Genomic DNA, 56632 nt, shown 5'->3' with positions numbered 1-56632 from the left:
CCTCGTGCCGCGGGAACAGCGGAGGGTCGCCCAGCAGGACATCGAGGATGAGGCGCTCGTAGGCTTCCGGGCTCGCCTCGGTGAAGGCGTGGCCGTAGCCGAAGTCCATCGTGACGTCGCGGACCTGAAGACCCGCGCCCGGCACCTTCGACCCGAAACGGATGGTCACGCCCTCATCGGGCTGCACGCGGATCACCAGGGCGTTCTGACCGAGCCCCGACGTCTGGTTGCGGGAGAAGAGCAGCTCGGGGGCGCGCTTGAACACCACCGCGATCTCGGTCACGCGACGTCCGAGACGCTTGCCGGTGCGGAGGTAGAACGGCACACCCGCCCATCGGCGCGTGTTGACTTCGAGCGTGATCGCGGCGTAGGTCTCGGTGGTGGACTCGGGGTTCATCCCCTCCTCCTCGAGGAACCCGAGAACCCGCTCGCCCCCCTGCCAGCCGCCGGCGTACTGTCCGCGCGCGGTGGAGCGGGCGAGGTCCTCGGGGAGGGTCACCGCGGCGAGCACCTTCTCCTTCTCCGCCCGGAGGTGCTGGGCGTCGAAGGAGATCGGCTCCTCCATCGCGGTGAGTGCGAGCAGCTGCAGGAGGTGGTTCTGGATGACGTCGCGCGCCGCGCCGATCCCGTCGTAGTAGCCGGCGCGACCGCCCACACCGATGTCCTCGGCCATGGTGATCTGCACGTGGTCGACGTAGTTGCGGTTCCAGATCGGCTCGTAGAGCTCGTTGGCGAATCGCAGGGCGAGGATGTTCTGGACCGTCTCCTTGCCCAGGTAGTGGTCGATCCGGAAGATCGAGTCGGTCGGGAAGGCGCTGCGCAACGCGTCGTTGAGCGCCTGAGCGGAGGCCAGGTCGTGTCCGAAGGGCTTTTCGATCACCACGCGTCGCCACCGTTCGGGGCGGTCGGCGGTGTCGTCGACGAGCCCTGAGGCCTTCAGCTGTTCGGCGACGATCGGGAAGTCCTTCGGCGGGATCGAGAGGTAGAACGCGTGATTGCCCATCGTGCCGCGTTCGGCGTCGAGCTGATCCACCGTCTCGCGCAGGCGCCGGAACGCGTCGGCGTCGCCGAACTCGCCCGAGACGAACCGGATTCCCTCCAGCAGCTGCGCCCACGTCTCCTCGCGGAACTCGGTGCGCGCGTTCGCCCGCACCGCGTCGTAGACGACCTGGGCGAAGTCCTGGTCCTCCCAGTCGCGGCGTGCGAAGCCCACGAGCGCGAACCCCGGCGGGAGCAGCCCGCGGTTGGCGAGGTCGTACACGGCGGGCATGAGCTTCTTGCGGGACAGGTCACCGGTGACTCCGAAGATCACCAGCGCACTCGGCCCGGCGATGCGGTTGAGGCGCCGGTCTTCGGGGTCGCGGAGAGGGTTTCGTCCGCGGGAGATCTCGACACCCGGCGCAGTTGCGCCGCTGTCCGATCCGGGGGTCTCGTCGGTCATCAACGTCCTACTGGGCGGCTTCGAACAGGGCGAGGACCTCGGCCTGCGGGTCGGTGAGCGTCAGTGTCACGACCGGACGGCCGTGGCCGTCGGCCAGGACGCTGGCGTCACCGGCGGCCTGAGCCTGGATCAGCTGGCCGAAGGTGAAGGGGCGACCGGGGATCTCGAGGTCGACATCGGTCTGCTCGAGGATCTGCAGGTACACGCCCGTGGCCGGGCCGCCCTTGTGGTACTGACCCGTGGAGTGCAGGAACCGCGGACCCCACCCGAAGGTGGTCGGGCGACCGGAGTCTGCGGCGACGAGCTCACGAAGACCCTGGAGCTGCGGAAGATCGAGCCGGTTGACGTACGCCTGGATGGAGACGTAGCCGTCGGCGGGGAGCTGTGCCCACAGGGCATCGAGCACGCCGGCGACGGTCCCGGAAGCCGCGAGGGCAGGATCGGATACCCGCACCTCCACGCCGTCCAGCGTGAAGGCGGGTGCCGAGGGCTCGGGACGGGCATCGAGCAGGCCGCGGGCGGCGGTCTTGGCCGACTCCACGTCGGGCTGATCGAAGGGGTTGATCCCCAGCATTCGTCCGGCGATCGCCGTGGCGTACTCCCACACCATGAACTGGGCGCCGAGGGAACCGCTGACGAGGATCTCGCCCTCGTGACGCTCGCGGAGATGGAAGGCGTCGGCCTCGTCGACCAGGCGCACGATCTGCAGGTCGGCCGGCCGGGATTCGAGCTCTGGCGAGACCGGAAGGAGGACGACGGGAAGGATGCCGGTGCCCTGCTTGCCGGTCGATTCGGCGATGAGCTGTTCGATCCAGTCGGGGAGCCCGACGATGTGCGTGCCGTCGGTGACCAGACCCAGCTTGTCCCGACGGGGGTTTCCGCCCGCGATCGCCGCGGCGAGGACGAGGGCGGGGTTCTCGGGGCTGTCGACGGCGACCTCGAGGAGGGTGGCTTCGGCCTCGTCGAGGAGCTCGCCGATGTCGACACCCGCGAGGCCCGCGGGCACGAGCCCGAAGGCCGTCAGCGCCGAGTAGCGGCCACCGACCTCGGGGTCGGCGTTGAACACACGGTAGCCGCCGCCGCGCGCGGACTGATCCAGCGGCGAGCCGGGGTCGGTGACGATGACGATCCGCTCGGTCGGGTCGATCCCGAGGTCACGGAAGGCTGCCTCAAATGTGCGCTTCGCCGAGTCGGTTTCGACCGTCGACCCGGACTTCGACGACACCACGAGGACGGTCTGGCTGAGGCCACCGGCCTCGCTGTCGCCGTCGATCGCAGCGAGCACCTGACCGGGAGCAGTGGAGTCGAGGATGACGAGGGGCACCCCGGAGGTCTGGGCGATCACCTCGGGGGCGAGGGACGATCCGCCCATACCCGCGAGGACCACCCGCGTGACCCCTCGCGAGCGCAGCTCGTCGCGAAGCGCCACGATCTCGGCGACGAGCGGACGCGACACCGACACCGCCTGGACCCAGCCGAGGCGCTTGGACGCTTCGGACTCCGCATCCGGACCCCACAGCGACGCGTCGCCGGCGGTGATCCCCGACGCGACGAGACTGGCGACCAGTCCGGGGAGCGTCTCGTCGACGACGGACTTCACACGCCCGGAGACGTGGATGTCGAAGCTCACTGGGCAGCCTCCTCGACGCTGGCCGGCGCCGCCTCGAGAGCCGCCGCGACGGTTCCCTGCAGCTCGTGCCAGGAGGCGATGAACTTCTCCACGCCCTCCTTCTCCAGGACATCGGTCACGTCGTCGAAGTCGACGCCGACGGCCTTCAGCTGATCGAAGACCGCATGCGCGTCGGCGTAGTTGCCGGTGACCGTGTCGCCGGTCACCTCGCCGTGGTCGAAGGTCGCCTCCAGCGTCTTCTCCGGCATCGTGTTCACGGTGCCGGGCGCGACGAGCTCGGTGACGTAGAGGGTGTCGGGAAGGGCGGGATCCTTGACGCCCGTGGACGCCCACAGGGGGCGCTGGACGCGGGCTCCGGCCTCGACGAGCGCCTGCGCGCGATCGGTGGCGAACTCCCGCTCGTACAGTTCGTAGGCGAGGCGCGCGTTGGCGACGCCGGCACGGGACTTCAGCGCCCGCGCCTCCTCGGTGCCGATCGACTCGAGGCGCTTGTCGACCTCGGTGTCCACGCGCGAGACGAAGAACGACGCGACGGAGTGGATCGCGGAGATGTCGTGTCCGGCCTCCCGCGCCTTCTCGATCCCCGACAGGTAGGCGTCGATGACCGCGGCGTACCGCTCCAAGCTGAAGATCAGGGTGACGTTGACCGAGATCCCCTCCGCGAGCACCTCGGTGATCGCGGGAAGACCGGCGAGGGTCGCGGGGATCTTGATGTGGACGTTCGGGCGGTCGACCCGGGCCCACAGCTTCTTCGCCTCCGCGACGGTCGCGGCGGTGTCGTGTGCGAGGTCGGGGGAGACCTCGATCGAGACACGCCCGTCGACCCCGTCGGTGGCGTCGAAGACCGGCCGCAGGATGTCGGCGGCCGAGCGGACGTCATCCGTCGTGATCTCGAAGATGGTGCGGTCCACGTCCGCACCGTCGTCGGAGAGCGCCGTGACCTGCGCCTCGTAGTCCTCGCCCTTGGCGAGGGCTCCGGCGAAGATCGTCGGATTGGTGGTGACGCCGCTGACGTTGCGGCTGTCGATCAGGCCGGCCAGGTTGCCGGATTCGATGCGCTGGCGGGACAGGTCGTCCAGCCAGATGCTGACGCCCTCTTCGACAAGACGTGCGGTGGGGGTGGTCATCAGGATCTCCTCAGTGCCTCGGGGGCTCAAGAGCGCGGTGGCTCGATGGATCAGTGGGCGGCGGTCGTGGCGGCGATGGTCTCGCGGGCCGCCTCGACGACGGCCTCGGCGGTGATGCCGAACTTCTCGAACAGCGTCTGGTAGTCGGCCGACGCACCGAAGTGCTCGATCGACACCGAGCGTCCGCGATCGCCGACGATGCCGCGCCAGGGGAGGGCGATGCCGGCCTCGACCGAGACCCGTGCGGTCACGGCGGCGGGGAGCACCGACTCGCGGTAGGCCTCGTCCTGCTCGGCGAACCACTCCAGCGACGGAGCCGACACGACGCGGGCGTTCACGCCCTCGCTCCGCAGCGTCTCGCGTGCGGCCACGGCCAGCTGCACCTCGGACCCCGTCGCGATGAGGATGACGTCGGGGCGTCCGTCGGGAGCGTCTGCCAGCACGTAGGCGCCGCGTGCGGCGCCGTCGGCCGAAGCGAGGGTGTCGCCCGAGGCCTCGCCGTCGCCGCGCTCGAACACGGGGATGTTCTGGCGCGTCAGCGCGAGACCCGCGGGCCCGGCGTGGCGGCGGAGCAGCTCCAGCCACACCACGGCCGTCTCGTTGGCGTCGGCCGGGCGCACGAGGGTGAAGTTCGGGATGGCGCGCAGCGCCGCGAGCTGCTCGATCGGCTGGTGCGTCGGACCGTCCTCGCCCAGGGCGATCGAGTCGTGGGTCCAGACGAACAGCGACGGGATGTCCATCAGCGCGGCCAGCCGCACCGACGGGCGCATGTAGTCGCTGAAGATGAGGAAGGTGCCGCCGAAGGCGCGGGTGGGCCCGTGGAGCACGATGCCGTTGACGATCGCGCCCATCGCGTGCTCGCGGATGCCGAAGTGGAGCACCCGGCCGAAGGGGTCGCCCGACCACTCGTGCGTGGACCACACCTCGGGGATGAAGGACTTCGCGTCCTTGATCGTGGTGAGGTTGGATTCGGCGAGGTCGGCCGAGCCGCCCCACAGCTCGGGGAGCTGTGCTGCCAGCGCGTTGATGACCTGACCGGAGGCGGCGCGCGTGGAGACGTCCTTGCCGGCGGCGAACACGGGCAGCGCCTCGCGGATGTCGGCGGGCAGCTCGCGCGCCTGGACGCGGTCCCAGAGGGCCTTGCGGTCGGGGTGGGCGGCGGCCCACGCGTCGAACTTCTCCTGCCACGCGGCGCGCGCCGCGGCGCCGCGCTCCCGGAGCGACCGGGTGTGGGCGAGCACGTCGTCCGGCACCACGAAGGTCTCATCCGGGTTCCAGCCGAGGACCTCCTTGGTGGCGCGCAGTTCGTCGGCGCCCAGCGCGGAGCCGTGGATCTTGCCGGTGTTCTGCTTGCCCGGCGAGGGCCACCCGATGATGGTCTTCAGGATGATGATCGACGGCCGGTCGGTTTCGCCCTTGGCCTGCTCGATCGCGTCGTACAGCTCAGCGGCATCCTCCACGTACTGACCGGTCTTCTTCCAGTCGACCGTCTGGACGTGCCATCCGTACGACTCGTACCGCTTCGCGACGTCCTCGGTGAAGGCGACGTTGGTGTCGTCCTCGATCGAGATCTGGTTGGAGTCGTAGATGACGACGAGGTTGCCCAGGTTCTGATGCCCGGCCAGCGACGACGCCTCGGACGTGACGCCCTCCTGCAGGTCGCCGTCGGAGGCGATGACGTAGATGTGGTGGTCGAAGGGGGACTCGCCGGCCGGGGTCTCGGGATCGAACAGCCCGCGCTCGAATCGCTGCGCATAGGCGAAGCCGACGGACGAGGCCAGGCCCTGCCCGAGCGGACCCGTGGTGATCTCCACGCCGTCGGTGTGACCGAACTCGGGGTGGCCCGGGGTCTTCGACCCCCAGGTCCGGAGCGTCTTGAGGTCGTCGAGCTCGAGTCCGAAGCCTCCGAGGTACAGCTGCACGTACTGCGTCAGCGAGCTGTGGCCCGCGGAGAGGATGAAACGGTCACGCCCGGGCCAGCGCGTCTCGGCCGGGTCGTGGTTCATCACGCGCTGGTAGAGGAGGTACGCCGCCGGGGCCAGGCTCATCGCGGTGCCGGGATGACCGTTGCCGACCTTCTCCACGGCGTCCGCCGCCAGGACTCGGGCGGTGTCCACCGCGCGCCGATCGATCTCTTCCCACCGCAGTTCCGACACCGGGCCGCCTTTCTCGAGGGTGCGTCCCGACGCCGGGCAATCCACGGCGAAGACCGGTGAGGTTCGGGGGATTGGGCGCGGGGCGCGCGTGTGGCTTCAGCATAGCGAAGCGGCACATCCGGGCGAGCGACTGTGACAGGTCGTGGCCGGGCGTTGACATCTCTCGACGATCGCGCTACCGGTCCTGCGGCGGGACGGAGTCCGCGTGCCATGACCTAGACTCGAGGGGGACTTTCTCGAGGCTCGCAACGGGGGACGATGGACATGTCAACGGCCGCCGGTGGCGCGATCACGCACCACCGCCCGTCTCCGGGTCGCACCGTCCGCGCGTACATCGCGCTGACCAAGCCTCGCGTCCTCGAGCTGCTTCTCGTCACCACCGTCCCGGTGATGATCCTCGCGCAGAACGGCCTGCCCGATCTCTGGCTGGTCCTGGCCACCGTCATCGGCGGCTCGTTGAGCGCCGGATCGGCCGCGGCGTTCAACATGTACCTCGACCGCGACATCGACGCCCATATGCAGCGCACCGAGAACCGTCCCCTCGTGACGGGCGAGGTCACCCCGCGCGGCGCGTTGGTGTTCGCCTGGTCGCTCGCCGTGGCATCCACCCTCTGGCTCCTGCTGACGACCAACGTCCTGGCTGCCGGTCTGTCGGCGGGTGCCATCTTCTTCTACGTCGTGATCTACACGATGATCCTCAAGCGCCGCACCGAGCAGAACATCGTCTGGGGCGGCATCGCCGGCTGCTTCCCGGTGCTCATCGGCTGGACCGCGGTGACCGGGTCGCTCTCGTGGACGCCCTTCGTGCTGTTCCTGCTGGTGTTCCTGTGGACGCCGCCGCACTACTGGCCGCTGTCGATGAAGTATCGCGGCGACTACGCCGACGTCGATGTCCCCATGCTCGGCGCCACCCGCACCGGGTCGCAGGTCGGGCTGCAGGTGATCCTCTACGCCTGGGCCACGGTGGCGTGTTCGCTGCTGCTGATCCCCGTCGCCGGGATGGGGCTGGTCTACACGGTGTCGGCCGTCGTGTTCGGCGGCTGGTTCATCTACGAGTCGCACCGCCTGTACAACCGCGCGGTGCGCGGCACCGAGCCCCGGCCGATGCGCGTCTTCCACGCCTCGATCTCCTACCTCACCCTGCTCTTCGTCGCGATCGCCGTCGACCCGCTGCTGCCCTTCTGACCCGCGGGTTCCGTCTCGCGCGCGCCTGACTGACTCGCACGGTTGCGCCGACCTTGGATGGCGCGTCCGTGCGGTTTCGCACCAGCGCCCGCGCGTCGGTGTCGCGGGGATCGAGCGTGCCACGGTTCGACGAGGCGGATCCGACCGAGGGACGGTAGATCACCGCAAGTGCTGCACGCGCGTCCATTCCTGCACAGGGGAGGAGTGCGCCCGTCAGTCCCCAGATCCGCCTGCGTCCCTGATCTCGCCGCCGGGATCAGAGCAACATCGAGCCGTGATAACCCTCAAGACGGCGCGCCAGCTCGAGCACCTCGCCCAGACCTTCGTCGCTCTCGGGGGCGTTGCGCGCACCGCGCGCCTGCTGGACGAAGGGGTGAGCCGACACGCGTTGAGGACCGCGCGGGACGAAGGACTGCTGCAGCCGCTGCGTCGCGGTTGGGTTGCCGCGCCCGGTGCCGACGTCGAACTGGTCGCCGCAGCCCGATGGGGCGTCGTCCTCACCTGCGTCACCGCCGCCCGACGGTATGGGCTCTGGGTGCTCACCGAGGATCGCTGCCACGTCGCGTGCGGACCTCATGCCACCGGCCCGCGGCCCGACCGTGCCACTGTGCACTGGGCCCGACCCGTGGTGCAGCGAGATCCTGATGACCTCGTGGATCCGCTCCCGAATGCCCTCGTCCTGGTCGCGTCGTGCGTCCCGCACGAGCAAGCCCTTGTGATCTGGGAATCGGCGCTCCGTCTGCGTCTTGTCGATCCCGCCGTCCTGGCCCGAACGCCCCTTCCGCCGGCTGCCCGCCGCCTGCTCGCCGAAGCGCGGCCGTTCGCGGACTCCGGTCTCGAGACGCTCTTCGTCGTCAGGCTCCGCTGGTTGCCGATCCCGATCACGCCGCAGGTGTGGCTCGCGGGCCGTCCGGTGGACTTCCTCATCGGCGACCGCCTGGTGGTCCAGCTCGACGGAGGACACCACGTCGGTGCCCAGCGGGCGCGGGACAACGCCCATGATGCCGAGTTGATGCTCCTCGGCTACCACGTCATCCGGGTGGGGTACTCGGAGATGCTCGAGGAGTGGCCTGCGGTGCAGCGCCGGATCCTCGACGCGATCGCGTAGGGCCTGCACCTCGCACGTTGACGCGGAGATCTTCCTTCCCGCGGTCGCCCTCGACCGATGCGTCCGAGGTTCGGCGAATCGCCGAGGAAGGGACGGAAGAAGCGCTGGGCGAACGAACAGGGAGCGCGCCCGCGAAGCGGAAGGGGCGTGCCCGCGCGCGAGATTGCGGGGCGGGGCGTTGGGAGCCGGGGAGGGCGTCAGGCGCCGACGCCGGCGCGGGCGTCCGACGCGGCACGCACGTCGAGGATCGGTGAGTCGGTGACCGGCCGGGTGAGGTGCAGCACCACCGCGGTCATGGCCGCGGCGGTGAGAGCGGCGAGCACCATGTGGACACCCACCGCGAGGATCGGCAGACCGTTCCGGGCCTGGAAGAGACCCACGGCGATCTGGACCACTTCCGCCCCGAGCAGGACGATGCTCCACCGCGCGAGGAGGGGGGTCCGGTCGCGCTGTCGCCAGGCGCCGACGAACAGCGCGATCGTCAGGGCGAACAGCGCGTAGCTCGGCCAGGCGTGGACGTGTTCGAGGAGTTCGGCGTCGAATCCGCTCCGGCCGGCGGCGGCGTCACCCGAGTGCGGGCCGGCACCGGTGGTCAGGATGCCGAAGACGATCGTGACCACGAGAGCGGCGACCGCGCCGCGCGCCGTCCATCGCAGCCACACGGGGACGGCGGATTCGCGCGGCAGCTCGGGCCGGTTCATCCGGGCGAGGAAGGCGGCGGTGACGCACACGAGGACGACGGAGACGACGTAGTGGAAACCGACGATGAACGGGTTCAGGCCCGTGAGCACCGTGATGCCCCCGACGAGAGCCTGCGCGACGACGCCGATCAGCACCAGCCAGGCGAGCAGCACGAGGTCTCGTCTCGCCGGAGTGGTGCGCACCGAGCGGACAGCGGCCGCGATCACCGCGGCGAGCAGGACGCCGTTGGCGAGCGGTCCCGCCGGGAAATCCAGCGCGACGCCGAGCGCGAGGACGGCTGCGGCCCCCAGGATTCCGCCGGCCGCGAACCACAGAGATGCGGTGAGGGCCTTGCGGCCGCCGGTGCGCAGCACGATCAGGAGCACCACGGCGAGTGCGAGGATGCCGACGAGGCCGGTGAGTGTCCGGTTCCCGAACTCGATCACGCCGTGGATCCCCATCTCGGGGGTGGGGACGATCGATTCCGCGGTGCAGCGCGGCCAGGTGGGGCAGCCGAGCCCCGAACCGGTCAACCGCACGGCCCCGCCCGTGCCGATGATGAGGACTTCGGCGAGGAAGGACAGCCACGCGAAGACGCGCAGCGGCCGACTGATCCCGTTCGCCGGCCGGCGCGGACGTGGGGGAACGAGCGCGGGCGCGGACATGGGGACCTCCTGGGTCGGATGCCGCCTGACGCCCGGCGCGGGCCGGGGCGAGGGCGGGACCTGTAGAATCGAGGGGTTCGGTCGCGCGCCGTCGGGCGCAACCCCTTCCGAACAGTTTAGGCGCCCAGCGCGACGCCAGGAGAGGGCCCAGCCCTTGACATCCCCTTCCGTTTTCTCCCCCGAGGAAGCGGGAATGTCGGAACGGAGACATTCGTTGGGGCCCCTAGAGGAGAGTGTGACGATGTCGGATGTACTGATCGATCGCCCGGAGCTCGAAGGCCTGGGGGTGTACGAATTCGGATGGCACGACGCAGACGCCGCCGGAGCCAGCGCCCGTCGTGGCATCAGTGAGGCGGTGGTGCGTGACATCTCCGCGATGAAGAGCGAACCCGAATGGATGCTGAAGAACCGCCTGAAGGGGTATCAGCTGTTCGGGCGCAAGCCCATGCCCACCTGGGGCGCCGACCTGTCGGAGATCGACTTCGACAACATCAAGTACTTTGTGCGCTCGACCGAGAAGCAGGCGCAGTCCTGGGAGGACCTTCCCGAGGACATCAAGAACACCTATGAGCGTCTCGGGATCCCCGAGGCGGAGCGGGCACGTCTGGTCGCCGGGGTCGCGGCCCAGTATGAGTCCGAGGTGGTCTACCACCAGATCCAGGAGGACCTGGAGCGCCAGGGTGTCATCTTCATGGACACCGACACCGCGCTGCGGGAGCACCCGGAGTTCTTCGAGGAGTACTTCGGCACCGTGATCCCCGCCGGTGACAACAAGTTCGCCGCCCTGAACACCGCGGTGTGGTCGGGAGGCTCGTTCGTCTACGTCCCCAAGGGGGTGCACGTCGACATCCCGCTGCAGGCGTATTTCCGGATCAACACCGAGAACATGGGTCAGTTCGAGCGGACCCTGATCATCGCCGACGAGGGCTCGTACGTCCACTACATCGAGGGCTGCACCGCGCCGATCTACAAGAGCGACTCCCTCCACTCGGCCGTGGTCGAGATCATCGTGAAGAAGAACGCCCGCGTGCGGTACACCACGATCCAGAACTGGTCGAACAACGTCTACAACCTCGTCACCAAGCGCGCCGTCGCCCATGAGGGCGCGACGATGGAGTGGGTCGACGGCAATATCGGCTCGAAGGTGACGATGAAGTACCCGTCGATCTTCCTGGTGGGCGAGCACGCGAAGGGCGAGACGCTCTCGGTCGCGTTCGCCGGTCCCGGCCAGCACCAGGACGCCGGCGCGAAGATGATCCACATGGCGCCGTACACGCAGTCTTCGATCGTGTCGAAGTCGATCGCCCGGGGCGGCGGTCGCGCCGGCTACCGCGGCGAGGTGCGGGTCGATGCCAACGCGCATCACTCGGCCAACACCGTCCGATGCGACGCGCTCCTGGTCGACACCATCTCACGATCCGACACCTACCCGGCGATCGACATCCGCGTCGACGACGTGCAGCTCGGTCACGAGGCGACGGTGTCGAAGGTCAGCGAGGAGCAGCTCTTCTACCTCATGAGCCGTGGGCTTCCGGAGGACGAGGCGATGGCCATGATCGTCCGCGGGTTCATCGAGCCCATCGCGCGAGAACTGCCGATGGAGTACGCGATGGAACTGAACAAGCTCATCGAGATGGGCATGGAAGGCAGCGTCGGCTGAATGAGCTCCACCACGCAGGCACCCGTCGCGGTGCCGGGATCCACAGCGCACACCGACGGGGGATGGGGCGTCGTCCCCATCCAGACCCGCTCCGAGCGTCCGCAGTCCTACGATCCGGCTGATTTCGGCGCGCCGACGGGCCGCGAGGTCAACTGGAAGCACACCCCGATCGAGCGGCTCGCGCCGCTGTGGCAGACGGATGCCGCGGCGACGCGGACAGCGGGCATCACCGTCGGTGAGCATGTCGGCGTGGAGGTCGATAGCCTCGCCCCCGGTTCCGCCCCGCGCGGTGAGGTGTTCACACCCGAGGACTACCCTGCGGCTCTGGCCTGGGTGCGCACACCCGAGGCCACCCGCATCCGGCTCACATCCGGCGTCGAGCTGTCCGACCCCGTCGTCGTCGACGTCGTCGCAGACACCGCGGCCACCTTCACGCACCTGGTCATCGAGGCAGAGCCCCACGCCCGCGGCACCGTCCTGCTGCGGCACGCCGGGCCGGCGCTCCTCGCGCAGAACGTCGAGATCATCGTCCGCGACGGCGCCGCGTTGACCGTCGTGTCGGTCCAGCGCTGGGACGACGACGCGGTGCACGCAGCAGCGCACCAGGCGCGCGTCGAGCGGGATGGCGCCCTCACGCATGTCGTGGTGAGCCTGGGTGGCTCCGTCGTGCGGGTGAACCCGTCGGTGGAGCTCGCCGGCCCCGGGTCTCGCGCTCAGCTCTACGGCGTGTCGTTTTCGGACTCGGGACAGCACCTCGAGAGTCAGGTCTACCTCCACCACAAGGGCCCGCACACCGTCGGCGACGTGCTGTACAAGGGTGCACTCCAGGGTGAGAGCGCCCGGAGCGTCTGGATCGGCGACGTGCTCATCGGTCGCAACGCCGTGGGAACGGACTCCTACGAGGCCAACCGCAACCTCGTCCTCACCGACGGCGCCCGCGCCGACTCGATCCCGAACCTCGAGATCGAGACCGGCGACATCGCCGGAGCCGGTCACGCGAGCGCCACCGGTCGCTTCGACGACGAGCAGCTGTTCTACCTGCAGGCCCGGGGCATCCCCGAGGCCGAGGCGCGGCGCCTGGTCGTTCTGGGCTTCCTCGGCGAGATCGTCCAGCGCATCGGCATCCCGACGCTGGAGGACGAGCTGATGGCGGCCATCGAGCGCGAGCTCGAGGAAGGAGCGGCCGCGTGAGCGCGACCCGCGTCTGTGCCCTCAGCGACCTCGAGCAGGACACCGCGCTTCGTGTGGAGGTGGAGGGCGTGGCCATCGCCCTCGTCCTCGACGCCGCCGGCGAGGTGCACGCCATCGGAGACACCTGCACGCACGGCGACATCTCCCTCGCCGAGGGATTCGTCGACGGCGACACGCTCGAGTGCTGGGCTCACGGCTCGGCGTTCTCGCTGCGTACCGGCAAACCGCTGAACCTCCCCGCGTACGAACCCGTCCCGGTCTTCGAGGTGACCATCGACGGCGACGACGTACTCATCGACCCGAATGTGAAGAAGGACATCTGATGACTGTGCTCGAGATCCGCGACCTCCATGTCACGGTCGAGACCGACGCCGGGACCACCCCGATCCTCAACGGCGTGACCCTGACCGTCCGCACCGGCGAGACCCACGCCATCATGGGGCCCAACGGCTCCGGCAAATCGACGCTCGCGTACACCGTCGCCGGGCACCCGAAGTACACCGTCACCAGCGGCTCGATCACCCTCGACGGCGAAGACGTCCTGGAGATGTCGGTCGACGAGCGCGCGCGTGCCGGTCTCTTCCTCGCGATGCAGTACCCGGTGGAGATCCCGGGCGTCACGGTGACGAACTTCCTGCGCACCGCCAAGACCGCGATCGACGGCGAGGCGCCGGCGATCCGGACGTGGACGAAGGACGTCAAGGCGTCGATGAAGGGCCTGCGCATCGATCCGAAGTTCGCCCAGCGCAACGTCAACGAGGGGTTCTCCGGTGGTGAGAAGAAGCGCCACGAGATCCTTCAGCTCGAGCTGTTGAAGCCGCAGATCGCCGTCCTCGACGAGACCGACTCAGGCCTCGACGTCGATGCCCTGAAGATCGTCTCGGAGGGTGTGAACCGCGCGAAGGAGAACACCGGCCTCGGTGTGCTGCTCATCACGCACTACACCCGGATCCTCCGCTACATCCGGCCCGACTTCGTCCACGTCATGGTGAACGGCCGGATCGCGGAAGAAGGCGGTCCCGAGCTCGCGGAGCGGCTCGAGGAAGAGGGCTACGACCGCTTCATCGGCGACCAGACGCCGGTCGACGCCTGAAATGACCGCGCGTAGGATGCAGCCATGACCGCGACGCTCAGCCCGGAGAAGTTCGACGAGGTCACCGAAGCCCTGAAGGACGTGATGGACCCCGAACTGGGGATCAACGTCGTCGACCTGGGTCTCATCTACGACCTCGCCTGGGATGACGAGAACGATGCCCTCGTCATCCACATGACGCTCACGTCGGCCGGATGCCCGCTGACCGACGTCCTCGAAGAGCAGACCGCTCAGGCGTTGGACGAGGTCGTCGAGCGGTTCCGCATCAACTGGGTGTGGATGCCGCCGTGGGGCCCCGAGCGGATCACCGACGACGGGCGCGACATGATGCGCGCCCTCGGTTTCGCGATCTGACGCAGGGGTGCAGCCCCTCGACGCCCTCCCGCTCGAAGCGCTGAGGGAGCGAACCAGCGCGAAGTGGCGGGCCTACCCCGCCGACGTGCTTCCCCTGTTCGTCGCCGAGACCGACTTCCCGCTGGCCCCGGCGATCTCCTCGCGGCTCCGCCGCGCCGTCGAGCTCGGAGACACCGGATACACCGCGCCGGCGTCCGGCGTGCGCGAGGCGTACGCGGGTTTCGCCGGGCGGCGTTTCGGGTGGCATCCGGACCCCACCCTCATGCGCACCACCTGTGACGTGATGATGGGGGTCGTCGAGATCCTGCGTCGGGTCACCCGGCCGGGTGACCGGGTGGTCGTCATGCCGCCGGTCTACCCGCCGTTCTTCGACGCGGTGGCCGAGGCCGGCGCGGTCGTCGAACGGGTCCCTCTCGTCGACGGCCGGGAGGGGCCGGAGATCGACCTCGCCGGTGTCGACGCGGCTCTTGCGGCGGGGGCGCGCGCAGTCCTGCTCTGCCATCCCCACAACCCCACCGGGACCGTCCATGCCCGGCGCACCCTGGAGCGACTGGCCGCCCTCGCCGCGACTCACGACGCCGTCGTGATCAGCGACGAGATCCACGCGCCCCTGGCGCAGCCCGACGCCGGGTTCGTGCCGTTCCTGGCCGTCTCCGACACCGCGGCATCGGTCGGATTCGCTCTGGTGAGCGCCAGCAAGGCCTTCAACCTCGCAGGTCTCAAGTGCGCGATCATGGTCGCGGCGACCCCTGAACGCTTCGGCACGCTCCGGTCGCTTCCCGTCGAAGTCGAATGGCGGACGGGAATCTTCGGTGCGCACGCGGCGATCGCCGCGTTCACCGACAGCGACGACTGGCTGGACGCGCTGCTCGTCCGCCTCGATGTCAATCGCCGGCTGCTGGAGGATCTCCTCGCCGATCACCTCCCGCTCGCCCGCTTCCGCATCCCTCCCGCGGGATACCTCGGCTGGGTGGATCTGAGCGCGTACGGCTGGGGGGAGGACCCGGCGCGACGGATCCTCCGGGACGCCCGGGTCGCGTTCCATTTCGGTCCGCAGTTCGGTGCAGAGGGCAGGAGCCACGTGCGGATCAACTTCGGCTGCGATCCCGACGTGCTGCGCGAGGCCATCGCGCGGGTCGGCGCACTCGTACCGGCATGACCTCGCCGCGTGCTCCGCTCGCGGTCGCACCCTCGTCCGTCTGGGGCCGGCCGTTCCTCTGGGTCACCGTCGGCGCGGTCGCCCTGATCTTCCTCGCGGCGACCCAGGCGCTCGCGGTGACCACGGTGATGCCGGTCGTCAGCGCCGACCTCGACGGCGACCGGCTGTACGCCGTCGCCTTCGCCGGAACCCTCGCGACCAGTGTCATCGGCATGGTGGTGGTGGGTGCCTGGTGCGATCGCGGCGGTGTGCTGGCGCCCCTGAGCACCGCGGTCGGCTTGTTCGTGATCGGTCTTCTCATCGCCGGGCTCGCTCCCGACATGCCGGCCCTCGTCGCCGGACGACTCGTGCAGGGGCTCGGAACCGGCGGGCAGACGGTCGCCCTGTATGTCGTCGTCGCACGCGTGTACCCCGCGATCGTGCATGGACGCGTCTTCGCCGCCTTCTCGGCCGCGTGGGTCGTCCCCTCGCTCATCGGCCCCTTCCTGGCCGGGGCGGTGGCAGAGTTCCTGCACTGGCGCTGGGTGTTCCTCGGTGTCGCGGCGCTCACCCTCATCGCCTACCTGCTCGTGGTGCTGCGGCTGCACGGTCTTCCCCTGGGCACCGACGAACCCGCCACGGGGCGGGTGTGGCCCCGGCTCGTGTGCGCCCTCGTCGTCGCCGTCGGAGCGCTGGGGCTCAGCCTCGCCGGTGAACTCGGTGGGTGGGCGTGGGCCGCGGTGGCCGTCTCCGTCGTCGTCATCGCCCTGGCCGCGCGCCCACTGCTGCCCGCCGGTGCGCTGCGCGCCGCCCGGGGTCTTCCCAGCGTGGTCCTGATGCGCGGACTCATCGCGGGAGCCCTGTTCGGGGCCGAGATCTACATCCCCTACCTGCTCATCGACGATTACGGCTTCTCACCGACCTGGGCGGGACTCGGGCTCACCGCCGCGGCGCTGGCGTGGGCGGCGGCGGCGGAGGTCCAGGGCCGGGTCGGAGACCGCCTGGGAAACACCCGCATCACCCTGATCGGCACCGCGCTGCTGGTCGGTTCGCTCCTCGTCGCGGTGGCGACGGCGCTGCTGGGCCTGGACCCCGCGATCCTGATTGCCGGATGGAGCTTCGCGGGCGCGGGGATGGGACTGATGTACCCGCGGCTGACGGTGCTGACGCTGGCGTACTCAACACCGCAGAACCAGGGCTTCAACTCCTCGGCGCTGTCCATCTCGGACGCCGTCGGTTCGGCGTCATCCATCGCCGTGATGGGGCTGGTCTTCACCCTCCTGGCCGGGACGGATGCCGGGTTCCCCGCCGTGTTCGTGATCGGCACGCTGCTCGCGCTCGCGGCTCTGGTCCCGGGCCTCCGCCTCGGTCACGCACACGAGGCGCGGCCGGCGACCGGCGCCTGAGACCGCCGTCGTTCTGGTCAGCCGCGCGCCTCAGTTCTCGGCACGACCCAGTCGCCAGTAACCCATGAAGGCCACGGCACGCCTGTCCACTCCCTGCTCGGCGACGAGGTGACGCCGGAGGGCCTTGATCGCGCCCGCCTCGCCGGCCAGCCAGGAGTACAGCGGCGCCCGCTTGAGCGCCGCGCCCCCCTTGGCCGTACGCGGAACCTCCCAGAGGATCCCCTCATCGATGTCGATCTCCTCGATCTCGCCCCCGCGCCCGGCGGGGGCCAGACGCTCCACGGCGTCTTCGACGGCGGCGACGAGGTGGGCGTGGCGGGGACCCTCGCCGCGTGCGGCGACGACGTAGTCGAAGCCGGGATGGCGGGGAAGATAGGCGGCATCCTCCTCGTGGGGCACCTCGACCGCCACGACACCGCGTGCGTCCGGTGCGAGCTGCTCGAGGATCACCGCGATCGCGGGAGCCGCAGTCTCGTCGCCGGCCAGCAGGATGTTCTCGGTGTGCCGGGGCGGGACGAAGTCGACCCCGGGGCTGATGCCCCGATGCGCCGTCGTCGGAGCGAGGATCAGCACCTCATCGCCCTCCGCGGCGGAGGCGATCCATGCGGACGCGGGACCGGACACCTCGTGGGACACCATGTCGATGTCGACTTCGCGTTCCGCGTGTCGCACGGCGCGGGTGGTGTAGGTGCGAAACGGCACGCGCTGACCCTCGGGCAGGGCGCGCCAGCGCGTGTACCAGTCCTCGTCCGTGGGCATCGCATCGAGGGGGAGACCGGCGGCGGGGAAGACCACCTTGACCCGCTGGTCGTAGCCCGGATCCCCGTACTGATCGAGGTCGTCGCCGACGAAGGTGAACCGGCGGAAGCTCGGGGTCACATCTGTGATGCGCGAGACGCGCACGCGGAAGAAGCGCATGACGCTCATCGGGAATCCTCCGTGACGGAGCGGGCGGCGGCGCGGGTCGCGTGGTGGCGGCCGCGGGGGAGCACGATCGGGGCGCCGGACACCGGATCGTCGATCACGACGGCATCCAGATCGAAGACCTCCTCGATCAGTTCCCGGGTGAGGATGTCGCGAGGCGCCCCCTCGGCGACGATGCGGCCGTCGCGGAGGGCGAAGAGATGATCGGCGTAGCGCGCGGCGAGGTTCATGTCGTGGAGCACCATCACGATCGTCGTGCCGCGTTCTCGGTTCAGATCGGTGAGCAGGTCGAGGACCTCGATCTGGTGCGCGACGTCGAGGAAGGTGGTCGGCTCGTCCAGCAGCAGGATGTCGGTCTCCTGCGCAAGCGCCATCGCGATCCACACCCGCTGGCGCTGACCTCCGGAGAGTTCGTCCATCGGGCGGTCGGCGAGATCGCTGGTCCCGGTCGCCTCGAGCGCCTCGGCGACGATCTGGAAATCCCGTGCGCTCCAGCGCGCGAGCGGGCGCTGATGGGGATGGCGGCCGCGGCCGACGAGATCGGCCACGGCGATGCCCTCCGGGGCGACGGGGCTCTGCGGGAGGAGTCCCAGCATCCTCGCGACCTCTTTCGCCCTGCGGCTCTGCAGCGTCTTGCCGTCGAGGACCACCTGCCCCGCGCGCGGCGCGATCAGGCGGGAGAGCGCCCGGAGCAGGGTCGACTTGCCGCACCCGTTCGCGCCGATGATCGCCGTGACCTGCCCGGGTGGGACGACGAGGTCGAGCGCGCGCACGATCGTCCGCTCCCCGTAGGAGAGGGTCAGCCCCTCGGCGGCGAGGCAGTGGGTGGTGGTCATAGCGAGCCTCCGGAGCGGTTCGTCCTGATGAGGAGGTAGACGAGATAGGGAGCGCCGAGGATGCCGGTGATGACACCCACCGGCAGACGGTTCTCGAACGCGTACTGGCCGAGGAGGTCGGCGCACAGGACCAGGAGGCCGCCGACGAGGCCGGCGGGGATCAGCAGCGAGCCAGCAGGCCCGACGAGGCGTGCGGCGATCGGCCCGGCCATGAACGCCACGAAGGCGATGGGTCCAGTCGCCGCCGTGGCGAAGGCCAGCAGGGCGACGGCGGCGACGATGAGGAGGAGTCGGCTGCGCGTGAGGGCGACGCCGAGGCCCGCGGCGGTGTCGTCTCCCAGTTGCAGGACGCCGAGGTTGCGGGACTGGCCGATCATCAGCGGGATGAGGATGACCGCGGCGATGAGGACCGGTGCGAGGGTCTGCCAGTCAGCGCCGTTGAGGCTGCCGGTCAGCCACCTCATCGCGACCTGGAGGTCCCAGGCCGCGGCCCGGGACAGGACGTACGTGATGACGCTGTCGAGCATCGCCGCGACTCCGATGCCGATGAGGATCAGCCGCGTCCCGGCGAAACCGTTCTTGTGCGAGAGCAGCCAGATCGCCAGGGCGGTCGCCAGCGCTCCGCCGAGGGCGAGGAGCGAGACCGCCGTCTCCGACAGCGACAGCATGACGATGCCGATGACCGCAGCCGCACTGGCCCCCGAGCTGATGCCGATGATGTCGGGGGAGGCGAGCGGGTTGCGCAGGAGGGATTGGAAGGTGACCCCGGCCATTCCGAACGCCACACCGGCGACGAGGCCCAGCAGAGCCCGGGGGAGGCGGAGCTCGCCGACGGTGAACGACGCGCCCGTGACCTGTTCACCGAGGATGACGCGGAGGACCTCCGCCGGATCGTAGAAGGTGTTGCCGATCATGAGCGACAGCAGGAAGATCACCGCGATGGCGACCGCCAGGGAACCGATGACCGTGAGGCGGCGCCGGGCTCGGCGTCGGCGCCCACCCGCGATCGCCGCCGCACGCGCGGCGACGGCGGTGAGCCGGGATTCGGGGGTGCTCCGGATGTCGGTCACAGCTCACGCACCCGCTGTCGTCGGACGATCCAGATGAAGAACGGCGCGCCGATGAGCGCTGTCAGGATGCCGACGTCGATCTCCTCGGGCCGGGCGACGACCCGGCCGACGACGTCGGCGAGAACAAGCAGATCGGCGCCGACGACAGCCGAGAGAGGAAGCAGCCACCGGTGGTCCGTGCCGATGATCAGGCGGCAGAGGTGCGGGACGACAAGGCCCACGAACCCGATCGGCCCGGCCACTGCGGTCGCGGCTCCGCAGAGGATGACCGCACCCGCCGAGGACACCAGACGTGTCCGGCCGACGTTCTCGCCGAGTCCGGCCGCGAGGTCGTCGCCGAGGGCCAGCGAGTTCATGCCGCGCGCGGTGATGAGGCAGATCAGTGCGCCGAGGGCGAGGACGGGGAGGACCGCGAGGACCCGATCCCAGGTGGCCCCGCCCACCCCGCCGATCTGCCAGAAGCGGAAGCTCTCCATGACATCCACACGGGGGAGGAGGATGGCGCTCACCAGGGAGGCGAAGGCGGCCGAGACCGCGGCTCCGGCCAGAGCCAGCTTCAGCGGGGTCGCGCCGCCACGGCCGAGGGAACCGACGGCGTAGACGAAGACGGCGGCCGCTCCGGCGCCGGCGATGGCGAGGCCCATCGTGCTCCATGAATCGCTGACGCCGAAGAACGCGAGTCCGATCACGACCGCCAGCGCGGCCCCGCCGGAGACTCCGAGGATCCCCGGGTCGGCGAGGGGATTGCGGGTGACCGCCTGCATCGTCGCCCCCGCGAGGGCGAGGGCGGCCCCGACGACGACGGCGAGCACCGTGCGGGGGATGCGTGCGACCACCGCGGCTTCGCCGACCGTGTCCGTCTGCCCGGTCACGGCAGCGAGGAGTTCCGCGGGGGAGATGTCGCGGGCGCCGAAGGCGATCGACGCCGCGCACAGCACCACCAGGAGGGCGATCGATCCGCCGAGCCACGCCCACCGCACCCCGGCCGGGCGCCGCGCAGGGGCGGCGTCCGGCCGGGGCGCGGGCGCGAGGGAGGTCGTCGTCACGATCGGGGGGCGGCGCGAATCAGTTCACGGCGTCGGAGAGCAGCGCGAAGTATTCGTCGATGCCCCAGCCGATCGACAGCGGGGACGGGTTCGCCGAGGCGGCGAGGGGCGTGCTGTTCTCGAGGACGGCGATGTTGCCGTCAGCGATCGCGGGGATCTGGGAGAGCAGCGGGTCGGCCTGCAGCTGCGCCACGAGCTCTCCGTGCGGATCGCCGTAGGTGACGAAGACATCGACATCGTCGAAGCGGTCGGCCTCTTCGGCGCTGACGCTGAGGTAGAACTCCTCGGAGTCGGCCGACATCTCCTCCACGGTGGCCGGCAGCGGCATCCCGAGGGAAGCGAGGAAGCCGGGCCGCGTGTCCAGTGCGGTGTAGAAGCCGATCTGACTGAGGTCGGCCGGATCGAGGTAGGAGAACAGCACCTTCGCGTCGGCCAGGCCCGGGTGCGCCGCCAGCGCCTCGTCCACCTGCGCGTGCAGGTCGTCGATGAGAGCGGCGCCCTCCGCCTCGCGCCCGAGAGCGGCGGAGTTGAGCTCGATCATCTCCTCATAGGACGTGCCCCAGGCCACCTCGGGATAGGCGACGACAGGCGCGATCTTGGTCAGGGTGTCGTAGTCCTCCTGAGTGAGTCCGGAGTAGGCGGCGAGGATCACGTCGGGCTGTGTGTCGGCGACGGCCTCGAAGTCGATCCCGTCCGTCTCGTCGAAGAGCACCGGGGTCTCGGCTCCGAGCTCTGCCAGCTGGTCCTCGACCCAGGGCAGCACTCCGTCGCCGTCGTCGTCGCCCCAGGTCGCCTTGCTCATGCCGACCGGCACGATTCCCAGGGCCAGCGGCACCTCGTGATTCCCCCAGGCCACAGCGGCCACGCGTTCGGGTTCTTCCTCGATCGTGGTCTCACCGAAGGCATGGGTGATGGTGACCGGGAAGGTGCCGTCATCCGACGTCGGGGCATCGGCGTTGCTGCCGGTTGCGGCGGAACCGGCGCAGCCGGCGAGCGAAAGGGTGACGACGAGGCCGGCGCCGAGCGCTGCAGCCACACGGAAGTGAGTCAAGGAAGCCTCCAGGAGATTAGGACAGCCTTACTTTACCTGAGCCGTGGGGCGAGCCCGTTCCGAATGACGAAACCCCGGCCGCGGGGCCGGGGTTTCGTTCGATGTCGAGAGATCGTGGGTCAGCGGCGGTCGAGTCTGCGGACGAGCGCCCACGCGCCCGGGATGAGGGCGGCGGCGATCGCCGCCTTGACGATGCCGCCCACGATGAAGGGGAAGAGTCCCGCCTCGAGGATCTGCCAGAAGGACAGCTCCATCCCGAGGACGACGTTCAGGATGAGGGCCATGTACGGGATGCCGAAGAGGAACGGGATCGCGCTCGCCGCGGCGAAGCCGAGGAACGCGAGAACGGGCCGTCGGTCCCAGGCGCGCTCGGCGAACCATCCCGCGACGGCCGCCGCGGCGATGAAGCCGATGATGAACCCGAAGCTGGGTTTGGCGACAGCCGCGATCGTGCCGGTGAAGTCGGCGAAGACGGGCAGGCCCGCCAGTCCGGCGAGCAGATAGACGGTCAGGCTGGCGGCGCCGCGGCGCGCTCCGAGAGCGGCGCCCACCACGATCACCCCGAGCGTCTGCCCCGTGATGGGCACGGGCTGGAGCGGAATCGACACCTGCGCCAGCACGGCGACGAACAGCGCACCGGCGGTCACCAGCGCGGCGTCGACGGCGAAGGCGCGGGTGCGGGACGAAGGGCGCGCCACGACGTCTGCGAGGACGCGACGAGGGCGGGGAGCGACGGCGATCGATGACATGCGCTCAGCCTAGAAGACACCGGCGGCTGAGGCGAAGCCGGCGCAGTCGTATACTGGGATGCTGGCCACTCGGCCTTTCCCCTCCCCGCTGACCGATCGGACCTTCGCCGTGCTCGCCGTACACGACCTCGAGATCCGCGTGGGTGCCCGCGTGCTGATGTCCGAGGTGTCGTTCCGGGTGTCCGACGGTGACAAGGTGGGCCTCGTCGGCCGCAACGGCGCCGGCAAGACCACGCTCACCAAGGTCCTCGCCGGCGACCTGCTTCCCTCCGACGGCCGGGTCGACCGGTCGGGAGAGATCGGCTACCTCCCTCAGGATCCCCGCTCCGGTGATCCGGAGATGCTCGCCCGCACGCGCATCCTCGATGCGCGTGGCCTCGGAACGATCGCCATCGGCATGCAGGAGTCGTCTGTGTCGATGGCCTCCGACGATGCCGACCTCGCCGCGCGCGCCATGCGTCGCTACGCGCAGCTCACCGAGCGTTTCGAAGCTCTCGGAGGGTACGCCGCCGAGGCCGAGGCCGCCTCGATCGCGCACAACCTGTCGCTGCCCGACCGTATCCTCGATCAGCCGCTGAAGACGCTGTCCGGCGGTCAGCGCCGCCGAATCGAGCTTGCCCGCATCCTGTTCTCGGATGCCGGGACGATGATCCTCGACGAGCCGACGAACCACCTCGACGCCGACAGCGTGGTGTGGCTCCGTGAGTTCCTGAAGAGCTACAAGGGCGGACTCATCGTCATCTCCCACGACGTGGAGCTGGTCGGCGAGACGGTGAACCGCGTGTTCTATCTCGACGCGAACCGTCAGGTCATCGACGTCTACAACATGAATTGGAAGAACTACCTGCGACAGCGGGTCGCCGACGAGGAGCGTCGGAAGAAGGAACGCGCGAACGTGGAGAAGAAGGCCACCGTGCTGCAGCAGCAGGCGGCCCGATTCGGCGCGAAGGCCTCGAAGGCGGCCGCCGCCCATCAGATGGTCGCGCGGGCGGAGAAGATGCTGGCAGGCCTCGACGAGGTCCGCCAGGAAGACCGGGTCGCCAAGCTCCGCTTCCCGAAGCCCGCCTCGTGCGGGAAGACGCCGCTGACCGCCGCCGGCCTGTCGAAGTCGTACGGCTCGCTGGAGATCTTCACCGATGTGGACCTCGCCATCGATCGCGGTTCGAAGGTCGTCGTCCTGGGCCTGAACGGTGCCGGCAAGACGACGCTCCTGCGCATCCTGGCCGGGGTGGACGCACCCGACACCGGGCAGGTCGACCCGGGGCACGGACTGAAGATCGGCTACTACGCGCAGGAGCACGAGAACCTCGATGTCTCGCGGTCGGTGCTCGACAACATGATGTCGGCGGCGCCGAACATCACCGCCACCGAGGCGCGGAAGGTCCTCGGATCGTTCCTCTTCACCGGTGACGATGTGCTCAAGCCCGCCGGTGTGCTCTCGGGCGGGGAGAAGACCCGGCTGTCCCTGGCGACGCTCGTCGTCTCCAGCGCCAACGTGCTCCTCCTCGACGAGCCGACCAACAACCTCGACCCCGCGTCGCGCGAGGAGATCCTCGACGCCCTCGCGCACTACGAGGGGGCTGTCGTCCTCGTCTCGCACGACGAGGGGGCGGTGCACGCCCTGAACCCGGAGCGCGTGCTCATCCTCCCGGACGGGGTCGAGGATATCTGGGGACGCGACTACGCCGAGTTGATCTCCCTGGCGTGATCAGCCCTTCGTCGTGCGTGGCTTCAGGCGCGACGATCGGAGCCCGCAGCGTCGAGCAGGGCGTCCTCTTCGCTCGCGTCGAGGTCACGGCGGCGTCCGCGGCGCGCCCGCGGGGTGCCGCGGGGTTCGGCGATGACCGGAGAAGGTCCGTCGACGTCGGCCGGGGAGGCCTCCGTCCCGTCATCCTCCCGATCCTCCCGGCGATGGCGGAGCTCGGTGCGGATGATGTAGCCGATGAAGATGAACCCCATGATCGCGAACAGGATCCACTGGATCGCGTACGACAGGTGAGGACCAGGATCCTCGGAGGGCACCTCGAGAGGCGACGGCGCAGGCGAGATCGCCGGATCCTCGCTGGACATCAGCGCGTAGAGCGACGGCTGCAGGGCGTTCGCCGTGTCGGTGGGGAGTCGCTCTGCGACGAGCCCGATGTTGATCGTCGGCACCTGGCCCTCCGGCGCCGACCGACCCGACCGCGGCGCCGCCTCCTCCGGTCGAAGGCGAGCCTCGACCGTCACCGTCCCTTCCGGTGGAGCCGGGACGGCATCGGGCTCGGCCTGATCGGCGCCCGGGGGAACCCAGCCGCGATTGATCAGGACGACCCTGCCGTCCTCCATCCGGAAGGGCACGAGAACCTCGAAAGCGGCGGTGCCGCCGTGGGGTCGGTTGCGCACGAGCAGTTGCTCATCGCGGAGGTACTGCCCGACGAGCGCGACAGGGCGCCACTCGTCGTCGGGGTCGAGAGCCGATCCGGCCGGGACGATCTCACTCAGCGGAACGGGTGTGGCGTCGTAGTTCTGCTCGACGACGCGCAGCTCCTCAGAGCGCTCGGCGTTGCGCGAGAACTGCCAGTTCGACAGGAAGGCGCAGGCGATCGCGAAGAGCACAGCCACGAGCGCGTACCCGGTCCAACGGACGAGGGGGGAGGATCGGGTCGCCGTCACGGGCCGCTGACCTCCCGGGCGAGGGGGGAGACATCGAGGGGGAAGGAGCGCGCGGCGAGGAACTCGCGCAGATAGTCCCGATGCTCGTCGCAGGCCACCCACGATTTCCAGCGATCAGCGCCGTGGATGCGGGGATTGCGCCAGCGGATCAGCCACGACGCCGCGGCGCGGCATCCCGCGCGTGAGCACTGCGGCGGTGATACCTCGCCGCTCACTCGCCCTCTCCGCGCCGCGGAGGCGGGGCGGACTCCTGGATGCGCAGCACGCGCTCCGTCGGGGCGGGCGCAGGCTCCGCGGCGACCGGCGCCGTGATCTGACGCTCCGGATTCACCGAGCGCGCCACGCGGTCGGTCGCGCCGACGTTGGCGAACACCACGGCCACATAGGGAAGGAAGACCGCGCCGAGGGCGAACACCCAGGTGTACCACCCGTAGGGGGTGATCAGCACCATCAGCACGAAGCACAGGACGCGCACGCCCATCATCGCCAGGTAACGCGCTGACCGCGCGCCGGAATCGTCACGGGGTGCGCGGGGCAGCGACGTGGCGGATGGAGGCCTCGACGAGCGGTTCACGATGGGACAAGGGTACGCCGCATGGAGGGAGGCGGCTCCGGCGAGGATCAACACTTTCTCGATCGCAAGAGATCTCGAAAGGCGGCGATGCGCGACCGGCGGCTCAGGAGAGCGTGCCGGTGGTGGCGCTGCCGATGATCAGCGGCAGGAAGGACAGGAAGAACAGGACGAGCAGAAGGATGAACCCGAGCCCGACGTATCCGACGATGGTGCCGGCGAGCGCGAGACCGCGGCCCTGCTCACCCGTGCGCTTGATCTGGGACAGCGCCATGTGGCCGGTGATCACGCCGACGAGCGAGCCGATGAAGGGGATCAGCACGACCCCCACGAGCGAGGAGATCAGGGAGACGATCGCCATCGTGTTCGTCTTGGGCGCCGCGTACGCGCCGTAGGGCGCACCGCCGTACGCGGGCGGGGTGCCGTAGGGAGGTGGGGTGCCGTAGGAGGGGGCCGATCCGTAGGGTGCCTGGGCGGCGTAGGCCCCCGGCGCGGGCTGCTGGCCGTACGCCGGCGCCTGACCGTACGTGGGCGGCTGCGCGGGAGCCGGCGATCCCTCCGGCGTCCCCGGATACGGCGGGACGGAGGGGGTCGTCGGATCGGTGCCCTGCGGATTCTCGGGAGTGCTCACGGTGCGCCCTTTCTCGCTGGCTCCAGCGTTCCAGGCCGTCGTCCCGGGTGTCAAACCGCCCTGGCTAGGCTGAGGGGATGAGCAACGAACGTGTCGTCCTGGTCACCGGCGGAAACCGCGGCATCGGGCGGGCCATCGCCGAGCGCTTCGTGTCCGACGGCTACCGGGTGGCCGTCACCGCCCGTTCGGGCGAGGGCCCCGACGGCGCGCTGACCGTTCGCGCCGACGTCACCGACGCCGCGTCGCTGGATGCGGCGATGACGGAGGTCGAAGGGGCGCTCGGTCCGGTGACGATCGTGGTGGCGAACGCCGGGATCACCCGCGACACTCTTCTCCTGCGGATGAGCGAGGACGACTTCGACAGTGTCGTCGCCACCAATCTCGGCGGCGCGTTCCGGGTGGTCAAGCGAGCGTCGAAGGGGATGATCCGCGCACGGTTCGGGCGCATCATCCTGATCTCCAGCGTGGTCGGTCTCTATGGTTCGGTGGGGCAGGTGAACTACGCGGCCTCCAAGAGCGGGCTCGTGGGGTTCGCGCGGTCACTCACCCGTGAGCTGGGGGCGCGGGGGATCACGGCGAACGTCGTGGCCCCCGGATTCATCGAGACCGACATGACCTCCGAGCTGCCCGCCGACACTCAGGCCGAGTACAAGAAGAACATCCCCGCCGGACGCTTCGGCGACGCGGTCGAGGTCGCGGGCGTGGTCGCGTGGCTGGCATCCGACGACGCGGCCTACATCTCGGGCGCGGTCATCCCGGTCGACGGTGGCCTCGGGATGGGGCACTGACCCGCACCGTCGCTGCCGAGACGGATCACCGGCCGAGCGCGTCCGCGATCGCGCGGGCGACGGCATCGGGCTTGGAGAACTGCGGCCAGTGGCCGCTCGCTTCCTCCGGCGCACGGAGGGAGACGGCGCGAAGGGGGCCGTGCGCGGCGAGGCCGGCGGCCCAGGCGGGCGGATCCTGCCGGATCGCCTCGATCTGCTCGGGCGAGACGGTGTTGGTGAGGATCGTCGCCGGGATCTCCCGGCGTCGGTCGTCGGTGAGGGAGACGCGGTCGGTGGGCACTTTCCGCGGCACGACGCCGATGTGCGTCATGGCTCGATCACGCGTCTGCGGATCGAGGTCTTCGACGTCATCGCCGTCGAAGAAGTCCCATCCCGGGAACGGCACGGTGTCGCCGTCGACGGGAAACTCGGAGATCATCCCGCCGTCCGACGGCGGGAAGGTGTCGAGGAACACCAGGTGCGCCACTTGCGTCGGCCGGAGGTCGGCGGCGCCGTAGATGACATTGCCGCCTCCGCTGTGACCGACGAGCGCCACGGGGGTGTCCCGTCGGTCGATCTCGGCGACGACAGCATCGACCCATTCGCCGATGCCGATCCCGGCCATCGCAGGGTCGGGAGGCGTGTCACCACGCCGGACGCCCGGCATGGTCAGGGCGACGGGTTCGAGCCCGGCGGCCCGGAGTCCGGGCACCACCTCATCCCACGACGACGCGGTCAGCCAGAGTCCGGGAACCAGAAGGACGTCCATGGTCGCCACCGTACTCCCCGCGTCCGACACCGCCCTAGGGGAGGAGAGGGATGACCTCGCGCAGATCCAGCGGACCGATCACGAGGTCTGCCCGTTCCCGGACGACCGGCTTGGCGTTGAACGCGAGGCCGAGGCCGGCGACCGACATCATCGCGAGGTCGTTCGCACCGTCGCCGATGGCGAGGGTCTGCGCGCGGGGAACCCCGTGATCGCCGGCCCACGCCGTCAGGGTGGACGCTTTCCCGTCGGCGTCGACGATCGGTCCGAGCACCTGTCCCGTCAGGGCGTCGTGTGCGACGGCGAGCCGGTTGGCGCGCCACAGATCGACACCGAGGGACGGCGCGACGTGGTCGAGGATCTCGTGGAAGCCTCCCGAGACGACGCCCACGATCCCGCCGCGGTCGTGCACCGCGGCGATCAGCTCCTCCGCGCCCGGGGTCGGCTCGACGCGTGCGCGCACGCGATCGAGGGCCGCGACGGGGACGCCGGCGAGCCGTTCCACCCGGGCGCGCAGGCTGGTGGCGAAGGCGACCTCGCCGCGCATGGCCGCCTCCGTGGCGGCGGCGACCTCGGCGCCGCGGCCGGCCTCATCTGCGATGAGCTCGATCACCTCGTTGCGGATGAGGGTCGAATCGGCGTCGAGGACGACGAGGAATCGCGCGGGCTCGCTCACCTCTCCACCGTAGCGGCGGGGGACGGGGTCACCGATCGACGAAGACTCCCTTGCCGACCACCGTGATCCCGCTGTCGGTCACGGTGAATCCGCGGGCGAGGTCGCGTTCGCGGTCGACTCCCACGGTGGCGCCGTCGGCCATGACGACGTTCTTGTCGAGGATGGCGCGATGGATCCTCGCACCGGCACCGACGTGCACGTGGTCGAACAGCACCGCATCGGTGATCGTCGAGCCCCCCGCGGCGAGCGTCCACGGACCGACCACGCTGCGCTCGAGATGGGTCCCCGAAAGGACCGAACCGAGCGAGACGATCGAATCGATGGAGTTGCCGATCCGGCCCACCGAGTCCCGCACGAACTTCGCCGGCGGCGAGTTGACCGCCTGCGAGTGGATCGGCCACTGCATGTTGTACAGGTTGAAGACGGGCAGCGTCGAGATGAGATCCTGGTGGGCCTCGAAGAACGAATCGATGGTTCCGACGTCGCGCCAGTACGACCGGTCGCGATCGGTCGAGCCCGGCACGTCGTTGCGGACCATGTCGTAGACGCCCGCTTCGCCGCGGCCGACGAAGTAGGGGACGATATCGCCACCCATGTCGTGGTTGGAGGTCGGGATCTCGCCGTCGGCCTCGACCGCCTCGATCAGCGCGTCGGCGTCGAAGATGTAGTTGCCCATGGACGCCAGGACCTGGTCGGGTGCGTCGGCCAGCCCCTCCGGGTGCTGCGGCTTCTCGAGGAAGTCGCGGATGCGGCTCGGGTCGTCGGGATCGACGTCGATGACGCCGAACTGGTCGGCCAGGGAGATCGGCTGGCGGATGCCGGCCACCGTCGCCCGGGCGCCGGACTCGATGTGCGCGGCGAGCATCTGCCGGAAGTCCATGCGGTACACATGGTCGGCACCGATCACGATGACGATGTCGGGCTGTTCGTCGTTGATGAGATTCAGGCTCTGCAGGATGGCGTCCGCCGACCCCGAGAACCATCGCTTCCCCAGCCGCTGCTGCGCGGGGACGGAGGCGACGTACGAATCCAGCAGGGCGGACATCCGCCAGGTCTGGGAGACGTGACGGTCGAGGCTGTGGGACTTGTACTGGGTCAGGACGACGATCTGCCGGAGCCCCGAGTTGATCAGGTTCGATATCGCGAAGTCGATGAGCCGGTACTGACCGCCGAACGGCACGGCGGGCTTGGCGCGGTCGGCGGTCAGGGGCATGAGTCGCTTCCCCTCGCCGCCGGCGAGGATGATTCCGAAGACCTTCGGCGCTGCAGGCATGGCACCACCCTAGGCCCGGTTTCGCGCCGGAACCCAGTGACTGTCCACAGATGCCTGCGTGTACTAGGTTTCGTGCCATGCGCGTCGACATGATCACCAAGGAGTACCCGCCGGAGATCTACGGGGGCGCCGGGGTGCACGTGACCGAACTGGTCCGCGCGCTGCGAGACGGGGGCACCCGATCCCCGGTGGATGTGCGCGTGCGCGCTTTCGGAGCCGACCGAGACGAGCCCGGCACGACCTCGTACCGCGTGCCGGCGGAGCTCACCGCCGCCAACGCCGCCGTGCAGACCCTGGGCACCGACCTCGAGATCGTGTCGGATGTCGCCGGCGCCGACGTCGTGCACAGCCACACCTGGTACGCCAACTTCGCCGGCCACCTCTCCTCGCTCCTGCACGGCATTCCGCACGTGCTCACCGCTCACAGCCTCGAGCCGCTTCGACCGTGGAAGGCAGAGCAGCTCGGCGGGGGGTACGCGGTGTCGAGCTGGGTGGAGAAGGTCGCCTACGAGCACGCGGCGGCGATCGTGGCGGTGAGCGACGGCATGCGTGCCGACATCCTCCGCAGCTACCCTGCGGTGGATCCGGCGAAGGTCCGGGTCATCTACAACGGAATCGACACCGATTCCTGGCACCCGGTGACGGACGATCCCCTCCTGGCGCGACTGGGCGTCGACCCGGCGCGGCCCTCGGTGGTCTTCGTCGGCCGCATCACCCGTCAGAAGGGCCTGCCGTATCTTCTGCGCGCTGCGGCCCAGCTGCCGCCGGAGGTGCAGCTCGTGCTGTGCGCCGGGGCCCCCGACACCCCGCAGATCATGGCCGAGGTGGAGGAGCTCGTCCGAGGCCTTCAGGAGACGCGCGACGCCGTGGTGTGGCTCGACCGCCTGCTCTCGCGCCACGAGCTGTGCACGGTGCTCACCGCCGCGACGGCCTTCGTCTGCCCCTCGGTGTACGAGCCGCTCGGAATCGTGAACCTCGAGGCGATGGCGTGCGGCGCCGCGGTCGTCGGCACCGCCACCGGCGGCATCCCCGAGGTCGTCGTCGACGGGGTCACCGGCCGGCTCGTGCCGATCGAGCAGATGGATGACGGCACGGGAACCCCCCTGGATCCCGACCGGTTCGTCGACGACCTCGCCGCCGCTCTCACCGACGTCGTCAGCGACCCCACCCGCGCCCGTGCGTGGGGGGAGGCGGGGCGCCACCGGGCGATCTCCGAGTTCAGCTGGCAGAGCATCGCCGCCCAGACGGCGGCTCTGTACCGTGAGGTCGCCGCGGCGCCGTGACGGCCGACGCCCGGCCGATAGGCTGGGCTCATGCCGCAGGTGCTGGAGTTCTCCGACGTCGTCGTCCGCAGGAACGCCCGTGACATCGTCGATCACCTCGACTGGGAGGTCAGCGATGATCAGCGATGGGTGGTGCTCGGCCCGAACGGCGCGGGGAAGACCACGATCCTGCAGCTCGCGGACACCCTGATCCACCCGACCTCCGGTGCGGTCACGATCCTCGGCGAACGCCTCGGTCGGACGGATGTCTTCGAACTGCGTCCGCGCATCGGGTTCGCCTCCAGCGCCATGGCGCGGCGGATCCCCGCCGAGGAGACCGTTCTGAACGTCGTTCTGACGGCGGCGTTCTCCGTCGTCGGTCGCTGGCGTGAGGACTACGAGGACATCGACGAGCGTCGAGCGCTCCGTGTCCTCGCCGAGTGGCGTCTGGAAGAGCTGGCCGATCGCACGTTCGGCACGCTGTCGGACGGCGAGCAGAAGCGCGTGCAGATCGCCCGCTCGATCATGACCGACCCGGAGCTGCTCCTTCTGGACGAGCCGACCGCCAGCTTGGACCTCGGCGCCCGAGAAGAGCTGCTGACGCTCCTCGGCGGGTACGCACAGGCACCGACCACGCCGGCGATGGTGATGGTCACGCATCACGTCGAGGAGATCCCCGTGGGCTTCACACACGTGCTTCTGCTCCGCGAGGGGCGCCTCGTCGCGGCGGGACCGCTGGCCGAAGCGCTGACAGCGGAATCGCTGACGGAGACCTTCGGCACGCCGATCGCACTCCGTGAAGAGGACGGGCGCTTCACCGCGCGCGCTGCGCGATGACGATCTCGCGTCCGTCCCCCGTGGCGACCGGTTCGGTGGTCCGGGCCGACGCCTGGTAGACTCGCTCGCTGGTGCTCTCGCACAACAGACTTTCCGTCGCTCCCGCAAGGATTCCCATGAAGACTGACATCCACCCCGACTACCGCGCTGTCGTGTTCCGCGACCTCGGCTCGGGCGAGACCTTCCTCACCCGTTCCACCGTCACCAGCGACAAGACGATCGAGCTCGATGGTGTCGAGTACCCCGTCATCGACGTCGAGATCTCGTCGGCTTCGCACCCGTTCTACACGGGCAAGCAGCGCATCCTCGACTCGGCCGGTCGCGTCGAGAAGTTCAACCAGCGCTTCAAGAACTTCGGCGGCCGCTGAGCCCACGCCGAAAAAGCCTCCGACCGCGGTCGGAGGCTTTTTCGCGTCATCGCACCGGCCACGTGCCGTCGACCGGCGCGCGCGGGTCGATGCGTCCGATGCTCACGAAGTATTCGGTGAGGCTGGCCGCCTGATCACGTGCCCACGCGATCTGTTCGACGTGGATCTGGCGAGCCGTCGGGGGCAGGAGGCCGCGGTAGCGCCGGGCGAGCGCCTGCGCCACGCGTCCTGCCGCCCGTGCGTCGGCGGCCGCTTCATGCGCCCCGTCGAGGCGGACGGCGTAGTGCTCGGCGACCCTGGTGAGCGTTCGCTTCCCCCGCCGGTAGCGATCGAAGTGCCGGTCGATGACGAGCGGATCGAAGACCGGACTCGGGTGCTCCAACGGCACGACGCCGTGACGCAGGGCCTCGTGACGCAGCAGCGAGAAGTCGTAGGCGGCGTTGTAGGCCACCACCGGGATGCCCGCATCGAGGATGCCGCGGAGACACCCGACGACCTCGGCGACGACCTCCGCCGCGGGGCGGCCGGTGGCGCGGGCCTCGGCGGTGGAGATCCCATGCACGGCCGTCGCCGCCGCGGGGATCTCCACGCCCGGATCGGCTCGCCACGACCGACCGCAGACCGCCCTCCCCGCGGCATCCAGCAACCCGACGTGAGCGGTGACCACCCTGTCGGTGCGCACGTCGATCCCCGTGGTCTCGAGGTCGAACACACCCACGACGCGCAGCCACGGCGGGGGATCGCCGCCGAGGGGGGCCGGAGTCGACGCGGGGAGTTCGGGAGCGGGGCGAGGGTTCGTCATGGCTCCGCACCGTACGCGCCGGTGCCGACATCGGCCGCCGGTTAGACTCGAACGTGTCGATCCCGCACCCCGAGGTACCCGCCCCGCATGCCCTCACCCCCGGGGGAGATCGGGTCGAGATCCTCGGCGGTCAGACCGCCTACTGGACGTACGGGCCCGCCGACGCCGCGGTCACGGTGCTCGCGGTGCACGGGTTCCGCGGCGACCATCATGGGCTGGCCGCGATCGTCGGGCTTCTTCCCGATCTGCGCGTGATCGTTCCCGACCTCCCCGGTTTCGGCGACTCCAGCCCGCTCCCCGGACGCCGGCACGACATCGACGCCTACCGCGCCTGGCTCACCGAGGTGCATGCGACCCTCGCCCCGGAGGCGGTGATCCTGGGCCACTCGTTCGGCTCGATCGTCGCTTCAGCGGCGGTGGCCGCCGGGCTTCCCACATCCCGGCTCATCCTCATCAACCCGATCGGCGCACCGGCGCTGGAGGGACCCCGTGGCGTCCTCACCCGTCTTGCGGTGCTGTATTACCGGATGGGCGCCCGGTTGCCGCGGCGAGCCGGGGAATGGGTGCTGCGGCAGCGTGCGATCGTCCGCGGGATGAGCGTGGCGATGGCCAAGACGCGCCGGCGTGATCTGCGCCGCTACATCCACGACCAGCACGACCGGTACTTCTCCCGCTTCGCCGACCGCGATGTGCTCCGCGAGGCCTTCGAAACGTCCGTCCGCAACGATGTCCGGGCCTTCGCGCCCGAGATCACCCAGCCGACGCTCCTCATCGTCGCCGAGCGCGACGACATCACACCCCTCAGCGCGCAGCGGCGGCTGCAGACGCTCTTCCCTGACGCGGAGTCGGTGGAGATCCCCGAGGTGGGGCATCTCATCCACTACGAAACACCCGGGCCTGCGGCCGCGGCCATCACTCGCTTTCTCGCGCCTTCCGCTGCCGGTACGCGTTGACGTTCATCCGATTGCCGCAATTGCCGGTGTCGCAGTAGCGCTTGGACTTGTTCTTGGAGAAGTCGACGTAGACGCCGTCGCAGTCGTCGGCCGCGCACCGTCGTACGCGGTCGTACTCGTCGGCGCGGATGACATCCACGAAGGCCATCGCGGCTTCGACCAGCACCCGCGTCGCCAGGGGCGCATCGTCCGAGGTGGCATGGATGTGCCAGTCCATCCCGTCGTGCTTCATCAGGCGGGGGAGGGCGCGTCCGCGTTGCAGCATCTCGTTGACCAGGGGCACGGCCCCGTCCCGGTCGACGTCCCAGAGCCCCTGCAGAGGGCGGCGCACCGCGCGCAGCGCTGAGAGCTCGGCATCGTCGCGACGGATGACGCCGGTGTAGGGGTTGATCCGGAGGTACTCGTCGAACTGCTCGTGCGTGGTGAGGGTGTCTACGGCGTCGTCACCCCCCACGCCGGGGAGGGTGTTGACCAGGTACGCGGCGGCGCGCAGATTGTTCTCGGTGTCATGGATGAAGACCATGTTGACTCCTGACGATCGCCGACACTAGTGTCACCAGTGTACGCATGCTTGACTCCTGACAATCGGATGACCTGATGACCGCGACCGCGCCGCTGCCCGTGCTCTCCCTCGGCGTTCCCGCCACCGCGTCACGGACGGCCACCACGGGGTTGGTGATGGCGCTGGCCTCGGCGCTGGCGTTCTCCTCGAGCGGGCCGTTCATGAAGCCGCTGCTGGAGGCCGGCTGGTCGCTCGGAGCCGCGCTCCTGGTGCGGATGGGGGTCGCCGCCCTCGTGCTCTCCCCGGCGCTCGTGGTGGCGGTCCGTCGCCAGCGCGGCTTCGTCCGCCGGCACTGGCGCCTCGTCGTCGCCTTCGGACTGATGCCCGTGTTGGGGTGCCAGCTGCTGTTCTTCTCCGCGATGCAGCGGATGCCTGTGGCGGTGGCGCTTCTCATCCAGTACCTCGCCCCGGTCCTGCTCGTCGTCGCGGTCTGGATCCGCAGCCGCCGACGGCCGTCGTTCCTCGTGCTCTCGGGGTCGGTCGTGGCGGTCGTGGGTCTGGTGCTCGTCGTGGACGTCTCGGGTGCCGCGTTCGACCCGATCGGCGTGCTGTTCGCGCTCGGTGCGGCAGTCTGCGTGTGCGCCTACTTCGTCATCGCCGAGCGCGCCGGAGACGACCTTCCACCCCTCGCCCTGGCTGCCGCCGGCCTGCTGTTCGGCAGCCTGGTCATGGCGGCCCTCTGCGTGACACGTGTCCTGCCGTTCCAGGCGGTTGCGGTGACGGTGACGCTTGCGGGTGCGGACGTGATGTGGTGGGTGCCGGTGCTGTGGGTCGCCGCGGTGGCGACCACGGTCGGCTACGGACTCGGCGTGATGGCTGTGCCCCGTATCGGCTCTCGGGTGGGCTCCTTCGTCGGGCTGTCCGAGGTGCTCTTCGCCCTGGCCTTCGCCTGGCTCTTCCTCTCGGAGGTCCCCGCGGCCGTTCAGTTCGTCGGCGGAGCGCTCATCCTCGTCGGGGTGATCCTCGTCCGGCTCGATGCGGCCTCGACGGCGGATGCGCGAGGAGTCACCGCTACGAGTCCCGCCGTGCCAGCTCCATGAGCGGTCCTACGCGGTAGCCGATGACCTCTCCCATGACCAGGGAGGTCTCGGTGCGCTCGACGCCTTCGATGGCGAGGATCCGGGCGTCGGTGTCGAAGAGGTGCTGTGTGTCGCGACACGCCACGCGCACCAGCAGGTCGACCTGGCCGCTGAGGCCGTGCACCTGCACGATCTCGGGCACGCGTCCGAGCTCGGCGGTGATGCGGGGGAGGTCGGCCTGACGCACGATGACGCTCAGGAACGCCTCGATCGGGAAGCCGAGAGCCTCGGGGGAGATCGTGCGTTCGTAGGAGAGGAACACGCCGGTCCGCTCGAGCCGTGACATCCGTGCCTGGACGGTGTTGCGAGACAGCCCCAGCCGCTCTGCCAGCGCGACGACGGTGGCGCGCGGGTCGTCCGAGAGGGCGGCGAGAAGCTCGAGATCGACATGATCGAGAGTGCTCATACTGCGAAAGATTAGCAGCCCGACATCCCGCCACCTGTGCATGTTGCTCAACTATTCAGAAGATGCTTGAGCTAGGTGCCAGAACGAGTAGCCTCGGGCTTGTCGGCGATGCTGCCGGCGACTCACGCGCGACGCTTCACGAGAGCGTCGCCTCGAGGAGGGATGACAACGGTGCACACCCTGAACCCCATGGCTGATCTGGCAACCGATGTGGACGACGTCGCTCGTCTGCTGACCCCTGCCGGCGAACGCGTCGTCGATCCGGATCTGCAGCAGTGGATCGAGGATGTCGACACCGCCGCCATCCAGCGGCTCTATCGCGACATGGTGCTGCTGCGTCGCATCGACGCAGAGGGCGTCGCCCTCCAGCGGCAGGGCCAGGTGGGTCTGTGGCCCCCGTGCCAGGGGCAGGAGGCGACGCAGATCGGCACCGCTCGCGCGCTGCGTGCGGACGACTTCGCCTTCCCGAGCTACCGCGAGACCGGTGTCGTCTACGCCCGCGGCGGCAAGCCCTCCGACTACGTCCTCGCCTGGCGGGGTGAGGGCCACTCCACCTACGACCCCTATGAGCTGCACACGGCGACCCAGCAGATCATCATCGGCGCGCAGTCGCTGCATGCCGTCGGCTACGCGATGGGCGTCCAGCGCGACGGCGGCGACCAGGTGGCCGCAGCCTACTTCGGAGACGGCGCGACCAGCCAGGGGGACGTGAATGAGGCGATGGTGTTCGCCTCCTCGTTCGGTGCGCCGGTGGTATTCGTCTGCACGAACAATCAGTGGGCCATCTCCGAGCCGGTGAGCGTCCAGGCACGGTTCCCGATCGCGGGGCGCGCGCCCGGGTTCGGCATCCCGAGCATGCGCGTGGACGGCAACGACGTGCTGGCGTGCCTTGCCGCGATGCGCTGGGCGATCGACCACGCCCGGAAGGGCCGGGGACCGGCGTTCCTCGAAGCCGTCACCTACCGCATGGGCCCGCACACCACCTCCGACGACCCCACCCGCTACCGCGACAAGGAGGAGGTCGAGATCTGGCGCCGGCGCGACCCCATCGACCGGGTCGAGGCGCTGCTGCGCGCCGAGGGTGTCTTCGACGACGCGTTCGTCGCCGAGGTCGCCGCTGACGCCGACGCGCTCGCCGCCGAGGTCCGCCAGGCCGCGATGGGGGCGGTGACCCGTGCGCCGCTGTCGATCTTCGACGACGTCTATGCCGAGCCCCACTCCGGCATCGACGAGCAGCGTGCCGCCTACGCCGCGTACCTCGACGGCTTCGCCGCGACCCAGGAGGGCTGATCATGGTCCAGTTGACGATGGCGAAGGCGATCAACGAGGGTCTGCGTCGCGCGATGGCGGATGACCCCAAGGTGCTGGTGATGGGGGAGGACATCGGCAAGCTGGGCGGCGTCTTCCGGGTGACCGACCGCCTTCAGGAGGAGTTCGGCGCGCAGCGCGTCATCGACACCCCGCTGGCCGAGTCGGGCATCGTCGGGACCGCCGTGGGCCTGGCCCTCCGGGGCTTCCGGCCGGTGGTGGAGATCCAGTTCGACGGCTTCGTCTATCCCGCCTTCGACCAGATCGTCTGTCAGGTCGCCAAGCTCCACTACCGCACCCGCGGCAACGTCCGGATGCCGCTGACGATCCGCATTCCGTGGGCAGGGGGTGTCGGCGCCGCCGAGCATCACTCCGAGTCGCCGGAGGCGTACTTCGTCCATACGTCGGGCCTGCGCGTGGTGGCGGTGTCCAATCCGCAGGATGCCTACGTCATGCTGCGTCAGGCGATCGCCTCGGACGACCCGGTGGTCTACTTCGAGCCCAAGCGGCTCTACCACACCAAGGCCGAGGTCCACCTCGACGTCGACCCCGCCGATGCCCCGCCGATGGGGCTCGCCCGCGTCGCCCGGGAGGGCACCGACGTGACCGTGCTGACCTACGGCGCCCAGGTGACCACCGCGCTGGACGCCGCCCTGGCCGCCGAGGAGGACGGGATCTCGCTCGAGGTGATCGACCTGCGCTCGCTGTCGCCGGTGGACTACCGGACGGTCGGCGCGTCGGTGCGCAAGACGGGTCGCGTCGTGGTCACCCACGAGGCTGCTCGCGAGGCCGGGGTGGGTGCCGAGCTCGTCGCCAGCGTCACCGAGCGGTGCTTCCACTACCTGGAGACGCCGCCGGTCCGGGTCACCGGACACGACATCCCCTATCCGCCGGCGAAGCTCGAGAAGCACCACGTTCCCGACCTCGACCGGATCCTCGACGCCGTCGACCGCGTCCTCGACCGCCCGAACAGCCTGACGGGGGTGGAACTGTGATCCAGGAGTTCCGCCTCCCCGATCTCGGCGAGGGACTGCCCGAGGCCGAGCTCGTGCAGTGGCTCGTCGCCGAGGGCGACCGCGTCACGCTGAACCAGACCATCGCCGAGGTCGAGACGGCCAAGGCCGTCGTGGAGCTGCCCTCGCCGCACGCCGGGGTCGTGCAGGTGCTGCACGCCGCCGCGGGCGACGTGGTGGAGGTCGGCGCGCCGCTGATCTCCTTCGACGTCGGGGCCGGAGAGCCCGGGAGCCCCGCGGCCCCGCACGCATCGTCGACGGCAGGCGACGAGCCTGGCGCGGGTGACGCCGTCGCCACCGACGCGCCGGCCGACGACGCCGCCGGGCCGAATCTCGTCGGCTACGGCGCGGCACCCCGCAGCGGGAACCGTCCGCGCCGTCGACCGCGGATCGCGGCGTCGGCATCTCCGTCTCCGGCGGCGGACACCGCCCTCCTCTCCGTGGCACCGCACGACGACATCCGTCTCGTGGAGACCGTCGAGCAGCTGCAGGAACGGCCGCGATCCACCCCGCCCGTCCGCAAGCTCGCCAAAGACCTCGGTGTCGACATCGCACTCGTCGAGGGGACCGGCCAGGGCGGTCTCATCACCCGCGACGACGTCCGCACCTACGCCGAGACGACGACCCGCGTCGCCGAGCCGGTGAAATCCTCCCCTGCACGGGATGCAGCGCACACGAGCGAGACCCGGATCCCGATCCGGGGCGTCCGCAAGCACACCGCGGAGGCGATGGTGCGCAGCGCCTTCACCGCGCCGCACGTCACCGTCTTCCTCACCGTCGATGTCACCGAGACGACCGAGCTCGTCGCATCCTTGCGCGAGGACCGTTCGCTCGCCGACCACCGCATCGGCGTCCTCGCCGTGGCGGCCAAGGCCGTCTGCCTGGCGCTGCGCCGCCACCCGACCCTGAATTCGAGGTGGGACGGCGAGAGCGGCGAGATCGTGCAGTATCACGGCGTGCACCTCGGGATCGCGGCCGCGACCGAGCGCGGCCTCGTCGTGCCGAACATCCGGGATGCCGACCGGATGACCCTCCCCGCTCTCGCCGACGCCATCCGCGACCTCGCGACCACGGCTCGTGCGGGCAAGACCTCGCCCGAGGCGATGCGCGGTGGAACCTTCTCCATCACCAACGTGGGCGTCTTCGGCGTGGACGCGGGGACACCGATCCTCAATCCCGGCGAAGCGGGAATCCTCGCCCTCGGCGCGGTGCGCCGCCAACCCTGGGAGCATCGCGGTCAGATCGCGCTTCGCGACGTGGTGACCCTCGCCCTCTCCTTCGACCACCGTCTCGTCGACGGCGAGCAGGGGTCGCGTTTCCTCGCGGACGTGGGGGCGGTGCTGCGCGAACCCGGGCGGGCGATGCTCCTGGCCTGAGCGCCGCGGTGGAACCGTCACGCCTGCGTGAACAAGCCCTTCCCGCGTCGGCGCAGATAGTCGTAGGCCTCCGCGTACGTCTGCGGCTCCTCCCGCGATCCTTCGCCGTACCGCGCCTGGAGAAGGCCGAGCAGACCGCGCCCGGGCGGACTCAGCGGCTTGTCGCGGTGCGGCGACGACGTCACATCGATCGGCTCCTCGGCCTGGGGATTCGGCGGGAGGTACATGGGGTGGACCGTCGGCCAGGTGGCGGGATGCCGGGGCCGGCCGAGGTTGAGCACCGAGAAGAGGGTGTTCGCCCCCGCGTCCCGGCGGTTCAGCGGCTGGAGACCGTGGCGACGGGCGAGGGTCGCGATCACCGAGCCGTGGTGCATCTCGTCGTTGATGACGGTGCCCGCCCGGGTATACGCCGACACTGCGATGGCGGGTACGCGACCTCCCAGCCTGTCGAAGGCGAAACCCATCTCGCCGGGCTCGGCGTTCTCGACCGGGGGCACGGCCTTCGGCGGTGCCACATGGTCGTAGGTGCCGCCGTGCTCGTCGAAGGTGATGAGAAGCAGGGTGTTCAGCGCATTCGAACCGGTGGCGCTGGCGCTCGTGCGGATCGCGTTGTAAATGCTCGCGACCAGCTTCTCGCCGGCGCGCACGTCGGATACCGCCGAGTCGATGACCAGACGGCCGTCCACCTCGCTTGAGCGGTAGACGCCGAACGGCGGATGGAAGTCGTTGTGGTTGTATGTCAGGCGCGGTTCGATGAACGCGTAGGCGGGGAGAGTGCCGTTCTCGACATCCCGGTAGAACTCGGGCATGAAGGCGAAATGCTCCGTCCGCCAGAACTTCTCCAGCACCGGCGCGTGAAGCACACCGGTCAGAGAGACCAGCTGCATCTCATCGAAGTACACCTTCCACGACAGCCCCGCGTCCTCGAGCCGGTTGAAGATCGTCGGCGTGGGAGGCGCATTCAGCCACTTCTCGTATCCGCCGCCGTGCTTGTTCGTCACGAAGCCGTGGGAGGTCGAGGCGTGGAAGAACGAGCGATTGCAGTAGGTCTGAGACGGCACGCCCGCGAACCAGGCGTCGAACACTGCGAACTCACGGGCGAGGGTCGACAGGACCGGGAGCTGCTCGGGCGAGAAGCCGCCCATGATCTGCGACGCCTCCTCGAGCGACGGCTGGGTACCGCGGCGAAGTCGGGTGAAGTTGTTCCAGTAGTCCTGGAGGAAGCCCTCCATCGTCGGTGCGGTCCCGGGAGCGGGAGCGTTGAACGGAGGGCTCATCTGTCCCACCTGCGCCGTGGCATTGCCCGGCGGGTCGACGCGGCCGAACAGCTGGGTGTTGACGTGAGGGAACTCCTCCCCGGGATCCGGGTTGGGGAGGCCCATGACGACGTCGGTCGCTCCGGAGTACACGTGAGCGGCGACGCGGTCGCCCTGCGGCGAGAGGTTGGCGTAGTCGCCGAATGCCAGTCCGTCGAACCGCGATCGCTCGGGCAGGGTGTCGGGGGTGTAGAGCCATCCGAGGACGTTGTCGAAGGATCGGTTCTCGCCCATGAACACCACGATGTGATCGAAGCCGGGTTCCGAGCGCGCTGCCAGCGCGGGGAGCTCCTGCGCACCCTCTCGCACGCCGGCGGCATGACCGACCATGGCGCCACCGGCGGCGCCGGTGGCGCCGCCCAGGGCGAAGCCTGCCGCCGCCAGGCCGCCGACCTTGAGGAAGTCGCGGCGGGAGGTGGAGGTCTCTTCTTCGGGGTTCTCGCGCATCCTGGGGCGAGGATACCGCTCAGACGGCCAGTGCGGCTCGGGCCATGTCGGTCAGGATCGCGCGGACGAGCCCCTGGTCGGGGGCGCCCTGACCCGTGCGGATGCTGTGGGGTGTGGAGTTGATGAGTCCGAAGCAGGCATACGCCCTCACCCGCAGGTCCTGCTCGCTGCGCTCCGGATGGACCGCGGCCAGGACACCGACCCACGTCTCCACGTATTCGCGCTGCAGACGGCGGACGGTCCGCCGATCCTCGACGCCGAGATTGGCCAGGTCGCGGTCCTGGACGCGGATGACGTCCGCATCGGTCAAGGCGAAGTCGACGTGGAAGGCGACCAGCTGCGTGAGGCGCGCGCCGGCGTCATCCGTCCGCTCGATCACCGCGCGTCCGCCGTCGCGCAGCTGCTCGCTCACGCCGATGAGGATCGCTGCGAGCAGCGCCTGCTTGTTGGCGAAGTGCCGGTAGATCGCCGGGCCGCTCACACCGACCGCCGAACCGAGGTCTTCGAGGCTGACGCCGGTGAACCCCCTCTCGGCGAACAGGCGTGCCGCCTCGGCGAGGAGAGCGGAGTGGCGGTCGGCCTTGGCGCGGTCACGACCCGTGGTGCTTGCCATTTCAGTTAATCCCCGCTAACGTGAAAGCTCGGTTAACGCACACTAACCGTCCCGGGCGCGCCGCGACAACGGGCGTGACCGGATCGTGACGTCGACGGAGATGACATGGCCAGGCTCACCACGACCGTGCGTCGAGACGATGACTTCCGCCGTGCCGAAGCGGCCCAGCGGGACCTCGCCGACGACCTTCGTCGCCGATTGGCCACGGCCGCCCTCGGTGGGCCTCCCGCCTCGCGCGAGCGTCATGTCGCCCGGGGGAAGCTCCTGCCTCGCGACCGCGTCGACCGGCTTCTGGACCCGGGCAGCCCCTTCCTCGAGATCGCCCCGCTGGCCGCCGACGGCCTGTACGACGGGGAGGCTCCGGCGGCGGGAGTGGTCGCCGGGATCGGGCTGGTCCATGGACGGCACGTCATGGTCGTCTGCAACGACGCGACGGTGAAGGGCGGCACCTACTTCCCGCTCACGGTGAAGAAGCACCTGCGTGCCCAGGAGATCGCCCTGGAGAATCGCCTCCCCTGCATCTACCTGGTCGATTCGGGCGGCGCCTTCCTGCCGATGCAGGACGAGGTCTTCCCCGACCGCGACCACTTCGGACGCATCTTCTTCCATCAGGCCCGTCTCTCGGCCGCGGGGATCCCGCAGATCGCAGCGGTGCTGGGCTCGTGCACCGCCGGCGGGGCCTATGTGCCGGCGATGAGCGACGAGACCGTCATCGTCCGCGGGCAGGGCACGATCTTCCTCGGCGGACCGCCTCTGGTGAAAGCCGCGATCGGCGAGATCGTCACCCCGGAAGAGCTCGGCGGCGGGGAGCTGCATGCCCGGCGTTCGGGTGTCGTCGACCACCTCGCCGATGACGACGAGCACGCCCTGGAGATCGTCCGCGACATCGTCTCCACGCTCCCCGCCGAGGCGGTTCCCGTGTGGAACGTCGGGGCCGCGGTGCCCCCGGCAGCCGACCCCGCCGAGCTCTACGGGGTCGTCCCCGTGGACGTGAACCAGCCCTACGACGTCCGCGAGGTCATCGCGCGACTGGTCGACGGCAGTGACTTCCACGAGTTCAAGCGCGAGTACGGCGACACCCTCGTCACCGGATTCGCGCGGATCCACGGCCATCCGGTCGGCATCGTCGCCAACAACGGCGTCCTCTTCGCCGAGTCGGCGCAGAAGGGCGCGCACTTCATCGAGCTGTGCGACCAGCGCGAGACGCCGCTGCTGTTCCTGCAGAACATCACCGGGTTCATGGTGGGGCGCGAGGCCGAGGCCGGCGGTATCGCGAAGGACGGCGCGAAGATGGTGACCGCCGTGGCGACCACGCGCGTGCCCAAGCTCACGGTCATCATCGGCGGATCCTTCGGCGCGGGGAACTACTCCATGTGCGGTCGCGCCTATTCGCCTCGTTTCCTGTGGAGCTGGCCGGCGAGCCGGATCTCCGTCATGGGCGGGCCGCAGGCCGCCGCCGTCCTCGGCACCGTCAAGCGCGACCAGATCGAAGGGCGCGGCCAGGAGTGGTCCCGACACGACCAGGACGCGTTCGAAGCACCGATCCGCGCGCGCTACGACGACCAGGGCAGCCCCTACTACGCCACCGCCCGGCTGTGGGACGACGGCGTCATCGATCCGGCGGACACACGCGACGTGCTGGGCCTCGCGCTCGACGTCGTCAGTCGCACGCCGCTGCCCGCGCCGCAGTTCGGCGTCTTCAGGATGTGATCCCCGTGACGACCGACCACCCCGCGCCGATCTTCCGCACCGTCCTCGTGGCCAACCGCGGCGAGATCGCCCGCCGCGTCATCCGCACTCTCCGCGTCCTCGGAATCCGCGCCGTCGCGGTCTACAGCGACGCCGATGCCGACGCACCGCACGTTCGGGAAGCCGATGTCGCGGTGCGGATCGGCCCGGCCGCGGCATCGGCGTCCTACCTCGACGTCGACGCCGTCATCGACGCCGCACGACGCTCGGGTGCGGAGGCGATCCACCCGGGCTACGGCTTCCTCTCCGAGAACGTCGCCTTTGCGCGGGCGTGCGCCGCGGCGGGCATCGTCTTCATCGGCCCGGGTGAGAGGGCCCTGGAGGTCATGGGCGACAAGATCCGCGCCAAGGAGCACGTCGCCGGCTTCGGCGTTCCGACCGTTCCCGGCTTCTCGGCCGCAGGGATGGATGACGCCGAGATCGCCCGATCCGCGCAGGAGACGGGCTTTCCGCTGCTGGTCAAGCCCTCCGCGGGCGGGGGCGGCAAGGGCATGCAGATCGTCCGCGCCGCCGGAGACCTCTCCGCGGCGGTGGAGAGCGCCCGACGCGTGGCGCGCGCCGCGTTCGGCGACGACACGCTGCTCCTCGAGCGGCTCGTGGAGCGCCCGCGACACATCGAGGTGCAGGTGCTCGCCGACGATCACGGCCACGTGGTGCACCTGGGGGAGCGCGAGTGCACCCTGCAGCGCCGTCACCAGAAGGTCATCGAGGAGGCGCCCTCTCCGGCGATCGACCCGACGACGCGCGAGCGCCTCGGGCGGGCGGCCTGTGCCGCCGCGGCGAGCGTCGACTACCGTGGCGCGGGAACGGTGGAGTTCCTCGTCGCCGCGTCGCGGCCCGAGGAGTTCTTCTTCATCGAGATGAACACCCGCCTGCAGGTCGAGCACCCCGTCACCGAGGAGGTCACCGGCATCGACCTCGTCGCCGAGCAGCTGCGCATCGCCGCCGGCCTTCCCCTGTCCGTCGCTCAGGACGAGGTGCGGATGCGGGGTCACGCGATCGAAGCGCGGGTCTACGCCGAGAGCCCGGAGCGGGGATTCGTGCCGTCGGTGGGGGAGATCCTGGCATGGCGGCCCGCTCCCGGGATCCGCACCGACGCGGCCATCGAGGCCGGGTCGGTCGTGACCGCCGATTACGATCCGATGATCGCCAAGGTGATCGCCCATGCCGCCGACCGGGCGGCGGCGCTGAAGGCTCTGGATGAGGCACTGGCGGCGACCGTCATCGCCGGTGTCGAGACGAACGTGGGATTCCTTCGGGCCCTGCTCTCCCGGGAGGACGTGCGGGCGGGCGAGCTCGACACCGGCATCATCGACCGGATGCCGGAGCTCGAACCCTCTGCCCCGGACGACGTCGAGCTCGCGGCAGCGGCAGCGGTCGTCGAGACGGCGAGTGACGGTGCCCCCGGGGCGCATTCCCGGCACGGGGCGGGGCCGGTGTGGCGGAGTCTGCGCGGATGGCGCGGCGGGCGAGCGCCGGTTTCCGAGACCGTGTCTTTCGTCGTCGACGGCATCGGCGTCGTGTCCGCGCAGCGGTCGGATACAGTTCCGGCGCCGGAGGTGGTCGTCGCCCGCGCGGACGACGGGGCGGTGTGGACGTGGCGGGACGGCGTCACGCACCGGCTGATGCCGATCGATCGGCGCGAGGCGATGACGCGTCGCCTTGCCGCGCAGTCGCGGCCGGTCTCGGCTTCTGCCCCGCAGGTGCGCGCGCCGATGCCGGGGGCGGTCGTCGCCGTGCACGCCTCGGACGGCGCGAGGGTCGCCTCGGGCGACCGACTCGTCAGCATCGAAGCCATGAAGATGGAGCACATCGTGATCGCGCCCCACGACGGCGCGGTCCGGATCCACGTCGCGATCGGCGACCAAGTGAACCGCGACCAGATCGTCGCGGAGGTCGAGGAGGACCAGGATGACCATTCCGCTGAGTGACTACGCACTGGAGGAGACCGAGCTCGAGCTGGCGCAGCTGGTGCGCCAGTTCGCCGACGACGTCGTCGCGCCCGTCTCGTACGAAGCCGACCGCACCCACACGCTGCCGCTGGACGTGGTGTCGCAGATGGGGGAGATGGGGCTGTTCGGCCTGCCCTTCCCCGAGGATGTCGGCGGGCAGGGTGGAGACTACGTCGCGCTGTGTCTGGCGATCGAGGCGCTCGCCCGCGTCGACCAGTCGATCGCCATCACGCTGGAGGCGGGGGTGAGTCTCGGAGCGATGCCGATCCACCGCTTCGGCACCGACGCGCAGCGTGCCGAGTACCTGCCCGATCTCCTCGCCGGGCGTGCGCTCGCCGGATTCGGACTGACCGAACCCGAGGCGGGCTCGGATGCCGGAGCCACCCGCACCACCGCCCGCCGAGACGGCGAGGAGTGGGTGATCAACGGCTCGAAGCAGTTCATCACCAACTCCGGCACCGACATCACCCGCTTCGTCACGGTCACCGCCGTAACCGGTGAGGACGGCGGACGCAAGCAGATCTCGACGATCATCGTCCCCAACGGCACTCCGGGATTCACCGTCGAGCCCGGGTACGACAAGGTGGGGTGGCGCGCGTCGGACACCCACCCGCTCACCTTCGTCGACGCGCGCGTCCCCACCTCCCACCTTCTCGGCGAGGAAGGGCGGGGTTTCGCGAACTTCCTCCACATCCTCGATGAGGGACGCATCGCCATCGCCGCGCTGTCGACCGGTGCGGCCGAGGGCTGCCTGGAGGCCGCGGTGGACTACGCCCGATCGCGCACCGTCTTCGCCGCGCCGCTGGCGAGCCGGCAGGGGATCCAGTTCATGCTCGCGCGGATGCAGGCGCGGGTGCACAACGCGCGTCTGGCGTGGCTGCACGCCGCCCGCCTGCGCGACGCCGGGAAGCCCTTCAAGACCGCGGCCGCCATTGCGAAGATCACGGCGAGCGATGCGGCGATGGACAACGCCCGCGAGGCCACCCAGATCTTCGGCGGCAACGGGTTCATGAACGAGTACCCGGTGGCCCGCCACTATCGCGACTCCAAGATCCTCGAGGTCGGCGAGGGGACCACCGAGGTGCAGCTGCTGGTCATCTCGCGGGCGCTGGGGCTCGGCGGGTAGCGTGAGTGACATCGTGAACGACCACTCCGTTCCCCCCGGCGTCATCCAGCGCGGACTCTACTTCGACGAGATCGAGGTCGGCGCCCGCTACCTGCACCGCCCCGGGCGGACGGCGACGGAGACCGACAACGTGCTGTTCTCCGCGCTGACGATGAACTCCCAGCCGCTCCATCTGGACGCGGAGTGGGCCGCCGGCAGCCCCTTCGGCGAGCGGCTGGTCAACTCGATGTGGACGCTCGCGACGATGGTCGGGGCATCGGTGTCGCAGCTGACGCTGGGAACCCTCGTGGCGCAGCTCGCGATGACCGACATCACCTTCCCCGCCCCGCTCCGCCACGGTGACACGCTCTACACCGAGACCGAGATCCTCGGCGCACGTCGCTCGGCATCCCGCCCGGGTCAGGGGATCGTCACCATGCGCCACACGGGGCGCAATCAAGACGGCGTGGTGGTCGCCTCCGCCACCCGGGTCGCCCTGATGTGGTGCCGGGAGGCTGCACGCGCGGGCGCCCCCGACGCCCCCGAATCTTCAGAGGAGGTGTGAGAGGGATGCTGCCCACTCCGGCCCTCCTCTTCTGCCCGGCCGACCGCCCCGAACGGTTCGCCAAGGCGCTCGAACGCGCCGACGCGGTCATCCTCGACCTGGAGGATGCCGTCGGCCCCGATCGCAAGACCGCCGCGCGCGGCGCCCTGATCGACGCCGACCTCGACCCGTCCCGGGTCATCGTCCGGGTGAATCCGGTGGGCACCGAGGCGTTCACCGCCGACATGGCGACCCTGTCGCAGACCGACTTCCGCACCGTGATGGTCGCCAAGGCGGAGAGCGCCAAGACGCTGCGTGCGATCGATCGGCGGTTCTCGATCGTCGCCCTGTGCGAGACGGCCCGCGGGGTGGCCGCCGCGGACAAGCTCGCCGCCCACGACCAGGTGGTGGGCCTGATGTGGGGCGCGGAAGACCTCGTGGCGAGCCTCGGCGGCACATCCAGCCGCAAGCCCAACGGGCGTTACCGCGACATCGCCCGGTACGCGCGGGCGCGCGTGCTGCTGGCGGCGGGCGCCCAGGGCAAGGCGGCGGTCGACGCGGTGCACCTCGACATCTCGGACGTGAAGGGGCTCGCGCGCGAGGCCGCGGACGCGGCGGCCTCGGGGTTCGCCGCCACCGCCTGCATCCATCCCTCGCAGGTCGCCGTGATCCGGCGGGCGTACCGGCCCGACGAGGCGACGATCGCGTGGGCCCGGGGACTCCTCGCCGCCGCCGAGGATCACCCTGGGGTGTTCACCCATGAGGGGCGCATGGTCGACGAGCCGGTCCTCCGGCACGCCCGCGCGGTGATGGACCGCGCCGCCCTCACCGGGTGACGTCGACCGGCAGCATCATCCGGAGCGCGCCGCCCTCCACCTCGAACACGTGCAGCGATCCGTTCGGGAGCCGCACGCCGGGCTCGGGCAGAAGGTCCGCGGTCGCGTGCCCGATCACCTCGCGGATGAGCGCTCCGTGCGCCACTGCGATGAGCACCGGGACGGTCCCGTCGACGCTCGCGTCCTGCCGCGCGGACAGGAGCGCCCCGATCGCGCGGGCGCGGAGGTCCGCTCGGGTCTCGGCGCCCGGGACGTCGGCGCTGTGCCAGTGGCCCCAGCGACGCTGGAACTCCGCGGTGACGAGTCCCTCCGCCTCGCCGTACGCACGCTCGCGGAGGCCCGGGTATCGGCGCGGCGCGCCGAGCCCCAGGGCCGCGGCGATGATGTCGGCCGTCTCGGACGCGCGCTGCAGATCGCTGGAGACGATGACGGCGTTCTCCGCAGCATCCCTCGCGGCGTCCGCAGCCGTGCCGGCGAGTTCCCTGCGAAGCTGATCCGCGGCCTCACGGGCCTGGATGCGGCCGGTGTCGTTCAGGGGGATGTCGGTGAGACCCTGAATGCGTCCGGCGCGGTTCCAGTCGGTCTCGCCGTGGCGGACCAGGATCAGTGAACTCACCGGACGAGCGTATCGGGGCCCGGCTGACGGTCCGCCGTCAGCGCGCGTCGGGCGCCGGGAGGTTGTCGGCGAGGAATCGGAGGACCGGTGACGTGCCGGCGTCGATCTTCACCGTGGCGCGCGCATCGCCGCGCGTCTGCCCGCGATTGATGATCACCACGGGAAGCCTCCGGCGTCGCGCGCGCTCGAGCAGACGGATGCCCGAATTGACCACCAGCGATGAGCCGGCGATCACCAGCGCATCGGCCGTGCGCACGATCTGCTCGGCCTCGCGGAACTTCTCGGCCGGGACGAACTCGCCGAAGAACACCACATCGGGCTTGAGCATGCCGGCGCACACGGTGCAGTCGGGGAGGATGAATCCCTCGGTGGCCGACGGGACGACATCCCCGTCGGGCCCCAGGGGAACGGCGTCAGGGACGGTCAGCCACGGGTTGTCGCGCTCGACGCGGACCGCGAGGTCGCGGCGGTCGAACACCTGACCGCAGTGCGTGCAGAACACCCGACGCATCGTGCCGTGCAGCTCGACGACACGGCGGCTGCCCGCGCGCACATGCAGGCCGTCGACATTCTGGGTGACCACGCCCGCGGCGATGCCGCGATGCTCGAGGTCGGCGATCGCCCCGTGACCGGCGTTCGGGCTCGCCGCGGCGAAGGCGCGCCACCCGAGATGCGACCCCACCCAGTAGCGGCGACGGGCGGCGGCGTCGCCGAGGAACTGCTGCGCCGTCATCGGAGTGCGCACCGGGGCGCCCTCGCCGCGATAGTCGGGGATCCCCGAGTCGGTGGACACACCGGCGCCGGTGAGGATCGCCAGCCGACGGCCGCGCAGCACCTCCAGCGCCTCGGAGAGGGCCGGCGTCTGAATACTCGCATCGGTCGTGGCGGTCACCGTCACCCCCCTTCGCCGAGTGTAGGTCGCCGGATGCAGATGACCGAGTCTAGGCCCGTCGCTTTTCGGCGAGGTTACGAGACCCCCGGGTGCGAGAGTGGTCGGATGCAGCTGCACGAGATCGACGATCCGGACGACGACCGCCTGTCGGACTACCGCGACCTCACCGACGTGGCTCTCCGACGGGTGCGCGAACCCGATGAGGGACTGTACATCGCGGAGTCGGCCAAGGTGATCGCCCGAGCCCTGGCCGCGGGGCATCGTCCGCGGTCGATCCTGGTGCAGCGCAGATGGGTCGACGATCTCACGCCGCTTCTGGCCGAGGCGCCCGAGGTCGACGTGTTCGTCGTCCGGCCGGCGGTCGCCGAGGCTCTCACCGGCTACGCCGTGCACCGCGGTGCGCTCGCAGCCATGCACCGCCCGGCTCTCCGACCGGTGGCCGACACCGTGGCCGGGGCACGGACCGTGGTCGTCCTCGAAGACATCGTCGACCACACCAACGTCGGGGCCGTGTTCCGCAACGCCGCAGGGCTCGGCGCCGACGCGGTCCTGGTCTCGCCGCGCTGCGCCGACCCGCTGTATCGCCGGAGCGTCCGGGTGTCGATGGGGACCGTCTTCCAGGTGCCGTGGACCAGACTCTCCGACCCGCGTTCGAGCGCCGCCGAGCTGGCAGCGGCCGGCTTCCACGTCGCCGCGCTCGCCCTCGCCGAGGACGCGGCGCCGCTGGAGCACTTCGCTCGTGATCGGCCGGATCGCGTGGCTCTGCTCCTCGGCAGCGAAGGACACGGTCTGTCGCGTGACAGTCTCGCCGACGCCCATTCGGTGGTCACCATCCCGATGGCCGGGGGCGTGGATTCGCTGAACGTCGCCGCGGCGAGCGCGGTGGCCCTGTGGGCTCTCACGCGCGAGGCGTCATGACGCCGATCAGGAGTCGTCCGTCGCCCGGATGATCGGGCGGGGCTCGGGGCGCTTGGGTGTCACCTCGTCGCCCGAGGACTGCTGCCGCAGTCGGCGCAGCACCCACGGCACGAGGTACTCCCGCGCCCAGACCAGGTCGTTCGACCGCGCCTGACGCCAGGTGCGCACCGGCAGGGGATCGGGCGCCATCGGCTCGAGGTCGTTGGGCACGGCGAGGGTGCGCAGCACCATCCGGGCCACTTCGTGATGACCGAGCGAGTTGTAATGGAGCCTGTCGTCGTCGAAGAAGCGCATGTCCTGCACCTCTTTGAGGGCCCACTGGTCGGCGACGATGCAGTCGTACTGCTCCGCGATGGCGCGGATGTTCTCGTTGTAGATGGCGACCTTGCCACGGATTCCGCGGAACACCGGGGTGAAGTTCGTGTCGATGCCGGTGAAGACCACGAGCGTCGCACCCGAGGTGGACAGGCGCACGACGGCGTCGTGGAAGATGTCGGCCACCACGTCCGGGTCCGAGCCCGGACGGATCACGTCATTGCCTCCGGCGGAGAAGGTGACCAGATCGGGCTTGAGCTCGAGGGCCGGTTCGATCTGCTCCTCGACGATCTGACGGATCAGTCGACCCCGGATCGCGAGGTTGGCGTAGGAGAAGTCGGGCACCTGGCGCGAAAGCACCTCCGCCACCCGGTCGGCCCAGCCGCGGTGCCCGCCCGGCGACCCGGGCTCGGGGTCGCCGATGCCCTCGGTGAACGAGTCGCCCAGAGCGACGAACCGCCGCCAGGGGTGCAGTTCGTGGTTCGCGGCGTAGGGGCTCGGGCGGTCGGGGGTGGTCGACATGGCGCTTCCTCGGCTCGTGGCTTGTGTCGAGGGTAGCGTCCGAGGCGTCGTCTATCGTGGTGACTCGTCGTGTTCGGGAAGGGGGAGCTGTGGACGAGGCCGCTCTGACCGACACCGCCGGCGAGACCGACATCCATCTCGGCAGCTTCGCCGCCGAGCATCTCTCGCCGACCTGGCCGCAGCGGGCGCCGTGGGGAACCGCGCAGCGGCTGCGCGCCTGGCAGGCCGAGGCGCTGGACCTGTACTTCTCTCTCGACGGCCCCGACGGCCCGGGCGCGGGACCGCGCGATTTCCTCGCCGCGGCCACCCCCGGCGCCGGCAAGACGACCTTCGCGCTGCGACTGGCGACCGAGCTGCTTCGGCGCCATGTGGTCGACCGCGTGGTCGTCGTGGCCCCCACCGAGCACCTGAAGTCGCAGTGGGCCGACGCGGCCGCACGCGTCTCGCTGCGCCTGGATCCGGCCTTCAGCAACCGGTTCGTCGCACCGTCCCGGCAGTACCACGGGGTCGCCGTGACCTACGCGCAGGTCGCGGTGAAGCCCTCGGTGCATCAGCATCTGACCGACTCGGCGCGCACCCTCGTCATCCTCGACGAGGTCCACCACGGCGGTGACGCCCTCAGCTGGGGTGATGCGCTCCGAGAGGCCTACGGTCGGGCGAGCCGCCGGTTGCTGCTGTCGGGGACCCCTTTCCGCAGCGACACCGCGCCCATTCCCTTCGTGGAGTACCACCCCGACGACAAGGGCATCAGGATCTCCCGGACCGACTACGCCTACGGCTATCGCCGGGCGTTGGAGGACGGGGTCGTGCGCCCGGTGATCTTCCTCGTCTACGCCGGCCAGATGCGGTGGCGGACCAAGACGGGCGATGAGATGGAGGCCCAGCTCGGGCAGGACAACACCAAGGACATCACCTCGCAGGCCTGGCGCACCGCGCTCGACCCCGAGGGGGACTGGATCCCCGCGGTCCTGCGGTCGGCCGATCGCCGGCTCAGCGAGGTGCGCGAGCAGGTGCACGATGCCGGGGGTCTCGTGATCGCGACCGATCAGACCGCGGCGCGGGCGTACGCCGCGATCCTGGAGGGGATCAGCGGTGAGCGACCCACGGTCGTGCTCTCCGACGAGGCGGAGGCGTCGTCGCGGATCGAGGCGTTCTCGGCCGGGACGTCGCGATGGATGGTCGCGGTGCGGATGGTGTCCGAAGGCGTCGACGTTCCTCGACTGGCCGTGGGTGTCTACGCCACCTCGGCGTCCACACCGCTGTTCTTCGCCCAGGCGATCGGGCGTTTCGTGCGTGCTCGGCGACGCGGCGAGACCGGGAGCGTATTCCTTCCGAACGTGCCGCAGCTGCTGGCGCTCGCCCACGAGCTGGAGCGTCAGCGCGACCATGCCCTCGATCGCGACAGCGACGGCGACGACGAGTGGAACGCCGAAGAAGATCTCATGGATGCCGCCGAGCGGGACGAGAAGGCCTCCGATGCCCTCACGCAGGAGTTCACGTTCCAGGCGCTCGGATCGGCCGCCCACTTCGACCGTGTCATGTTCGACGGCCGGGAGTTCGGTCAGCTCGCTGTCCCCGGAACGCCGGAGGAGGAGGAGTTCCTGGGGCTTCCCGGTCTGCTCGAGCCCGAGCACGTGCACGAGCTCCTCCTGCAGCGTCAGGCGCGCCAGAGTCGTCATCGCAAGGTTCGGGAAGCAGCCGCCACCACGGGGTCCGAACCGGCGCCGCCGTCACCCCCTGCGGCGCTGCACCGCACCCTGAAGGAACAGCGCCAGCTGCTCAACAGCCTGGTGGGGCTGTATGCCCGGCAGAGCGGTGAACCGCACGGTGCCGTTCACGCCGAGCTGCGGCGCATCTGCGGGGGGCCGGCGGTTTCCCACGCCACCGTGGCGCAGCTGCAGGCGCGGATCGATGTGCTGCGCGCACGCGTCCGGTCCTGAGCGGGGTGTCGGTTCGGTCGTCCGAAATGCTGGCAATCCCCGTCTCGGTGAGGATCGCGACGGTGCCGGTGGCTAGCGTGGAAGCGTCCCGCCCCCTGAAACGAGGTCGATTCCGCGTGCCCGCCGACGCTCCCGCAACCCCGCCTCACATCAACGCCCGTGACCGTCGTCGCTGGGCGCAGTACCTCGTCGACGAACGCGCCGAGGCCCGCGTCTACCGCGAGCTCGCCGCCCGTCGTGAGGGGGAGGAACGCGACATCCTCCTCGCCCTCGCCGAAGCGGAGGGACGGCATGAGGCGCACTGGCTCGAGATGCTCGGCGGCGAGCCCGACCGGCTGCCGCGCCCTGATCTGCGCACCCGAGTGCTCGCACTGCTGGCACGGCGCTTCGGCTCGATCTTCGTCCTCGCGCTCGCCCAGCGCGCCGAGGCGCGATCGCCGTATGAGGCCGAACCCTTCGCGTCGGCCTCGATGGCCGCCGACGAACGGATCCACCAGGAAGTCGTGCGGGGCCTCGCAGCTCGCGGCCGTCGCCGGCTGTCGGGATCCTTCCGCGCCGCCGTGTTCGGCGCCAACGACGGACTCGTCTCCAACATGGCCCTGGTCATGGGGATCGGCGCCACCGGCGTCGCGCCCTCGTTCGTCCTCTTCAGCGGCGTCGCAGGACTGCTGGCCGGTGCGCTGTCGATGGGCGCAGGCGAGTTCGTCTCCGTGCGCTCGCAGCGCGAGCTGCTGGCGGCCACCGAGCCGAACAACGACGCCGACCACGTCCTCCCCGACCTCGACCTGGATGCCAATGAGCTGGCGCTGGTCTATCGCACCCGGGGGATGTCGGAGGCCGACGCCGATGCGCGGGCGCGGTCGGTCGTCGGCGCGGCCCGCGAGGCCGATCGGAGTGTCCCCTTCCGGCTGGCCGACGAGGACTCCGACGCGCACGATGTCATCGGTCGCGACTGGGGTGCGGCGCTGTCGAGCTTCCTCTTCTTCGCCTCGGGTGCGGTGATCCCCCTCGTGCCGTGGCTGTTGGGGCTGTCGGGGACGGTCGCCATGGTCACGGCGTCGGTGCTCGTCGGCATTGCGCTCCTGGCCACCGGAGCGATGGTCGGACTGCTCTCGGGCGGCCCGCCGCTCCGCCGCGCACTGCGGCAGCTCGCCATCGGCTACGCGGCCGCGGCCGTCACCTATGTCCTCGGACTCGCTTTCGGTGTCGCCGTCGGATGACGGGTGCAAAAGAAAAACCCCCGGCCAGCCGGGGGTTTTTCTTCTTGTGCGCGAGGGGGGACTTGAACCCCCACGCCCTATACGGGCACTAGCACCTCAAGCTAGCGCGTCTACCTATTCCGCCACCCGCGCATGGGTGTTTCGGTCGTGCAACCGAGGATCGACATTACCACGTTCCCGGGGTCGCTCGTGCGCAGGGGTGGGGCGGGGACCGCGGAGGGCGCCGGTTCGGGCCGCAATTCGCCGAGACCGCGGACGGGTAGGTTAGTCCGCATGCCGACGCCCGGATCCGATCTGCCCGAAGTCGCCCGCATCGCCCAGGACCTCATCCGGTTCGACACCACCAACTTCGGCGGCGGTCGATCCCGTGGCGAGCGCGAGGCCGCCGAGTACGTCGGTGCCTTCCTGCAGTCGTTGGGATTGCAGCCGGAGTACTACGAACCCATCGATCGGCGGACCAACGTGATGGCCCGTGTGCCGGGCCGGAACCCCGATCGACCTGCCCTCGTCCTGCACGGCCACCTCGACGTGGTCCCGGCCGTGGCCGAGGATTGGAGCGTCGATCCGTTCGGCGGCGAGGTGCGCGACGGCATGCTCTGGGGGCGCGGAGCGGTCGACATGAAAGACATGGATGCGATGATCCTCGCCTCCGTCGCGGACATGATCCGGTCGGGGGAGATGCCCGACCGCGACCTCGTGCTGGTGTTCTTCGCCGACGAGGAGAACGGCGGCATCGAGGGGTCCCAGCTCGTGGTGCGCGACCGTCCCGAGTGGTTCGCCGGTGCGACGGAGGCCATCAGCGAGGTCGGCGGCTACTCGATCAGCGTCGCGGACCGCCGCGCGTACCTGCTGCAGGTGGGGGAGAAGGCGCTCGTGTGGATCCGGCTCGTCGCACGGGGGCGGGCCGCCCACGGCAGCAGCTTCCACCCCGACAACGCCGTCACCCGCCTCGCCGAGGCGGTGGCGGCCCTCGGCCGCACCGCGTGGCCGGTGACGCTGACCGACACGACGACGCAGCTCGTGGCCGCCCTCGGCGAGCTCTCCGGCCGCGCCGGCGACGACCCCGACGAGCTCGCCGCCGAGGCCGGCGCCGCGGCGGGGTTCCTTCGTGCGACGCTGCGGACGACCACCAACCCCACCGGATTGACCGCGGGATACAAGCACAACGTCATCCCCGATCGCGCAGAGGCGCTCATCGACGTCCGCGTGCTTCCCGGCACCGAGGACGCCGCCCTGGCGGACATCCGCCGCATCGTCGGCGACGACATCGAGGTCGAGGTGGTGCACCGCGACATCGGGCTGGAGGTGCCGTTCGCCGGAGACCTCGTCGACGCGATGGTGCGGGCGCTGGGTGTGCACGATCCGGGAACCCCTGTCATCCCGTACCTCATGGGCGGCGGAACGGACAACAAGGCACTGGCGGAGCTCGGAATCGCGGGGTACGGATTCGCACCGCTCCGCCTGCCGGCCGATCTGGACTTCACCGGCATGTTCCACGGCGTCGACGAGCGGGTGCCGATCGCGGCCCTCGAGTTCGGTCAGCGAGTGCTCACCGACCTGCTGCGCACCTGCTGACGCGGCGCCGCCACCCTTCCCCGTCCACCGAAAGGCGCACATGCAGCTCATCGAGGCGATCTTCCTCGGCATCGTCCAGGGCCTCACCGAATTCCTCCCGGTCTCCTCCAGCGCGCATCTGCGCATCGTCGGGGAGTTCCTGCCGTCTGCGCAGGACCCCGGGGCGACCTTCACCGCGATCACCCAGATCGGCACGGAAGCGGCGGTCCTGCTGTACTTCTGGAAGACCATCGTCCGGATCATCTCGCGGTGGGCGCAG

55 protein-coding genes and 1 tRNA gene (2 of these 56 only partly in view) are annotated in these 56632 nt (G+C 70.1%); 29 read left to right on the top strand and 27 right to left on the bottom strand.

The features are described from left to right. The 4 genes in view from zwf to tkt are tightly spaced (at most 50 nt apart) and all read right to left on the bottom strand, a layout consistent with a single transcriptional unit that may run on beyond the window. Positions 1-1441: the 5' portion of a glucose-6-phosphate dehydrogenase gene (zwf, locus tag HDC37_RS05300; protein ID WP_179559356.1), read on the bottom strand. 152 nt of this gene lie to the left of the window's left edge; the window shows 1441 of its 1593 coding nt (coding positions 1-1441); the start codon lies at positions 1439-1441; its stop codon lies off the left edge, out of view. Positions 1442-1448: 7 nt separating this feature from the next. Further along, positions 1449-3071, bottom strand: a complete 1623-nt coding sequence (locus tag HDC37_RS05295) for a glucose-6-phosphate isomerase (protein ID WP_179559355.1) — start codon at positions 3069-3071, stop codon at positions 1449-1451. Next, positions 3068-4198 carry a transaldolase gene (gene tal, locus HDC37_RS05290; protein WP_179559354.1) on the bottom strand — a complete coding sequence of 377 codons (1131 nt, stop codon included), beginning with the start codon at positions 4196-4198 and terminating at the stop codon, positions 3068-3070. Before tal ends, HDC37_RS05295 begins: the two co-directional genes overlap by 4 nt. A gap of 50 nt (positions 4199-4248) precedes the next feature. Beyond that, positions 4249-6354, bottom strand: a complete 2106-nt coding sequence (tkt, locus tag HDC37_RS05285) for a transketolase (protein WP_179559353.1) — start codon at positions 6352-6354, stop codon at positions 4249-4251. 264 nt (positions 6355-6618) lie between these two features. On the opposite strand from tkt, the gene HDC37_RS05280 reads away from it, so the two are divergent. Beyond that, complete coding sequence (locus HDC37_RS05280) at positions 6619-7539, top strand: heme o synthase (protein ID WP_179559584.1); 921 nt, start codon at positions 6619-6621, stop codon at positions 7537-7539. A 274-nt stretch (positions 7540-7813) separates the two neighbouring features. Next, positions 7814-8647, top strand: coding sequence for a type IV toxin-antitoxin system AbiEi family antitoxin domain-containing protein (locus HDC37_RS05275; RefSeq protein ID WP_308472100.1), 834 nt, complete (start codon positions 7814-7816; stop codon positions 8645-8647). A gap of 197 nt (positions 8648-8844) precedes the next feature. Here HDC37_RS05275 and HDC37_RS05270 read toward each other — a convergent pair whose 3' ends face one another. Next, complete coding sequence (locus HDC37_RS05270; RefSeq protein ID WP_179559352.1) at positions 8845-9993, bottom strand: heme A synthase; 1149 nt, start codon at positions 9991-9993, stop codon at positions 8845-8847. 241 nt (positions 9994-10234) lie between these two features. Here HDC37_RS05270 and sufB point away from each other — a divergent pair, with 241 nt between their 5' ends. Genes sufB through HDC37_RS05235 form a run of 7 tightly spaced genes read left to right on the top strand, consistent with a single transcriptional unit; the run spans position 10235 to position 16835 of the window. Continuing rightward, positions 10235-11653 (top strand): Fe-S cluster assembly protein SufB, encoded by a 1419-nt coding sequence (sufB, locus tag HDC37_RS05265; RefSeq protein WP_179559351.1) that lies wholly within the window; start codon positions 10235-10237, stop codon positions 11651-11653. After that, positions 11654-12844: a Fe-S cluster assembly protein SufD gene (gene sufD / locus HDC37_RS05260; RefSeq protein ID WP_179559350.1), complete on the top strand. Its 1191-nt coding sequence runs from the start codon at positions 11654-11656 to the stop codon at positions 12842-12844. It abuts the gene before it with no gap. After that, a complete protein-coding gene (locus HDC37_RS05255; protein WP_179559349.1) occupies positions 12841-13167 on the top strand; it encodes a non-heme iron oxygenase ferredoxin subunit in 327 nt (108 codons plus the stop codon). Before sufD ends, HDC37_RS05255 begins: the two co-directional genes overlap by 4 nt. Beyond that, on the top strand, positions 13167-13937 hold the full coding sequence (gene sufC / locus HDC37_RS05250; RefSeq protein ID WP_179559348.1) for a Fe-S cluster assembly ATPase SufC: 771 nt from the start codon (positions 13167-13169) through the stop codon (positions 13935-13937). The genes HDC37_RS05255 and sufC overlap by 1 nt, the downstream gene beginning before the upstream one ends. Positions 13938-13961: 24 nt before the next feature. Beyond that, positions 13962-14291, top strand: coding sequence for a metal-sulfur cluster assembly factor (locus HDC37_RS05245; protein WP_124293088.1), 330 nt, complete (start codon positions 13962-13964; stop codon positions 14289-14291). Positions 14292-14298: 7 nt separating this feature from the next. After that, positions 14299-15450 (top strand): MalY/PatB family protein, encoded by a 1152-nt coding sequence (locus tag HDC37_RS05240; RefSeq protein ID WP_179559347.1) that lies wholly within the window; start codon positions 14299-14301, stop codon positions 15448-15450. Beyond that, complete coding sequence (locus HDC37_RS05235; RefSeq protein ID WP_179559346.1) at positions 15447-16835, top strand: MFS transporter; 1389 nt, start codon at positions 15447-15449, stop codon at positions 16833-16835. The genes HDC37_RS05240 and HDC37_RS05235 overlap by 4 nt, the downstream gene beginning before the upstream one ends. Before the next feature lie 30 nt (positions 16836-16865). Here HDC37_RS05235 and HDC37_RS05230 read toward each other — a convergent pair whose 3' ends face one another. The 6 genes from HDC37_RS05230 to HDC37_RS05205 all read right to left on the bottom strand — a co-directional run bounded on the left by HDC37_RS05230 (position 16866) and on the right by HDC37_RS05205 (position 22511). Beyond that, positions 16866-17762, bottom strand: a complete 897-nt coding sequence (locus tag HDC37_RS05230; RefSeq protein ID WP_179559345.1) for a siderophore-interacting protein — start codon at positions 17760-17762, stop codon at positions 16866-16868. After that, positions 17759-18595, bottom strand: a complete 837-nt coding sequence (locus tag HDC37_RS05225) for an ABC transporter ATP-binding protein (RefSeq protein WP_179559344.1) — start codon at positions 18593-18595, stop codon at positions 17759-17761. The genes HDC37_RS05230 and HDC37_RS05225 overlap by 4 nt, the downstream gene beginning before the upstream one ends. Continuing rightward, entirely contained in the window at positions 18592-19656 is a 1065-nt protein-coding gene (locus HDC37_RS05220; RefSeq protein ID WP_179559582.1) for an iron chelate uptake ABC transporter family permease subunit, read from the bottom strand. Before HDC37_RS05220 ends, HDC37_RS05225 begins: the two co-directional genes overlap by 4 nt. A 5-nt stretch (positions 19657-19661) precedes the next feature. Continuing rightward, positions 19662-20714: a FecCD family ABC transporter permease gene (locus HDC37_RS05215; RefSeq protein WP_374939149.1), complete on the bottom strand. Its 1053-nt coding sequence runs from the start codon at positions 20712-20714 to the stop codon at positions 19662-19664. A gap of 16 nt (positions 20715-20730) precedes the next feature. Next, positions 20731-21762, bottom strand: a complete 1032-nt coding sequence (locus HDC37_RS05210) for an iron-siderophore ABC transporter substrate-binding protein (RefSeq protein ID WP_218869376.1) — start codon at positions 21760-21762, stop codon at positions 20731-20733. A gap of 119 nt (positions 21763-21881) precedes the next feature. Next, positions 21882-22511: a biotin transporter BioY gene (locus tag HDC37_RS05205; protein ID WP_179559342.1), complete on the bottom strand. Its 630-nt coding sequence runs from the start codon at positions 22509-22511 to the stop codon at positions 21882-21884. Between the two features lie 109 nt (positions 22512-22620). Between HDC37_RS05205 and HDC37_RS05200 the strand changes: the two genes are divergently transcribed. Continuing rightward, the gene (locus HDC37_RS05200) at positions 22621-24219 is read left to right on the top strand and encodes an ABC-F family ATP-binding cassette domain-containing protein (RefSeq protein WP_179559580.1); all 1599 of its coding nucleotides are present in this window, start codon (positions 22621-22623) and stop codon (positions 24217-24219) included. 23 nt (positions 24220-24242) lie between these two features. Here the strand turns inward: HDC37_RS05200 and HDC37_RS05195 are convergent, their stop codons facing one another. The 4 genes from HDC37_RS05195 to HDC37_RS17495 all read right to left on the bottom strand — a co-directional run bounded on the left by HDC37_RS05195 (position 24243) and on the right by HDC37_RS17495 (position 26365). After that, a complete protein-coding gene (locus tag HDC37_RS05195) occupies positions 24243-25163 on the bottom strand; it encodes an SURF1 family protein (protein WP_179559341.1) in 921 nt (306 codons plus the stop codon). After that, positions 25160-25378 carry a hypothetical protein gene (locus HDC37_RS05190; RefSeq protein ID WP_179559340.1) on the bottom strand — a complete coding sequence of 73 codons (219 nt, stop codon included), beginning with the start codon at positions 25376-25378 and terminating at the stop codon, positions 25160-25162. Before HDC37_RS05190 ends, HDC37_RS05195 begins: the two co-directional genes overlap by 4 nt. Beyond that, positions 25375-25647, bottom strand: coding sequence for a DUF3099 domain-containing protein (locus HDC37_RS05185; RefSeq protein ID WP_374939138.1), 273 nt, complete (start codon positions 25645-25647; stop codon positions 25375-25377). Before HDC37_RS05185 ends, HDC37_RS05190 begins: the two co-directional genes overlap by 4 nt. A gap of 193 nt (positions 25648-25840) precedes the next feature. Further along, complete coding sequence (locus tag HDC37_RS17495) at positions 25841-26365, bottom strand: DUF4190 domain-containing protein (RefSeq protein WP_179559338.1); 525 nt, start codon at positions 26363-26365, stop codon at positions 25841-25843. A gap of 77 nt (positions 26366-26442) precedes the next feature. Here HDC37_RS17495 and HDC37_RS05175 point away from each other — a divergent pair, with 77 nt between their 5' ends. Continuing rightward, positions 26443-27153, top strand: coding sequence for a beta-ketoacyl-ACP reductase (locus HDC37_RS05175; RefSeq protein WP_179559337.1), 711 nt, complete (start codon positions 26443-26445; stop codon positions 27151-27153). A 25-nt stretch (positions 27154-27178) separates the two neighbouring features. Here HDC37_RS05175 and HDC37_RS05170 read toward each other — a convergent pair whose 3' ends face one another. From HDC37_RS05170 to HDC37_RS05160, 3 genes are read right to left on the bottom strand one after another with little or no spacing between them, the layout of a single operon-like run. Next, the gene (locus HDC37_RS05170; protein ID WP_179559336.1) at positions 27179-27901 is read right to left on the bottom strand and encodes an alpha/beta fold hydrolase; all 723 of its coding nucleotides are present in this window, start codon (positions 27899-27901) and stop codon (positions 27179-27181) included. Positions 27902-27935: 34 nt separating this feature from the next. Then, positions 27936-28574, bottom strand: a complete 639-nt coding sequence (gene serB / locus HDC37_RS05165) for a phosphoserine phosphatase SerB (RefSeq protein ID WP_179559335.1) — start codon at positions 28572-28574, stop codon at positions 27936-27938. 28 nt (positions 28575-28602) lie between these two features. After that, positions 28603-29847 carry a glucose-1-phosphate adenylyltransferase gene (locus tag HDC37_RS05160; RefSeq protein ID WP_179559334.1) on the bottom strand — a complete coding sequence of 415 codons (1245 nt, stop codon included), beginning with the start codon at positions 29845-29847 and terminating at the stop codon, positions 28603-28605. Between the two features lie 77 nt (positions 29848-29924). On the opposite strand from HDC37_RS05160, the gene glgA reads away from it, so the two are divergent. From glgA to HDC37_RS05145, 3 genes are all read left to right on the top strand, one after another. Beyond that, entirely contained in the window at positions 29925-31130 is a 1206-nt protein-coding gene (glgA, locus tag HDC37_RS05155) for a glycogen synthase (protein WP_179559333.1), read from the top strand. Positions 31131-31160: 30 nt separating this feature from the next. After that, positions 31161-31946 (top strand): ABC transporter ATP-binding protein, encoded by a 786-nt coding sequence (locus HDC37_RS05150; protein ID WP_179559332.1) that lies wholly within the window; start codon positions 31161-31163, stop codon positions 31944-31946. Between the two features lie 116 nt (positions 31947-32062). After that, positions 32063-32314, top strand: a complete 252-nt coding sequence (locus HDC37_RS05145; RefSeq protein WP_124293105.1) for a type B 50S ribosomal protein L31 — start codon at positions 32063-32065, stop codon at positions 32312-32314. Positions 32315-32360: 46 nt separating this feature from the next. Here the strand turns inward: HDC37_RS05145 and HDC37_RS05140 are convergent, their stop codons facing one another. Continuing rightward, positions 32361-33116, bottom strand: coding sequence for an exonuclease domain-containing protein (locus HDC37_RS05140; protein WP_179559331.1), 756 nt, complete (start codon positions 33114-33116; stop codon positions 32361-32363). 53 nt (positions 33117-33169) lie between these two features. Between HDC37_RS05140 and HDC37_RS05135 the strand changes: the two genes are divergently transcribed. Continuing rightward, on the top strand, positions 33170-34069 hold the full coding sequence (locus HDC37_RS05135) for an alpha/beta fold hydrolase (RefSeq protein WP_374939136.1): 900 nt from the start codon (positions 33170-33172) through the stop codon (positions 34067-34069). Here HDC37_RS05135 and HDC37_RS05130 read toward each other — a convergent pair. Continuing rightward, a complete protein-coding gene (locus tag HDC37_RS05130) occupies positions 34029-34592 on the bottom strand; it encodes a CGNR zinc finger domain-containing protein (protein ID WP_179559330.1) in 564 nt (187 codons plus the stop codon). The genes HDC37_RS05135 and HDC37_RS05130 overlap by 41 nt on opposite strands. Positions 34593-34666: 74 nt before the next feature. Here HDC37_RS05130 and HDC37_RS05125 point away from each other — a divergent pair, with 74 nt between their 5' ends. Continuing rightward, positions 34667-35671 (top strand): DMT family transporter, encoded by a 1005-nt coding sequence (locus HDC37_RS05125; protein ID WP_179559329.1) that lies wholly within the window; start codon positions 34667-34669, stop codon positions 35669-35671. Here the strand turns inward: HDC37_RS05125 and HDC37_RS05120 are convergent. Beyond that, complete coding sequence (locus HDC37_RS05120) at positions 35643-36116, bottom strand: Lrp/AsnC family transcriptional regulator (RefSeq protein ID WP_179559328.1); 474 nt, start codon at positions 36114-36116, stop codon at positions 35643-35645. The two genes, HDC37_RS05125 and HDC37_RS05120, sit on opposite strands and share 29 nt — an antisense overlap. A 162-nt stretch (positions 36117-36278) precedes the next feature. Here HDC37_RS05120 and pdhA point away from each other — a divergent pair, with 162 nt between their 5' ends. Genes pdhA through HDC37_RS05105 form a run of 3 tightly spaced genes read left to right on the top strand, consistent with a single transcriptional unit; the run spans position 36279 to position 39813 of the window. Then, complete coding sequence (pdhA, locus tag HDC37_RS05115; protein ID WP_179559327.1) at positions 36279-37406, top strand: pyruvate dehydrogenase (acetyl-transferring) E1 component subunit alpha; 1128 nt, start codon at positions 36279-36281, stop codon at positions 37404-37406. A gap of 2 nt (positions 37407-37408) precedes the next feature. Further along, positions 37409-38419, top strand: coding sequence for an alpha-ketoacid dehydrogenase subunit beta (locus HDC37_RS05110; RefSeq protein WP_179559326.1), 1011 nt, complete (start codon positions 37409-37411; stop codon positions 38417-38419). Beyond that, positions 38416-39813, top strand: coding sequence for a dihydrolipoamide acetyltransferase family protein (locus HDC37_RS05105; protein ID WP_179559325.1), 1398 nt, complete (start codon positions 38416-38418; stop codon positions 39811-39813). The genes HDC37_RS05110 and HDC37_RS05105 overlap by 4 nt, the downstream gene beginning before the upstream one ends. Positions 39814-39830: 17 nt before the next feature. Here the strand turns inward: HDC37_RS05105 and HDC37_RS05100 are convergent, their stop codons facing one another. After that, on the bottom strand, positions 39831-41576 hold the full coding sequence (locus tag HDC37_RS05100) for an alkaline phosphatase family protein (RefSeq protein ID WP_179559324.1): 1746 nt from the start codon (positions 41574-41576) through the stop codon (positions 39831-39833). A 19-nt stretch (positions 41577-41595) separates the two neighbouring features. Continuing rightward, positions 41596-42189: a TetR/AcrR family transcriptional regulator gene (locus tag HDC37_RS05095; protein WP_179559323.1), complete on the bottom strand. Its 594-nt coding sequence runs from the start codon at positions 42187-42189 to the stop codon at positions 41596-41598. 105 nt (positions 42190-42294) lie between these two features. Here HDC37_RS05095 and HDC37_RS05090 point away from each other — a divergent pair, with 105 nt between their 5' ends. From HDC37_RS05090 to HDC37_RS05070, 5 genes are read left to right on the top strand one after another with little or no spacing between them, the layout of a single operon-like run. Then, positions 42295-43899: a carboxyl transferase domain-containing protein gene (locus HDC37_RS05090; RefSeq protein ID WP_179559322.1), complete on the top strand. Its 1605-nt coding sequence runs from the start codon at positions 42295-42297 to the stop codon at positions 43897-43899. 5 nt (positions 43900-43904) lie between these two features. Beyond that, on the top strand, positions 43905-45869 hold the full coding sequence (locus HDC37_RS05085; RefSeq protein ID WP_179559321.1) for a biotin carboxylase N-terminal domain-containing protein: 1965 nt from the start codon (positions 43905-43907) through the stop codon (positions 45867-45869). Continuing rightward, positions 45850-47016, top strand: coding sequence for an acyl-CoA dehydrogenase family protein (locus tag HDC37_RS05080; RefSeq protein ID WP_179559320.1), 1167 nt, complete (start codon positions 45850-45852; stop codon positions 47014-47016). Before HDC37_RS05085 ends, HDC37_RS05080 begins: the two co-directional genes overlap by 20 nt. Position 47017: 1 nt before the next feature. After that, entirely contained in the window at positions 47018-47560 is a 543-nt protein-coding gene (locus HDC37_RS05075; protein WP_308472099.1) for a MaoC family dehydratase, read from the top strand. Between the two features lie 5 nt (positions 47561-47565). Next, positions 47566-48375, top strand: a complete 810-nt coding sequence (locus tag HDC37_RS05070) for a CoA ester lyase (RefSeq protein WP_179559319.1) — start codon at positions 47566-47568, stop codon at positions 48373-48375. Here HDC37_RS05070 and HDC37_RS05065 read toward each other — a convergent pair. Further along, the gene (locus tag HDC37_RS05065; RefSeq protein ID WP_179559318.1) at positions 48365-48991 is read right to left on the bottom strand and encodes a histidine phosphatase family protein; all 627 of its coding nucleotides are present in this window, start codon (positions 48989-48991) and stop codon (positions 48365-48367) included. The two genes, HDC37_RS05070 and HDC37_RS05065, sit on opposite strands and share 11 nt — an antisense overlap. Positions 48992-49028: 37 nt before the next feature. Further along, positions 49029-49883: a Sir2 family NAD-dependent protein deacetylase gene (locus HDC37_RS05060; protein ID WP_179559317.1), complete on the bottom strand. Its 855-nt coding sequence runs from the start codon at positions 49881-49883 to the stop codon at positions 49029-49031. Positions 49884-49988: 105 nt separating this feature from the next. Here HDC37_RS05060 and HDC37_RS05055 point away from each other — a divergent pair, with 105 nt between their 5' ends. Further along, complete coding sequence (locus tag HDC37_RS05055; RefSeq protein WP_179559316.1) at positions 49989-50801, top strand: RNA methyltransferase; 813 nt, start codon at positions 49989-49991, stop codon at positions 50799-50801. 6 nt (positions 50802-50807) lie between these two features. On the opposite strand, the gene HDC37_RS05050 is transcribed toward HDC37_RS05055, so the two are convergent. Then, positions 50808-51638 carry an SGNH/GDSL hydrolase family protein gene (locus HDC37_RS05050; protein ID WP_179559315.1) on the bottom strand — a complete coding sequence of 277 codons (831 nt, stop codon included), beginning with the start codon at positions 51636-51638 and terminating at the stop codon, positions 50808-50810. A 131-nt stretch (positions 51639-51769) separates the two neighbouring features. Here HDC37_RS05050 and HDC37_RS05045 point away from each other — a divergent pair, with 131 nt between their 5' ends. Then, positions 51770-53578 (top strand): DEAD/DEAH box helicase, encoded by a 1809-nt coding sequence (locus HDC37_RS05045; protein WP_179559577.1) that lies wholly within the window; start codon positions 51770-51772, stop codon positions 53576-53578. A gap of 116 nt (positions 53579-53694) precedes the next feature. Continuing rightward, positions 53695-54798, top strand: coding sequence for a VIT1/CCC1 family protein (locus HDC37_RS05040; protein ID WP_308472098.1), 1104 nt, complete (start codon positions 53695-53697; stop codon positions 54796-54798). A 47-nt stretch (positions 54799-54845) separates the two neighbouring features. On the opposite strand, the gene HDC37_RS05035 is transcribed toward HDC37_RS05040, so the two are convergent. Then, positions 54846-54930, bottom strand: a tRNA-Leu gene (locus HDC37_RS05035). A gap of 141 nt (positions 54931-55071) precedes the next feature. Here HDC37_RS05035 and HDC37_RS05030 point away from each other — a divergent pair. Both HDC37_RS05030 and HDC37_RS05025 read left to right on the top strand, forming a co-directional pair. After that, positions 55072-56373 carry a M20/M25/M40 family metallo-hydrolase gene (locus tag HDC37_RS05030; RefSeq protein WP_179559313.1) on the top strand — a complete coding sequence of 434 codons (1302 nt, stop codon included), beginning with the start codon at positions 55072-55074 and terminating at the stop codon, positions 56371-56373. A 40-nt stretch (positions 56374-56413) separates the two neighbouring features. Beyond that, on the top strand, positions 56414-56632 hold the 5' portion of the coding sequence (locus tag HDC37_RS05025; RefSeq protein WP_179559312.1) for an undecaprenyl-diphosphate phosphatase. Its footprint extends 612 nt past the window's final position; 219 of the gene's 831 nt are visible here — the first part of the coding sequence; its start codon is at positions 56414-56416; its stop codon lies off the right edge, out of view.

This window comes from Microbacterium sp. AK009 (assembly GCF_013410955.1).
GTDB lineage: Bacteria > Actinomycetota > Actinomycetes > Actinomycetales > Microbacteriaceae > Microbacterium.
The sequence above is the reverse complement of the archived record's forward strand: the minus strand, read 5'-3'. Positions and strand labels throughout refer to the sequence as shown.

Excerpts from the sequence above, each read along its gene's own strand:
- tal (WP_179559354.1), bottom strand. The coding sequence starts at position 4,198 with ATGACCACCCCCACCGCACGTCTTGTCGAAGAGGGCGTCAGCATCTGG.
- HDC37_RS05280 (WP_179559584.1), top strand. The coding sequence starts at position 6,619 with ATGTCAACGGCCGCCGGTGGCGCGATCACGCACCACCGCCCGTCTCCG.
- HDC37_RS05270 (WP_179559352.1), bottom strand. The coding sequence starts at position 9,993 with ATGTCCGCGCCCGCGCTCGTTCCCCCACGTCCGCGCCGGCCGGCGAAC.
- sufB (WP_179559351.1), top strand. The coding sequence starts at position 10,235 with ATGTCGGATGTACTGATCGATCGCCCGGAGCTCGAAGGCCTGGGGGTG.
- sufD (WP_179559350.1), top strand. The coding sequence starts at position 11,654 with ATGAGCTCCACCACGCAGGCACCCGTCGCGGTGCCGGGATCCACAGCG.
- sufC (WP_179559348.1), top strand. The coding sequence starts at position 13,167 with ATGACTGTGCTCGAGATCCGCGACCTCCATGTCACGGTCGAGACCGAC.
- HDC37_RS05245 (WP_124293088.1), top strand. The coding sequence starts at position 13,962 with ATGACCGCGACGCTCAGCCCGGAGAAGTTCGACGAGGTCACCGAAGCC.
- HDC37_RS05235 (WP_179559346.1), top strand. The coding sequence starts at position 15,447 with ATGACCTCGCCGCGTGCTCCGCTCGCGGTCGCACCCTCGTCCGTCTGG.
- HDC37_RS05230 (WP_179559345.1), bottom strand. The coding sequence starts at position 17,762 with ATGAGCGTCATGCGCTTCTTCCGCGTGCGCGTCTCGCGCATCACAGAT.
- HDC37_RS05225 (WP_179559344.1), bottom strand. The coding sequence starts at position 18,595 with ATGACCACCACCCACTGCCTCGCCGCCGAGGGGCTGACCCTCTCCTAC.
- HDC37_RS05205 (WP_179559342.1), bottom strand. The coding sequence starts at position 22,511 with ATGTCATCGATCGCCGTCGCTCCCCGCCCTCGTCGCGTCCTCGCAGAC.
- HDC37_RS05185 (WP_374939138.1), bottom strand. The coding sequence starts at position 25,647 with ATGATGGGCGTGCGCGTCCTGTGCTTCGTGCTGATGGTGCTGATCACC.
- HDC37_RS05175 (WP_179559337.1), top strand. The coding sequence starts at position 26,443 with ATGAGCAACGAACGTGTCGTCCTGGTCACCGGCGGAAACCGCGGCATC.
- HDC37_RS05170 (WP_179559336.1), bottom strand. The coding sequence starts at position 27,901 with ATGGACGTCCTTCTGGTTCCCGGACTCTGGCTGACCGCGTCGTCGTGG.
- HDC37_RS05160 (WP_179559334.1), bottom strand. The coding sequence starts at position 29,847 with ATGCCTGCAGCGCCGAAGGTCTTCGGAATCATCCTCGCCGGCGGCGAG.
- glgA (WP_179559333.1), top strand. The coding sequence starts at position 29,925 with ATGCGCGTCGACATGATCACCAAGGAGTACCCGCCGGAGATCTACGGG.
- HDC37_RS05150 (WP_179559332.1), top strand. The coding sequence starts at position 31,161 with ATGCCGCAGGTGCTGGAGTTCTCCGACGTCGTCGTCCGCAGGAACGCC.
- HDC37_RS05145 (WP_124293105.1), top strand. The coding sequence starts at position 32,063 with ATGAAGACTGACATCCACCCCGACTACCGCGCTGTCGTGTTCCGCGAC.
- HDC37_RS05140 (WP_179559331.1), bottom strand. The coding sequence starts at position 33,116 with ATGACGAACCCTCGCCCCGCTCCCGAACTCCCCGCGTCGACTCCGGCC.
- HDC37_RS05130 (WP_179559330.1), bottom strand. The coding sequence starts at position 34,592 with ATGGTCTTCATCCATGACACCGAGAACAATCTGCGCGCCGCCGCGTAC.
- HDC37_RS05125 (WP_179559329.1), top strand. The coding sequence starts at position 34,667 with ATGACCGCGACCGCGCCGCTGCCCGTGCTCTCCCTCGGCGTTCCCGCC.
- HDC37_RS05120 (WP_179559328.1), bottom strand. The coding sequence starts at position 36,116 with ATGAGCACTCTCGATCATGTCGATCTCGAGCTTCTCGCCGCCCTCTCG.
- pdhA (WP_179559327.1), top strand. The coding sequence starts at position 36,279 with ATGACAACGGTGCACACCCTGAACCCCATGGCTGATCTGGCAACCGAT.
- HDC37_RS05110 (WP_179559326.1), top strand. The coding sequence starts at position 37,409 with ATGGTCCAGTTGACGATGGCGAAGGCGATCAACGAGGGTCTGCGTCGC.
- HDC37_RS05100 (WP_179559324.1), bottom strand. The coding sequence starts at position 41,576 with ATGCGCGAGAACCCCGAAGAAGAGACCTCCACCTCCCGCCGCGACTTC.
- HDC37_RS05095 (WP_179559323.1), bottom strand. The coding sequence starts at position 42,189 with ATGGCAAGCACCACGGGTCGTGACCGCGCCAAGGCCGACCGCCACTCC.
- HDC37_RS05090 (WP_179559322.1), top strand. The coding sequence starts at position 42,295 with ATGGCCAGGCTCACCACGACCGTGCGTCGAGACGATGACTTCCGCCGT.
- HDC37_RS05080 (WP_179559320.1), top strand. The coding sequence starts at position 45,850 with ATGACCATTCCGCTGAGTGACTACGCACTGGAGGAGACCGAGCTCGAG.
- HDC37_RS05070 (WP_179559319.1), top strand. The coding sequence starts at position 47,566 with ATGCTGCCCACTCCGGCCCTCCTCTTCTGCCCGGCCGACCGCCCCGAA.
- HDC37_RS05055 (WP_179559316.1), top strand. The coding sequence starts at position 49,989 with ATGCAGCTGCACGAGATCGACGATCCGGACGACGACCGCCTGTCGGAC.
- HDC37_RS05050 (WP_179559315.1), bottom strand. The coding sequence starts at position 51,638 with ATGTCGACCACCCCCGACCGCCCGAGCCCCTACGCCGCGAACCACGAA.
- HDC37_RS05030 (WP_179559313.1), top strand. The coding sequence starts at position 55,072 with ATGCCGACGCCCGGATCCGATCTGCCCGAAGTCGCCCGCATCGCCCAG.